The 57,292-nt window shown below is 73.4% G+C and carries 47 protein-coding genes and 2 pseudogenes (1 of these 49 cut by a window edge); 22 read left to right on the top strand and 27 right to left on the bottom strand.

The window, feature by feature from the left end:
* The first annotated feature begins 122 nt into the window (after window positions 1–122).
* Window positions 123–1,112, top strand: coding sequence for a PI-PLC domain-containing protein (locus D7231_RS23985; protein ID WP_228774798.1), 990 nt, complete (start codon window positions 123–125; stop codon window positions 1,110–1,112).
* Here the strand turns inward: D7231_RS23985 and D7231_RS23980 are convergent.
* From D7231_RS23980 to D7231_RS23970, 5 genes and pseudogenes are all read right to left on the bottom strand, one after another.
* Window positions 1,105–2,739, bottom strand: a complete 1,635-nt coding sequence (locus D7231_RS23980) for an alkaline phosphatase D family protein (protein ID WP_120757607.1) — start codon at window positions 2,737–2,739, stop codon at window positions 1,105–1,107. The two genes, D7231_RS23985 and D7231_RS23980, sit on opposite strands and share 8 nt — an antisense overlap.
* A gap of 251 nt (window positions 2,740–2,990) precedes the next feature.
* Window positions 2,991–3,431, bottom strand: a complete 441-nt coding sequence (locus D7231_RS37745; RefSeq protein WP_241999906.1) for an alkyl sulfatase C-terminal domain-containing protein — start codon at window positions 3,429–3,431, stop codon at window positions 2,991–2,993.
* A gap of 54 nt (window positions 3,432–3,485) precedes the next feature.
* Window positions 3,486–4,052, bottom strand: a pseudogene (locus tag D7231_RS37740) (alkyl sulfatase dimerization domain-containing protein); the annotation flags it as partial.
* 527 nt (window positions 4,053–4,579) lie between these two features.
* Window positions 4,580–4,711, bottom strand: a pseudogene (locus D7231_RS38370) (hypothetical protein); the annotation flags it as partial.
* Window positions 4,712–5,354: 643 nt separating this feature from the next.
* Entirely contained in the window at window positions 5,355–6,806 is a 1,452-nt protein-coding gene (locus D7231_RS23970; protein ID WP_120757606.1) for a short-chain fatty acyl-CoA regulator family protein, read from the bottom strand.
* Window positions 6,807–7,085: 279 nt separating this feature from the next.
* Between D7231_RS23970 and D7231_RS23965 the strand changes: the two genes are divergently transcribed.
* From D7231_RS23965 to D7231_RS23955, 3 genes are read left to right on the top strand one after another with little or no spacing between them, the layout of a single operon-like run.
* Entirely contained in the window at window positions 7,086–8,609 is a 1,524-nt protein-coding gene (locus tag D7231_RS23965) for an MmgE/PrpD family protein (protein ID WP_120757605.1), read from the top strand.
* Window positions 8,610–8,668: 59 nt separating this feature from the next.
* Window positions 8,669–9,574, top strand: a complete 906-nt coding sequence (gene prpB / locus D7231_RS23960; RefSeq protein WP_120757722.1) for a methylisocitrate lyase — start codon at window positions 8,669–8,671, stop codon at window positions 9,572–9,574.
* 39 nt (window positions 9,575–9,613) lie between these two features.
* Window positions 9,614–10,753, top strand: coding sequence for a bifunctional 2-methylcitrate synthase/citrate synthase (locus tag D7231_RS23955; RefSeq protein ID WP_120757721.1), 1,140 nt, complete (start codon window positions 9,614–9,616; stop codon window positions 10,751–10,753).
* A gap of 4 nt (window positions 10,754–10,757) precedes the next feature.
* Here D7231_RS23955 and D7231_RS23950 read toward each other — a convergent pair whose 3' ends face one another.
* Window positions 10,758–11,321, bottom strand: a complete 564-nt coding sequence (locus D7231_RS23950; RefSeq protein ID WP_147449794.1) for a hypothetical protein — start codon at window positions 11,319–11,321, stop codon at window positions 10,758–10,760.
* Window positions 11,322–11,503: 182 nt separating this feature from the next.
* Between D7231_RS23950 and D7231_RS23945 the strand changes: the two genes are divergently transcribed.
* Together D7231_RS23945 and D7231_RS23940 are read left to right on the top strand one after the other, a co-directional pair.
* Complete coding sequence (locus tag D7231_RS23945; protein WP_241999884.1) at window positions 11,504–12,415, top strand: alpha/beta fold hydrolase; 912 nt, start codon at window positions 11,504–11,506, stop codon at window positions 12,413–12,415.
* Window positions 12,416–12,422: 7 nt separating this feature from the next.
* A complete protein-coding gene (locus D7231_RS23940) occupies window positions 12,423–13,685 on the top strand; it encodes a hypothetical protein (RefSeq protein WP_120757602.1) in 1,263 nt (420 codons plus the stop codon).
* A gap of 75 nt (window positions 13,686–13,760) precedes the next feature.
* Here D7231_RS23940 and D7231_RS23935 read toward each other — a convergent pair whose 3' ends face one another.
* A complete protein-coding gene (locus D7231_RS23935) occupies window positions 13,761–13,994 on the bottom strand; it encodes a hypothetical protein (protein ID WP_120757601.1) in 234 nt (77 codons plus the stop codon).
* A gap of 183 nt (window positions 13,995–14,177) precedes the next feature.
* A complete protein-coding gene (locus tag D7231_RS23930; RefSeq protein ID WP_158673810.1) occupies window positions 14,178–15,230 on the bottom strand; it encodes a methyltransferase in 1,053 nt (350 codons plus the stop codon).
* Window positions 15,231–15,407: 177 nt separating this feature from the next.
* On the opposite strand from D7231_RS23930, the gene D7231_RS23925 reads away from it, so the two are divergent.
* From D7231_RS23925 to D7231_RS23915, 3 genes are all read left to right on the top strand, one after another.
* Complete coding sequence (locus D7231_RS23925; RefSeq protein WP_120757599.1) at window positions 15,408–15,971, top strand: EXLDI protein; 564 nt, start codon at window positions 15,408–15,410, stop codon at window positions 15,969–15,971.
* 93 nt (window positions 15,972–16,064) lie between these two features.
* On the top strand, window positions 16,065–17,063 hold the full coding sequence (locus D7231_RS23920) for an ATP-binding cassette domain-containing protein (RefSeq protein ID WP_120757598.1): 999 nt from the start codon (window positions 16,065–16,067) through the stop codon (window positions 17,061–17,063).
* Window positions 17,064–17,111: 48 nt separating this feature from the next.
* The gene (locus D7231_RS23915; RefSeq protein WP_120757597.1) at window positions 17,112–17,858 is read left to right on the top strand and encodes an ABC transporter permease; all 747 of its coding nucleotides are present in this window, start codon (window positions 17,112–17,114) and stop codon (window positions 17,856–17,858) included.
* Here D7231_RS23915 and D7231_RS23910 read toward each other — a convergent pair.
* Window positions 17,841–19,046, bottom strand: a complete 1,206-nt coding sequence (locus D7231_RS23910) for an iron-containing alcohol dehydrogenase (RefSeq protein ID WP_158673809.1) — start codon at window positions 19,044–19,046, stop codon at window positions 17,841–17,843. The two genes, D7231_RS23915 and D7231_RS23910, sit on opposite strands and share 18 nt — an antisense overlap.
* Window positions 19,033–19,668, bottom strand: a complete 636-nt coding sequence (locus D7231_RS23905) for a response regulator transcription factor (RefSeq protein WP_120757595.1) — start codon at window positions 19,666–19,668, stop codon at window positions 19,033–19,035. Before D7231_RS23905 ends, D7231_RS23910 begins: the two co-directional genes overlap by 14 nt.
* 270 nt (window positions 19,669–19,938) lie before the next feature.
* On the opposite strand from D7231_RS23905, the gene D7231_RS23900 reads away from it, so the two are divergent.
* The 8 genes from D7231_RS23900 to D7231_RS23865 all read left to right on the top strand — a co-directional run bounded on the left by D7231_RS23900 (window position 19,939) and on the right by D7231_RS23865 (window position 33,108).
* Window positions 19,939–20,109 (top strand): thiomuracin/GE37468 family thiazolyl RiPP peptide, encoded by a 171-nt coding sequence (locus D7231_RS23900; RefSeq protein WP_120757594.1) that lies wholly within the window; start codon window positions 19,939–19,941, stop codon window positions 20,107–20,109.
* 68 nt (window positions 20,110–20,177) lie between these two features.
* On the top strand, window positions 20,178–22,229 hold the full coding sequence (locus D7231_RS23895) for a hypothetical protein (protein WP_120757593.1): 2,052 nt from the start codon (window positions 20,178–20,180) through the stop codon (window positions 22,227–22,229).
* Window positions 22,229–24,079, top strand: a complete 1,851-nt coding sequence (locus D7231_RS23890; protein WP_120757592.1) for a TOMM precursor leader peptide-binding protein — start codon at window positions 22,229–22,231, stop codon at window positions 24,077–24,079. Before D7231_RS23895 ends, D7231_RS23890 begins: the two co-directional genes overlap by 1 nt.
* Entirely contained in the window at window positions 24,076–25,704 is a 1,629-nt protein-coding gene (locus D7231_RS23885; protein WP_120757591.1) for a nitroreductase family protein, read from the top strand. The genes D7231_RS23890 and D7231_RS23885 overlap by 4 nt, the downstream gene beginning before the upstream one ends.
* The gene (locus D7231_RS23880) at window positions 25,701–28,226 is read left to right on the top strand and encodes a lantibiotic dehydratase family protein (protein WP_120757590.1); all 2,526 of its coding nucleotides are present in this window, start codon (window positions 25,701–25,703) and stop codon (window positions 28,224–28,226) included. The genes D7231_RS23885 and D7231_RS23880 overlap by 4 nt, the downstream gene beginning before the upstream one ends.
* A gap of 1 nt (window position 28,227) precedes the next feature.
* Window positions 28,228–29,115, top strand: a complete 888-nt coding sequence (locus D7231_RS23875; protein ID WP_158673808.1) for a lantibiotic dehydratase C-terminal domain-containing protein — start codon at window positions 28,228–28,230, stop codon at window positions 29,113–29,115.
* Window positions 29,112–31,691 carry a lantibiotic dehydratase C-terminal domain-containing protein gene (locus D7231_RS23870; protein ID WP_120757588.1) on the top strand — a complete coding sequence of 860 codons (2,580 nt, stop codon included), beginning with the start codon at window positions 29,112–29,114 and terminating at the stop codon, window positions 31,689–31,691. Before D7231_RS23875 ends, D7231_RS23870 begins: the two co-directional genes overlap by 4 nt.
* 79 nt (window positions 31,692–31,770) lie before the next feature.
* Window positions 31,771–33,108 carry a cytochrome P450 gene (locus D7231_RS23865; RefSeq protein WP_120757587.1) on the top strand — a complete coding sequence of 446 codons (1,338 nt, stop codon included), beginning with the start codon at window positions 31,771–31,773 and terminating at the stop codon, window positions 33,106–33,108.
* Between the two features lie 59 nt (window positions 33,109–33,167).
* Here D7231_RS23865 and D7231_RS23860 read toward each other — a convergent pair whose 3' ends face one another.
* The 3 genes from D7231_RS23860 to D7231_RS23850 all read right to left on the bottom strand — a co-directional run bounded on the left by D7231_RS23860 (window position 33,168) and on the right by D7231_RS23850 (window position 36,908).
* Window positions 33,168–34,238: a ligand-gated ion channel gene (locus D7231_RS23860; protein ID WP_120757586.1), complete on the bottom strand. Its 1,071-nt coding sequence runs from the start codon at window positions 34,236–34,238 to the stop codon at window positions 33,168–33,170.
* Between the two features lie 109 nt (window positions 34,239–34,347).
* The gene (gene bla, locus D7231_RS23855; RefSeq protein ID WP_120757585.1) at window positions 34,348–35,277 is read right to left on the bottom strand and encodes a class A beta-lactamase; all 930 of its coding nucleotides are present in this window, start codon (window positions 35,275–35,277) and stop codon (window positions 34,348–34,350) included.
* 47 nt (window positions 35,278–35,324) lie between these two features.
* Entirely contained in the window at window positions 35,325–36,908 is a 1,584-nt protein-coding gene (locus D7231_RS23850) for a penicillin-binding transpeptidase domain-containing protein (RefSeq protein ID WP_241999883.1), read from the bottom strand.
* 202 nt (window positions 36,909–37,110) lie between these two features.
* Here D7231_RS23850 and D7231_RS23845 point away from each other — a divergent pair, with 202 nt between their 5' ends.
* Together D7231_RS23845 and D7231_RS23840 are read left to right on the top strand one after the other, a co-directional pair.
* Window positions 37,111–38,064 (top strand): LysR family transcriptional regulator, encoded by a 954-nt coding sequence (locus D7231_RS23845; RefSeq protein ID WP_120757583.1) that lies wholly within the window; start codon window positions 37,111–37,113, stop codon window positions 38,062–38,064.
* Window positions 38,061–38,951, top strand: a complete 891-nt coding sequence (locus D7231_RS23840; protein WP_120757582.1) for a serine hydrolase — start codon at window positions 38,061–38,063, stop codon at window positions 38,949–38,951. Before D7231_RS23845 ends, D7231_RS23840 begins: the two co-directional genes overlap by 4 nt.
* 115 nt (window positions 38,952–39,066) lie before the next feature.
* Here D7231_RS23840 and D7231_RS23835 read toward each other — a convergent pair whose 3' ends face one another.
* A complete protein-coding gene (locus D7231_RS23835; RefSeq protein ID WP_120757581.1) occupies window positions 39,067–39,810 on the bottom strand; it encodes a siderophore-interacting protein in 744 nt (247 codons plus the stop codon).
* Window positions 39,811–40,012: 202 nt separating this feature from the next.
* Between D7231_RS23835 and D7231_RS23830 the strand changes: the two genes are divergently transcribed.
* The 3 genes from D7231_RS23830 (at window position 40,013) to D7231_RS23820 (ending at window position 43,405) form a co-directional block, all read left to right on the top strand.
* Entirely contained in the window at window positions 40,013–41,557 is a 1,545-nt protein-coding gene (locus D7231_RS23830) for an FAD-binding oxidoreductase (protein WP_120757580.1), read from the top strand.
* Window positions 41,558–41,734: 177 nt separating this feature from the next.
* On the top strand, window positions 41,735–42,223 hold the full coding sequence (locus D7231_RS23825) for a winged helix-turn-helix domain-containing protein (RefSeq protein WP_199739440.1): 489 nt from the start codon (window positions 41,735–41,737) through the stop codon (window positions 42,221–42,223).
* Between the two features lie 165 nt (window positions 42,224–42,388).
* Entirely contained in the window at window positions 42,389–43,405 is a 1,017-nt protein-coding gene (locus D7231_RS23820) for a 3-dehydroquinate synthase (RefSeq protein ID WP_120757579.1), read from the top strand.
* Window positions 43,406–43,525: 120 nt separating this feature from the next.
* Here D7231_RS23820 and D7231_RS23815 read toward each other — a convergent pair whose 3' ends face one another.
* From D7231_RS23815 to D7231_RS23755, 13 genes are all read right to left on the bottom strand, one after another.
* Entirely contained in the window at window positions 43,526–44,371 is an 846-nt protein-coding gene (locus tag D7231_RS23815; RefSeq protein WP_241999881.1) for a methyltransferase domain-containing protein, read from the bottom strand.
* Window positions 44,372–44,441: 70 nt separating this feature from the next.
* Window positions 44,442–46,043 carry a serine hydrolase domain-containing protein gene (locus D7231_RS23810; RefSeq protein WP_120757578.1) on the bottom strand — a complete coding sequence of 534 codons (1,602 nt, stop codon included), beginning with the start codon at window positions 46,041–46,043 and terminating at the stop codon, window positions 44,442–44,444.
* A gap of 5 nt (window positions 46,044–46,048) precedes the next feature.
* On the bottom strand, window positions 46,049–47,197 hold the full coding sequence (locus tag D7231_RS23805; RefSeq protein ID WP_147449792.1) for an LLM class flavin-dependent oxidoreductase: 1,149 nt from the start codon (window positions 47,195–47,197) through the stop codon (window positions 46,049–46,051).
* On the bottom strand, window positions 47,194–47,913 hold the full coding sequence (locus D7231_RS23800; protein WP_120757576.1) for an HAD-IA family hydrolase: 720 nt from the start codon (window positions 47,911–47,913) through the stop codon (window positions 47,194–47,196). The genes D7231_RS23805 and D7231_RS23800 overlap by 4 nt, the downstream gene beginning before the upstream one ends.
* Entirely contained in the window at window positions 47,904–48,818 is a 915-nt protein-coding gene (locus D7231_RS23795) for a transglutaminase-like domain-containing protein (RefSeq protein ID WP_120757575.1), read from the bottom strand. The genes D7231_RS23800 and D7231_RS23795 overlap by 10 nt, the downstream gene beginning before the upstream one ends.
* Before the next feature lie 86 nt (window positions 48,819–48,904).
* Window positions 48,905–50,044 carry an LLM class flavin-dependent oxidoreductase gene (locus D7231_RS23790; protein WP_120757574.1) on the bottom strand — a complete coding sequence of 380 codons (1,140 nt, stop codon included), beginning with the start codon at window positions 50,042–50,044 and terminating at the stop codon, window positions 48,905–48,907.
* A complete protein-coding gene (locus D7231_RS23785) occupies window positions 50,041–51,204 on the bottom strand; it encodes a Gfo/Idh/MocA family protein (RefSeq protein ID WP_228774800.1) in 1,164 nt (387 codons plus the stop codon). The genes D7231_RS23790 and D7231_RS23785 overlap by 4 nt, the downstream gene beginning before the upstream one ends.
* Window positions 51,204–51,977, bottom strand: a complete 774-nt coding sequence (locus D7231_RS23780) for an SDR family oxidoreductase (RefSeq protein WP_120757573.1) — start codon at window positions 51,975–51,977, stop codon at window positions 51,204–51,206. Before D7231_RS23780 ends, D7231_RS23785 begins: the two co-directional genes overlap by 1 nt.
* Window positions 51,977–54,265 carry an AMP-binding protein gene (locus D7231_RS23775; protein ID WP_120757572.1) on the bottom strand — a complete coding sequence of 763 codons (2,289 nt, stop codon included), beginning with the start codon at window positions 54,263–54,265 and terminating at the stop codon, window positions 51,977–51,979. The genes D7231_RS23780 and D7231_RS23775 overlap by 1 nt, the downstream gene beginning before the upstream one ends.
* Before the next feature lies 1 nt (window position 54,266).
* A complete protein-coding gene (locus D7231_RS23770; RefSeq protein WP_120757571.1) occupies window positions 54,267–55,412 on the bottom strand; it encodes a radical SAM protein in 1,146 nt (381 codons plus the stop codon).
* A 26-nt stretch (window positions 55,413–55,438) separates the two neighbouring features.
* On the bottom strand, window positions 55,439–56,209 hold the full coding sequence (locus D7231_RS23765; RefSeq protein ID WP_120757570.1) for a PIG-L deacetylase family protein: 771 nt from the start codon (window positions 56,207–56,209) through the stop codon (window positions 55,439–55,441).
* Window positions 56,206–57,198, bottom strand: a complete 993-nt coding sequence (locus D7231_RS23760; RefSeq protein ID WP_158673807.1) for a glycosyltransferase family 2 protein — start codon at window positions 57,196–57,198, stop codon at window positions 56,206–56,208. Before D7231_RS23760 ends, D7231_RS23765 begins: the two co-directional genes overlap by 4 nt.
* Window positions 57,199–57,208: 10 nt before the next feature.
* Window positions 57,209–57,292 carry the final stretch of an aminotransferase class I/II-fold pyridoxal phosphate-dependent enzyme gene (locus D7231_RS23755; RefSeq protein WP_120757568.1) on the bottom strand. The gene runs 1,077 nt beyond the window's last position, so the window shows 84 of its 1,161 coding nt (coding positions 1,078–1,161); the start codon falls outside the window, past its right edge; the stop codon is at window positions 57,209–57,211.

Raw genomic sequence — 57,292 nt, 5'->3', positions numbered from 1 at the left:
CCGCGATCGCGTTCCGGCGTCCCGAAGTCTCCGGCTTTTCGTGGCGGACGGGATGCATGCTCCCTCAAGCTCGGATGGTTCAAGCGCGACATCCATCGGCACGGAGACGAAGGAGTGCTTTCTTGACCACCCACCTCAAACATCGCACCGGCCCGCGCGCGGTACCGGCCCTGATGGCGGCACTGTGCGGAATCGCCGGTGCCACCGCGCTCGGTACGACCCCGGCGGCGGCAGCCGATCAGCGTCACGCGATCTACGCCATCGCGCACCGGGTCGACACCGTGGACGGCGTGGACGCCGCGCTCAACCACGGCGCCAACGGCATCGAGATCGACGTCTGCGCCTGGTGGAACCCGAACGAATGGCGTGCCTATCACGACTGTTCCTCGGCCGGTGACAACCGGCGCGGCCCCAGCTTCGACAGCATGATCGACCGCATTGTCTCCAACGCCGAGGCAGGGCGCCGGCTGAGCCTGGTCTGGCTGGACATCAAGGACCCGAACTACTGCGGAGAAGCGGAGAACCGCGGGTGCAGCGTCGCCGGGCTGCGCGACAAGGCACAGAGGCTGACGGCTGCCGGGATACAGGTGCTCTACGGCTTCTACGAGTACCACGGCGGCAGCACCCCGGACGTCGGCGGCAGGGGCTGGAAGAGCCTGGAAGGGAAGCTCGGCGGCCTGGAGGGCATCACGACGACCGGGACCCGCGATCAGGTCCTCGGTGCCTTCAACCGGTCCGGTTCCGGATTCCCGGCCGGCCGCCGGGTGATGGACTATGGTGACGGCAACATCCCCAACGGGTTCGGCAACTGCACGGAAGCCGGCCGCAACACGTGCGCGGAGCTCAAGAAGGGCGCCGGGGACCGTGCCGCCGGACGGCTCGCGGCCACGCTGTCCTGGACGACCACCTACAACGACCCCTGGTACGTCGACAAGCTGCTGGGTGACGCCCGTGTGGACGGCATCATCGCGGGCTACGGCAACTTCACCGGAGAGCACGAATACGACAACGGCTGGCAGTGCGCCAACGCCATCAACCTCGTCCGCGACTGGGTGAACCGCCACAGCGCCACCCACCGCATGGCCACCAGCGGTGACCGCCTGTTCAAGTAGCTGACAGCGAGGGCCGTTCGAATCCGGGACGGCCCGCCCGGCAGATCAGGCTGGCAGCTGTGGAGACGGGAGCGCCCGGGCGGGTGACGTAGGGGAGCGTGCGGTAGTCGGCGCGGGCCTCCGACGGGGTGAGGGTGACGACGACGTAGCCGCGGCGCTTGGCGTAGTACGCCATGTGCGGGTTGACGGCGAGGAGGCTCTCCCAGTCCTCGGGCTTCTCGACCCCGTCGCCCCCGCTGGAGACGGACGTGCCGAGGATCTCGACGCCGCGCGTACGGGAGGAGGGGTTGTCGAAGTCCTCCTTGATGTCCATGGCGAGGTGGATGTGGGAGTCACCGGAGAGCACCATGAGATTGGTGATTCGCGCGCCGCTCGCGGCGTCGAGGAGCCGCTTGCGGGCCGCCGGGTATCCGTCCCAGGCGTCCATGGACAAGGGGGAGTTCTGGGCGCTCAGCCTGCGCCGGCAGAAGGCGACCTGCTGCGGAAGGACGTTCCAGGTGGCCGAGGAGCCGCGGAACCCGTTCGAAAGCCACCGTTCCTGTGTGCCGCCGAGGAGGGTGCGGGAGGGGTCTTCGGATTCGGGGCCGGGCTGCTTCCAGCCGTCGCCGTAGGCCTGGTCCGAGCGGTACTGCCGCGTGTCCAGGATGTCGAACTGGGCGAGCCTCCCGTAGCGGAGGCGGCGGAAGAGCCGCATGTCCGGCCCCGAGGGGCGGGGGAGGCGCAGGGGCATGTTCTCCCAGTACGCACGGTAGGCCGCGGCCCGGCGCAGCAGGAACGCATCGGTCGGGTCGTTGTCCTGCGACACGTCCGCCGCGTAGTTGTTCTCCACCTCGTGGTCGTCCCAGGTGACGCACCAGGGGTGGGCGGCGTGGGCGGCCTGGAGGTCGGGGTCGGACTTGCCCAGGGCGTAGCGCAGGCGGTAGTCCGCCAGCGTGACGGTCTCGTGCGCGAAGCCGTCCGGGAGCCGGCTGCCCTCCGGGAGCTGCCGGTCCCCGGCCTTGGCGTCGATGGCGTTCTCGTAGATGTAGTCGCCCAGGAAGAAGACCACGTCGAGGTCCTCGCGGGCCAGGTGCGACAGCGCGGTGTAGTAGCCGTCGTCGTACTGCTGGCACGAGGCCACGCCCAGGCGCAGCCGCCCGGGAGAGCTTCCGGCGGCCGGTGCGGTACGGGTCCGGCCGGCGGGGCTCATCCAGGACCCGGCCCGGAAGCGGTACCAGTACGTGCGCCCTGCTTTGAGCCCCCGGGCGTCGGCGTGGACGCTGTACCCGGAGTCGGCGTGGGCGGCGGCCCGGCCCCGGCGTACGACGCGCGAGAACCGTTCGTCCTCGGCGACTTCCCAGCTCACGGGGATCACGCCCGAGGGCGGCAGGCCGCTGCCCGGCTCCCACGGGCGCGGGGCCAGCCGCGTCCACAGCACCACGGCGTCCGGGAGGGGGTCGCCCGAGGCGACGCCGAGGGTGAAGGGATCGTCGCGGAGGACACCGTCGCCGAGCTCCTCGGCTCTTGCACGGCCGGGCGTGGAGGAGAAGGCCAGCACGGTCGCGGCGGCCGTCAGCGTGAGGAACCTGCGTCTGAGGTACGAGATCGGTGCGGCGCCGGGCCGGTCATGGCCCTGAAGTCCCGTCATGACGTGGACGTCCCCCTCCAGGATCGGCGGTCACTACTGAAGAGGGGATACCCAGGAGAAAGCGCCGTCTCCCTCACAAGAGGGGCGCGCAGGTGCATCGGGTGTAACTCGTTGGCAAGGCCCGGGCTGTCATCGCCAGGTCGCCGTGGCCCGCGGCATTACCCGCGCCGCGTTAGGGCCACGGCCACCGGAACCCTGGGTGACGATCTTCCCCAGGGCTGCGCACAGGGTCTCGTAGTGCGTCTCCGGATCTACTTCACGGTCTTGCGCGGGGTGACGATGGGGAAGCGGGGGTCGGGGAACACGAGGTAGCTGAAGACGGTGTCCGCGGCCGCCTCGTCGTCGACCTGGATCGTGCCCGCGGCGACCTGATCGTCGAAGTTCTGCGTGAAGCGGTGTCCGGCCAGGGCCAGGTTGTTGAGGGCCTCGCGAGTGAGGGTGATGGTGGCGGTGGGCTTGCCCGCCAGTGCGTCCGGGCCCTCGACGTAGATCAGGACGCCGTTGCGCAGCGTGGTGGTGCACTCCTGGCGGGGTTCGTCGAGGACCCAGCGCAGGACGATGGGCGTGGTCTGCTCCTGCGCCGCCCTGGGCCCGTCGATGCTCTTCGCCATGGCCTGGAAGAACAGGTCCAGGGTCATGCTGCGCACCAGGTCGGCGGCGCCGTGGTCGGAGGCCCTCTGCGGGCCGTTCACGACCTCCTGGGCACCCGTGAGGTAGAAGTTGCGCCAGGTGCCGTTCTCGGCGCCGTAGCCGAGCTGGGTGAACGTCTGGGCCTGGAGTTGCTCGGCCTGGTCCAGGGTCTCCTCGGCGACGGCGAAATCCGGGTCGCCGGAGGCGAAGATGACGTGGTTGAGCAGCTCGGCGGCCCACCGGTACTGCGGCGGGTCGGCCGACAGCGCTTCCTGCGCCTTGCCGATGACGGCTTCCGGGCCGCCGATGGCGGACACGTACTGCACGCCCGCCTCGACCGGAGGGAGCGTCCACAGGTGGGCGGGGTTGCCGTCGAACCAGCCGATGTACCGCTGGTAGACGGCCTTGAGGTTGTGGCTGAGGGAGCCGTAGTAGCCCTGGTCGTACCAGTGCTCGGCCAGCCCGCGCGGCAGCTGCTGGAGCTTCTCGGCGATCTCGATCCCGTGTAACCCGCGTCGATCAGCCGCAGCGCCTGGTCGTTGAGGAAGGAGTACATGTCCCGCTGGTTCGACAGGAACTCGATGATGGAGTCCTTGCCCCAGCGCGGCCAGTGGTGCGAGGCGAACTCGGCCTCGGTGTACTCGCCGAAGGTCTGGACGGCCTCGGTGAGGTACTTCGACCACGCGTGCGGGTCACGCACCTGGGCACCGCGCAGGCTGAGCAGGTTGTGCATGGTGTGGGTGGCGTTCTCCGCCATGCACAGGGTCTTCAGCTCGGGGAAGTAGAAGTTCATCTCCGCCGGCGCCTCGGTGCCGGGCGTCAGCTGGAAGACGACGGGCACGCCGTCGATGGTGCGGGCGTAGAGACCCGGCCGCCACGGGATGACGTACTGCGAGGACCAGTCCTTCTGCTGGGTGGGCTGGATGGCGGGGCCGCCGACGTAGTGGCGCGGCGGGATCAGCGTCACCTCACCGGTGGAGATCGTCAGCCCCAGGCCCGCACCGACCTGCCCCATCGGGCTCTTGTCCAGTTTCGCGGCGTACATGTACTCCGCCCGGCGCGCCATGGCCGGACCCGCGAGGACGTTCTCGCTGATCGCGTGCTCCAGGAACCCGATCGGGGCGTAGACCGCCAGCTCCGCCGGCACGTCGTCGTTCTTCTCCGCGAACAGGCCGCGGGAGCCGCCGAAGTGGTCGACGTGGCTGTGGGTGTAGATGACCGCGCTGATGGGCCGCTGGTCCTCGGTGGTGTCCCGGTAGAGCTTGAGGGCGTACTGCGCCGTCTCGTAGGAGGCGAGCGGGTCGATGACGATCAGGCCGGTATCGCCGGTCACGATGGTCATGTTCGACAGGTCGTAGCCGCGCACCTGGTAGATGGCGCGGTTGCCGGCGGCCATGACCTGGAACAGGCCGGCAACGGCCGTCAACTGTCCCTGGCGCCACAGGCTCGGGTTCACCGGGTCGGGGTTGGTCTCCGGCTCGCCGTCCCGCAGGAAGTCGTAGCCCGCGAAGCTCCAGGCCACTTCCCGGCCGTTCTTGGCCGGGATGAACGGCAGGTCGCTCGGCGGCGGGGCCAGCAGGCCGCGGTTGGCGTCGGTGAAGTCGTCGGACGGCGGTATGGAATTGATCTGCCGGTTGCGGTCCTGGATGAACGCCGAAGGCTCGATGGGCCCGGTGGTGCCGGCCATGCGCTGTCTCCTTGCTTCCTTGTGGGAGTGCGGGAATCCGCCAGGAGGAGGGGTGTTTATTGCGCGCGTGACTTTCTGCCGATGTGAGATCAACGCTAGGCAGGCGCCACCGGCCTCGACAAGGAAGCGATCTCGCCACCCGTACCGACCGGCCATGAGGGCGTGCGCCGTCGGTCACCCGCAGAGCGTGGACCTGGCCTCGCCGTACGTACGGGCCGAGCACGCGGGGCGGTTCGGGGGTACGGGGGTGCGGCCGCCGGAGCAGTGGGCTCGGACGGTCGGGCGGGCCGCGGTCGCGTCACCGGGGGCGGGACTCGACCGGGTACGGCACGTACGTGCGCCGGTCGGCGTCGATGGCCAGCCGTCCGCCGGCCGGTGGGCGGGCCCGTTGCGCGCAGTCGCGGCGCTCGCAGATCCGGCAGCCCAGGCCGATGGGCGTCGCGGCCCGGGGGTCGTCCAGGGCGATCCCCTCGGCGTAGACGAGCCGGTGCGCGTGCCGCAGCTCGCAGCCGAGCGCGACGGCGAACTCGGCCCGCGGGGCGTGGTGCCCGAAACCGCCCCGGGTGATCGTGCGGGCGATCCAGAAGTACCGTTTGCCGTCCGGCATCTCGGCCACCTGGGTGAGTATCCGCCCCGGCGCGGAGAAGGCCTCGTACACCGTCCACAGCGGGCAGGTGCCGCCCAGCCGGGAGAAGTGGAAGTCGGTCGCGGACTGCCGTTTGGAGATGTTGCCGGCGCGGTCGACCCGCAGGAAGGAGAACGGCACGCCCCGCCGCCCCGTGCGTTGCAGCGTGCTCAGGCGGTGGCAGGCCGTCTCGAAGCCGACGCCGAAGCGCGCGGACAGCAGCTCGATGTCGTAGCGCACTTCCTCGGCGGTGGAGTGGAAGGCGGTGTACGGCATGAGCAGGGCGCCCGCGAAATAGTTCGCCAGGCCGATACGGGCCAGCGCCGCCGACTCCGGTGAGGTCAGCTCCGTGGTGCCGGCGGCGAGCTGGTCCAGCAGCGGGCCGTGCTCCAGCAGAGCCAGCTGGGTGGCGAGCTGGAAGGCGCGCCGGCCGTCGTTGAGCCAGGGGGAGAGGAACAGCAGCCCGGTGTCCGGGTCGTAGCGCCGCGCGTCGGCGGAGCGGCCGGGAGCGGCCTGCACGACCCGGACCCCGTGCCGCTCGGCGAGCCGTGCGGTGAGCGGGTCGGCGGCCCGGCCCGGCCGCAGGTCCAGGGCTGCCGCGATGCGCTCGGCCTCGGTGTCCAGGGGCTCGAAGTGGTTGTGGTGGGCGTAGAAGAAGTCCCGTACCTCATCGTGCGGTTCGCCCAGGGGCAGCAGAGCCCCTGGGGTGCTCCCGGAGCCCGGTGCGGCGAGGACGGCGGCCTGTTCGGCGGCGTCGCGGTAGCGGCGGTGCAGGGCGACCAGGGCGCGGGCCACCTCCGGGTGGTCGCGGGCGGCCTCCGCGACCTCCTCGGGAGCGGGCAGCGCCACGCCGCACGCCTCGTCGGCAAGCGCGGCCCGCAGGTCCGCGGCGAGCCGGTCCTCCTCGGCCTCGGAGAAGAACTCGGCGTCGACGCCGAAGACCTCGGCGATCCGCAGCAGCACGGGAGCCGTCAGCGGGCGCCGGCTCTGTTCGAGCTGGTTGGCGTAGCTGGTCGAAAGGCCGAGGGCGCGGGCCATGTCGACCTGGTTCATGCCGTGCTCGCGCCGCAGCCGGCGCAGCTTGGCGTGGGCGTAGACCTTGCGGTCGGCCGGTCGCCGGCTCATCGCGCGCACCTCTCTCGTCCGACCTCGTCCGGTCCGCGCACCTGTTTGCCTGATGGTCGCGAACGCAACAGCGCTTGCGAACATAGCATCCGCATCATTCGCAAGATCCGCAGATTCGCAACGCAGGGATGTACGGATTCCGCACGTTGGAGCCCTGGTCCGGCGTGCGTCCGCCGGGCAGTCTCGATCACACAAGCCCTTACCGGCGCCTTTTCCGGAGCCCGTACCCGTACCCGTACCGGAGCCTTCGCCGGACCGCCGACGCCCACGAGGAGTCCCGTGATCGAGCACCACGTCCGTGTCCACCCCAGCGCCGACCGGCTTCCCCGCGAGGACCAGCTCGCCTGGAAGCTCGCCGCCGTGGCTACCGCCACCGAGGAACTGGACGCCGGCAGCGTCACCATGGCCGTCAACCGGGTCATAGACAACGCGTCGGTCGCCGTCGCCTCCCTGCTGCGTCGCCCGGTCGCGGTGGCCCGCGCCCAGGCCGGTGCCCACCGTACGACCGCGCCCGGAACGCCGGTGTCCGGAGCGTCAGTCTTCGGCACCGGAGCCCGGGTCTCCCCGGAGTGGGCCGCATGGGCCAACGGCACCGCCGTACGCGAACTCGACTTCCACGACACCTACCTCGCCGCCGACTACTCCCACCCCGGCGACAACATCCCGCCCCTGCTCGCCGTCGCCCAGCACACCGGACGCACCGGCGCCGACCTGCTGCGCGGCATCGTCGCCGCGTACGAGATCCACGTCGCCCTGGTCAAGGGCATCTGCCTGCACGAGCACCGCATCGACCACGTGGCCCACCTCAGCGCCGCCACCGCCTGCGGCCTCGGCGCCCTGCTGCGGCTGCCGACTCAGACGGTCTACCAGGCGGTGCAGCAGGCCGTGCACACCACCACGGCGACGCGGCAGTCCCGCAAGGGCGAGATATCCAGCTGGAAGGCGTACGCGCCCGCTTTCGCCGGCAAGGCGGCCGTCGAGGCCGTCGACAGGGCGATGCGCGGCGAGACCTCCCCGTCCCCGGTCTACGAGGGCGAGGACGGCTTCCTCGCCCGGATGCTCGACGGCCCGGACGCTGACTACACCGTTGTGCTGCCCGGGCCCGGCGAGCCGCGGCGCGCGATCCTCGACACGTACACCAAGGAGTACTCCGCCGAGTACCAGGCGCAGGCGGTCATCGACCTGGCGCGGCGGCTGCGCGAGAAGACCGGACCGCTGGACCGGGTGCGCTCGGTGGTCCTGCACACCTCCCACCACACCCATCACGTGATCGGCTCGGGCGCGAACGACCCGCAGAAGTACGACCCCGCCGCGAGCCGCGAGACCCTCGACCACTCGGTGCCGTACATCTTCGCCGTCGCGCTCCAGGACGGCACCTGGCACCACGAGCGCTCCTACGCGCCCGAGCGCGCCCGGCGGCCCGGGACCGTCGAGCTGTGGCGGAAGATCACCACCGTCGAGGACCCGGAGTGGACCCGCCGCTACCACGACCCGGACCCCGGCCGCCGGGCCTTCGGGGGACGCGCGGTCATCACCCTGGACGACGGTTCGGTGTTCGAGGACGAACTGGCCGTCGCCGACGCCCACCCGGCCGGCGCCCGGCCCTTCGACCGCCCCGCCTACGCGGCGAAGTTCCGCACGCTGGCGGAAGGCATCGTCACTTCCGCCGGCCAGGACCGTTTCCTGGGCGCGGCCGAACGGCTCGCCGAGCTGACCGCCCCCGAGCTGGACGGGCTGTTCCCGGCTGTCGATACGGAGGCCGTCGCCACGTACGACGCGAAGCTGCCGAAGGGCCTGTTCTGATGCAGCACTCCCACACGCCGGACACCCGTATGCAGCACCCCCGCACGCCGCACCCCCGCATGCTGCACACCCGCACCACTCCCGCCGAACGCCGCCGCACCCTGCGGGAACGGCTCGCCACCGGCCGGCTGCTGGTCATGCCCGGCGCCCTCAACCCGCTCTCCGCCCGCCTCATCCAGGACACCGGCTTCGAGGCCGCCTACCTCTCCGGCGCCGTCCTCGCCGCCGACCTGGGCCTGCCCGACATCGGCCTGACCACGTCCACCGAGGTCGCCGCCCGGGCCCAGCAGACCACCAGGGTCACCGACCTGCCCGTCCTCATCGACGCCGACACCGGCTTCGGGGAGCCGATGAACGCGGCCCGCACCGTCCAGCTGATGGAGGACGCGGGCCTGGCCGGGCTGCACCTGGAAGACCAGGTCAACCCCAAGCGCTGCGGCCACCTCGACGGCAAGACGGTCGTCCCGCGCGAGGAGATGACCCGTCGCGTCCGGGCCGCGGTCGACGCCCGCCGCGACCCCGGCTTCCTCCTCATGGCCCGCACCGACGCCCGGGCCGTCGAGGGACTGGACGCGGCGAGCGACCGTGCCAAGGCCTACGTGGACGCCGGAGCCGACGCGATCTTCCCCGAAGCGCTCGCCGACGAGCGGGAGTTCGAGGCCTTCCGCAAGGCGGTTGCCGTCCCCCTGCTGGCCAACATGACCGAGTTCGGCAAGGGCCGCCTCCTGGACGCGCGGACGCTGGAGAACCTCGGCTACGACATCGCCCTCTACCCCGTCACCCTGCTGCGCCTGGCCATGGGCGCCGTCGAGGACGGCCTGCGCACGCTCGCCGCCGAGGGCACCCAGGAGTCCCTGCTGCCCCGCATGCAGACCCGCTCCCGCCTCTACGAACTCCTCGGCTACGAGGACTACGCGGCCTTCGACTCGGCCGTCTTCGACTTCACGCTCCCGCCCGGCACCTGACACACCGAAGGCAGGCACGCCATGTCCACGTCCACCACCATGTCCACCACCACGCCCGCGATCCACCGAGGCCTCGCCGGTGTCGTCGTCGACACCACCGAGATCTCCACCGTCATCCAGGAGACCAACTTCCTCACCTACCGCGGCTACCCCGTCCAGGACCTGGCGGCCCACCGCTCCTTCGAAAAGGTCGCCTACCTGCTCTGGCACGGCGAACTCCCCGACCCCGTACAGCTCGGCGAATTCCAGGCCCGCGAGCGCGCCCTGCGCCCCCTGGGCCGCACCACCTCCGAGCTGCTGGCCCGGCTGCCCGAGACCTGTCACCCGATGGACGTGCTGCGCACCGCCGTCAGCTTCTTCGGCGCCGAGGACCCGGCCGAGGACGACGGCAGTCCCGCCGCCAACCGGGCCAAGTCCCTCACCCTGCTGGCCAAGCTGCCCACCGTGGTCGCCGCCGACCAGCGCCGCCGCCGGGGCCTGGCCCCGATCCCCCCGGACCCCGGGCTCGGCTACGCCGAGAACTTCTTCCACATGTGCTTCGGCGCCGTGCCCGACCCGGACGTGGTCCGCTGCTTCGAGATCTCCCTCGTGCTGTACGCCGAGCACAGCTTCAACGCCTCTACGTTCACGGCCCGGGTCGTCACCTCCACGCTCTCCGACCTCTACAGCGCGGTCACCGCGGCGATCGGCGCCCTCAAGGGCCCGCTGCACGGCGGCGCCAACGAAGCGGTGATGCACATGCTGGAGGAGATCGGCGACCCGCGGCGCGCCGAGGAGTGGCTGGACCGGGCCCTGGCCGGCCAGCGCAAGATCATGGGCTTCGGCCACCGCGTCTACAAGCACGGCGACTCCCGCGTACCGATCATGCAGGACGCCCTGGACCGCCTCGTCGCCCGCGCCGCCGACCCCGAGGCGACCCGCCTGGCCACCCTGCACGCGGCCCTGCGCCGGGCCGTGCTCACGCGCAAGAACATCCACCCGAACCTGGACTACCCGGCCGGGCTGGCCTACCACCTGATGGGGTTCGACACCCCTGCCTTCACACCGCTCTTCGTGATGAGCCGCGTCACCGGCTGGACGGCCCACATCACCGAACAACTCGCCCACAACACGCTGATCCGACCCCTTGCTTCGTACGCGGGACCGGGGCAGCGAGCGGTGCCGGCATCGGCTGGGTAGTGTCTTAGAAGATCGTCAGGGTCGTCGGCCCGGTCGCGCCGGTAAGGCCGCTTCCCAGGCACTGGAGGACGCTCGGCTGGGGGACCGGGATGAGCTGGAGCAGCTTCCGCCCCTGGAAGCGGCCGTGGGTGACGGTGCCGGTGACGGGGGTGACCACCTGGCCGGCCACGGCCGTGCTGCTGCCGGTGATGTCGGCAGTGCTGGAGTCGCCGGTGTTCCAGGCGTAGGTCCGGCGGGCCCGGAACGCCTCAAGGAGGTTGTTGCAGCCGGTGTCGAGTGTGAACTCCTCGTGGTATTTGCCGTTCTTCACCGCGCCCGCGTCGGCGCTCGCGCCGTCACCGCTCGCACAGGAGGCGAGATGTCCGTCGACCGTGACGCGGATGCGTCGTGGCAGGAGCGTGACCCCCGGCTCGTAGCTGATGGATTCGGAGCCCAGGCACTGCAACGGCCCGGATTCCCGGGGGTGGGCGGACGCCGGCACCGGTGCGGCCGCGCCGAACAGCACGGCGGCCACCAATGCGGCCGCGCGCAGCCGCTTCCCACCGACGGTCGTGTCGGCTCTCTTCACACTGAGCAACATGGGGCAGTCCCTTCCCCGGACGTACGCTCCGGAGGCAGGCGTGTGGGAGCGCACGACCGATGCCCGGACTCGGAGGGCCGCGCGCGACCCCGGGTGTGCGCCTATCCGTACGGCCACCCTCCGCGTAGTCTCGTGCCGCCCCGGGGCCTTACCCGGGGCCCGGTGCCGGAGTGAGCTGGAGGGCGATGGGCACGCTGGAGAGCGGCGCGCTGGCCGTGCCGGGGGCGCGGCTGTACTTCGAAGTACGCGGCACAGGACCGCTCCTGCTGCTCATCCCGGGCGGCGCCTCCGACGCCGAGGTCTTCCGGGACCTGGCCGATGAGCTCGCCGCCCGCCACCGCGTCGTCACCTACGATCCGCGCGGCATCTCCCGCAGTCCCCTCGACGGGCCGCCGCCCGAGCCGTGGCTCGCCACCCAGGCCGACGACGCCGCCCGGCTGCTCGACCACCTCGCACCGGCCGACGAGCCCGTACGGGTGTTCGGCAGCTGCGCGGGAGCCCTGATCGCCCTGGAGCTCATGGTCCGCGATCCGCAGAGGATCCGGCTTGTTGTCGCCCATGAGCCGCCCGCCATGGGGATGTTGCCGGACGCGGCGCGACATGCCGCGTTCTTCGACGACGTGCACGCGACGTTCCGCCAGGACGGCGTCGCGGCCGCCCTGGACAGGCTCCAGGCCGTCTTCAGCGGCAGACCCGCCCCGGCGCTCCCCGAAGCGACCGACAACGCCCACGACGCCGACGTGACCCACAACGCCGACAACACCTACCACGCCGACAACAACGCGTTCTTCCTCTCTCACGTGATGCTGCCCTCCACCCGCTGCGTGCCCGACGTCACCGCGCTGGCCGCCGTAGCGGACCGTGTCGTCCCGGCCGGCGGCCGAGGGTCGCGCACCCACGACGTGCACCGCCCGGTGGTCGTCCTCGCCCGGCGGCTCGGCCGGACGCTGGAGGAGTTCCCCGGCGGACACGTCGGCTACGCCCAGCACCCCGCCCCTTTCGCCGAGCAACTCGCGGCACTGTTGGCCGACGCCGACGCCGACGCCGACGCCGACGCCGACACACAGCCCTCACGCGGCTGACGCGGCCATGCGCATCCTGATGGGCGCCCAGAACTGCGGCTTCGGCCCGGCTTCCGTACTCGTCGCCGTCTCCCGGCTGCTCCCCGGGCACGAGCGGGTGTTCGTAGGGGACGGTGTCGCGGCGGAGTTCGCCCGCCGCAACGCCACCGCATTCGACGGCATCCACGAGTTCACCGAACCGCACCAGAACGGATCAGCGCTCCTCGACCGGCTGCTGAAGGACAGCGACCAGGTCATCTCCGCCATGGACGCCGACCTCGTCCTGCGCTCCGTCGTGGCGCGCCGTCCGGTGGTCCTGGTGGACTGCCTGTTCGGCTTCTGGCAGCACCGGCACTCCCTGGCGCGGATCCGCGAGCTGTGCGCGACCCTTCCCCGCACCTCCCTCCCGGCAGTGCGTCGCCACCTGGCCTGCCTCTCGCCGCACGAGCACGTCCTCGCCGCCCACTTCCTGGCCGACCACAGTGTGGTCCAGAACTTCCCAGGCATCGCGCGGCGCACGGCCGAACTCGCCGAGGCCGGAGCGGGCCGCGCGATCCACCCGACCGGTCCGCTCGTCGACGGAGAAGGCCTGAGGGAGGCGCGGGAGGACACGACGGCGACCGGCGGGCCGGACTACGACCTGCTGATCAACACCGGCGGCTTCAGGAACTTCCTCCTGGACTTCGACGCCAACAACCACTACCTCCGGCTCATCGACCGCTGGCTCCCGGACCTCCTCGCCGACTGGCCGCGCTTCTCCCGCGTCCTGGTCTGCGGCGGCCCGTACGCCGGACACCGAGGCGGCACCCACGAGGCATCCGGCCGACGGGTCGACCGCCGGCTCCTGCCCCAGCGCGAGCTCCTGCGGCACGTGGCGAGAACACCGCATTCCTTCCTCGCCCCCGGCCTGTCGGCACTCCACGAGGCCACCATCCTGGGCCGGCTGCCCCTGGCGCTCCCGGAACAGCACTACGCGCACACGTTCACCATCCGGAGCCTCGCGGGCACCCTCTTCGGCCGCCTGGCCGGCCGGTTCGCGGACGTCCTGCCAGGTCACCCGCTGCCCGAGGACGACTACGCCGGCACCGAGGCCCTCGTCGCCGTCGCCGGCCGGATCCTCCGGAACGACGACCTCTACGCGCGGTTCCGCCGCACGTACAACGAACGCATCGAGCAGTACGTCTCCCTCACACCGCACCAGCGGGCCGGGGGAGCGGCGGAACTGCGCCACCTCCTCGACGGCCCTCCCGCCCCGTCGGTCATCGCCTCGATCCTCACGGCGAACGGGTGACGGGACGGGGCCACGGAGCGGCCTCGGCCGGTACGCGGTGCCTCGCCGCGTACCGGCCGAGGCCGACCGGCCGGCTCAGCCGCGCAGGAAGCCGTCCCCATGAGCGGCGATGTGGGCTTCCAGCGCGGAGAGGGCCTTCTGAGTCGCCTCTGCCGACCCGCTGCCGCGCCGCTCGGCGTAATACGCCGCACCGAGTTTCTTCAGCAGATCATTGCCGGCGCGCTGCTGCTGGACCTCGTCCACCTTCTGCTTGCCCTGGTTCAGGGCGCTCTGAGCCTGCTCCTTGGCCCGGTCGAGAAAACCTGCCATGACTGCCTCCGATCGTGTCCCGCCATCATTTCCCACATTCCCCTCACACATGCTCATGTGCACCTATGGGGGTGGCCCCGGGACACCGTGGGCGAGGGGCCCCCGCTCACGCGCCCGCGCTGATGCAGAAGGCCGGCCCGAGGGGTCGAGCAGGACGGTCCAGTGCTCGCCACCGGGATACGGCTAGCGGTGCGCGACGATCAGGTTCCAGGGGAACAAACACGGGGCGAAGCCGGTGGTGATCTGGTCGATGGTGAAGCCGGTGGCGGTGAGGAGGGCTTCGAATTCGGCCAGAGGGCGCAGGCGGCCTCCCCAGAGGGTCCGGGAGCCGAAGCTGGCGATGGCTTCGTAGCCGGCCGTTCGGCTCGCGGTCGCACCGTCCTGGGCGAACCAGTCCACGATCAGGAGTCGGCTGCCGGGGGACATGACGCGGTGCAGGTTGCCCAGGAGACGGGTGACCTCTTCGTCGGACCAGTCGACGAGGATGCTCTTGACCATGTAGAGGTCGGCTCCGGAGGGTACGGACTCCAGGAAGCTGCCCCCGGTGAACTCGATCCTCTCCAGGACGTCCGCGGAAACCTCCGCGGGCAGCGAGGACCTGGCCATGTCGACCACGTGCGGCATGTCGAAGAGGACGCCTTCGGCCTTCGGCGCCGCGGCCAGGACGCGGCTCAGGAGGGTGCCCCTGCCGCCGCCGACGTCCACGATGCGCCCGTAGGCGGTGAAGTCGTGAACGTCCACCAGCGCGTTCACGCATTCCGCGGTCGTCTCCGACATCACCTTCTCGAACGCCTCGGCCTCTTCGGGGTGTTCGCCGTAGTAGTCGTAGACGTGCTGCCCCGCGACCTCGCCGCCCGACCGGCCGGTGAGCACAACCTCGGACATCTGCTCGTACGCGCGGTTCACGCCGGGGCCCGCCGCGTACAGCACGTGCGAGGCCATCGCGGAGCCGGAGCGCAGCAGGAGGCCGCGGTCGGTCACGGCGTACTCGCCGCCCTTGCCGCGCGTCACCAGGCCGTTCGCGGCGCACGTGTCGAGGAAGGCGGCCAAGGCGTCCTGGTGTGCGTCCAGAGGCTCGGCCAGTCCGGCGGGGGTGCGGGGCCCGGAAGCCAGGTGGTCGGCTATGCGCAGCTTCACGAAGGCGCGCATCACCTGCGCTGTGAAGGCGGCGCTGTAAAGGGTGTTGAGGATGTCCATCCCCGCGGCGGGAGACGTGCTGGACGTGCTCTGCGTCATGAGGTCCCCGATTCGGTCGCGGCCCGCGTCCATGGGAAGCCGGGCATTTCGGCGCACGTTACGGGCCACGGAACAGAGGTGACAAGAGTGGTGACGAGAGTGCCGAGGCCGGCCCGGTTGGCAGGAGGGCGAGCACGGGCTAGCGTATACGTATACGCATGCACATAAGGAGCGGTCGTGCCCAACAAGACGATCTACGTAGGCGATGACGACGTCGCGCTGTTCCAGCGCGCCCAGAGCCTGACCGGCGGGAACCTCTCGGCTGCGATCACCAAGGCCCTGCGGCGCCTCGTCGAGATCGAGGAGGCGCACCTGGAGGGCTTCGAGGAGGTCGAGGTCCGCGTCGGCGGCGACGGGATCTACCACCGCAAGCGGTTCGTGGCCCGGCGCGTCGCGCAGGGCCGGCGGCGGGCGTCGGACGACCGCCGCGGCGAGTGGCTCACCGTCTACCACACCAAGAAGGGCAGGTACGCCGTGCACAGCAAGCGTCACGAGTCCGGGAACCCGACGGCCTTCGAGAGCCCGGCGCCGGACGGGCAGGACCCTCGCTACACCGTCGAGTACTGGGAGAACCCGCCGGAGCTCGACTCCTGGAACAGCTGGGACCTGGCGGAGAAGGCCGAGATGACCCTCGACGTCTACGAGACCCTCGACGAACTCAAGGGCGCGCTTCCGGAGGAGCTCTCCCGCGTGGCCGAGGCCAACGCGCGACAGCAGCCCGTCGAAGAGCTCGACATCTGACGCGTACCGGAGCTCCGGAGCGCCTGGCACACACCCGACTCGGCATCCGACGCGGCCTCGGGCTCACGCCCGAGCCGTGCGGGAGGGACAGCGATGGTCATCGAAGCGGAAAAAATGAGCCGGAAGTTCCGTCAGCGGGGCACGACGGTGGAGGCGGTGCGCGGCATCGACCTGCACGTGCGGAAGGGGGAGATCTTCGGCTTCCTGGGGCCGAACGGGGCCGGCAAGACCACCACGGTGCGCATGCTCGCCACCCTCCTCGCCCCCGATTCCGGCCAGGTCAGCGTCGCCGGATGCGCACTGCCCAAGGAGACGCGGCGTGCTCGCCACCTGATCGGGTACGTAGGCCAGGCCGGCGGAACGGACGACGGCATGCCGGTCCTCGACAATCTCGTGCTCCAGGCGAGGCTGAACGGGCTCGGACGCACAGCGGCGCACGAGCAGTCGCGGCGCACCCTGGCCGCACTGGGACTGGTGGACCTGGCCGACCGCCTTCCCCGCAGCCTCTCGGGAGGGCAACGGCGCCGCGTGGCGCTGGCGCTCGGCCTGGTCCACCAGCCGCAGGTGCTGTTCCTGGACGAGCCGACGCTCGGCCTGGATCCGGCCGCCCGCGCCGTGCTCTGGGAGCAGATCCGCGCGCTGCGCGAGGCGGGCACGACCGTCTTCCTCACGACGCATTACCTGGAGGAGGCCGATGCCCTCTGCGACCGGGTGGCGATCATCCATCAGGGCCGCATCGTCGCGTCCGGTGGCCCGGCCGAGCTCAAGCGGGGCATCAGCGGGGACGCGGTGACCCTGTCGGTCGGCGAGCGGGACGGCGAGCGCGTCATGGCCGCCCTGGAACACCTTCCGTTCGTCCGCGAGGTGCGGGAGGCGCCGGCCGGCGTGCGCGTCTACGTCGAGAACGGTGCCGACGCGATCCCCTCTCTGGTGCGCGGACTGGACGAGCTCGGGGTGACCGTGCAGTCCATCGGCCTGGAATCGGCCAGCCTCGACGACGTCTTCCTCAAGCACACGGGCTCGTCGCTGCGCATGCCGGGCGCTGCCGGCGCGGAATCCGGGGCGGAGACCTCCTCCTCGTACGTCGCCTGACCGGATCCGCATCACACGCCACGCGATCAACTCCCCGGAAGGACCCTCGTGTTACGCGACACCGGACTCGTCTTCGCCTATCAGACCCGGCGGCTGATCCGCTCGCCCGTCGTCATCGCGGTGGGCATCATGCAACCGCTGCTGTGGCTCCTGCTCTTCGGGCCGCTGGTCGACGGCCTGGCCGCTCCCGGCCTCGGCTCCGCCAAGGCCTTCGACCTCTTCGCCCCCGGACTGCTGGTCATGCTGGCCCTGTACGGCTCCCTGTACACGGGGTTCGAGCTGATCTCCGAGCTGCGGGCCGGCGTGGTCGAGCGCATGGTGGTGTCACCGATGCGGCCCGCCGCGCTCATTCTCGGCAAGGCCCTGCGCGACGTGCTCGCCCTTGGCGTCCAGGCCGTCATCCTGATGCTGATCGCCGTCGCCATGGGACTCGACGCCGACCTCGGCGGCCTGCTGATCGCGTTCGGCCTGTTCGCCGTCGTCGTGGTGATGACGGCGAGCTTCTCCTACGCGGTCGCCCTCATGCTGCGCGACGAGAACATGATGTCGCAGTCGATGGGCTTCCTCAGCCTGCCGCTGCTGCTGTTGTCGGGAGTGGTGCTGCCGCTGAGCCTGGCCCCGGGCTGGTTGCGGGGCGTGGCGCGGGTCAACCCCTTCTACCACGTCGTCGAGGCCTCCCGGTCGGTGATGGCGGGCGACTTCTCCGACACGTCCCTCTGGGTCGCCCTGGGATTCTCCCTGGCGCTGACCGCGCTGATGCTGCGCTGGGCGGTGGGATCACTGCGCCGGATCTGAGGCGGCCGCGTACAGCTCGGCCGCGTCGCGGGCACTGATGCCGGTCAGCGCACGCGGCCAGGAGGAGACGACGTCGGCGCCGAGCCCGGCCGGGTCCGCGCCGGGCGGCGGGGCCGGGGTGATGCCCCAACGCCGCAGCAGGCCGGCGGCCGCCTCGCGGACGGCCGCCGGGTCCTGGCCGGCATCCGGAAGCAGAGCGTTCACCACCCGCCGGGCCCGTGGGCCGTCCGCCCAAGGAGACCGCTCGTGCACACGGACAGCGCGTTCCAGGTAGGCGGGGAACAACCAGGCGAGCGCCGCGTTCTTGGCCGTGGCAGTGACTGTGGCGGCGGTGTCCGCGAAGTACCACAGGAGGAAGGCGAACGGCGACATGCCGACCCGTGGCCACACGTGGTGCGACGCGGCGCTCAACATAGCGAGGTACGCGCGGGGCTCCGCCGTCCCGCCCGCGCCCGGCGGCCCGGAAGGGCCCGCGGCCAGCAGGGTGTCCGCGGTGTGCCGCACCGTGGCGGCGCACTCCAGCATCCAGGCGGCCGCCGCCGTACCGATCCGATGAGGCCCCATCAGCGGTCCGGTCAGCCGCAACAGGAGCTCCAGCGCACCGGCCGCCAGCAGGGACGGGGGCAGCGTGGCCGTGAGGCATGGATCGAGCACTGCGGCAGTCGGCCTCAGGGCTGGTGAACAGACCAGTCGTGAGCGCCGGGCGCCGAGGGGGAGACGGGCCACCGTGCTGGTTTCGGAGCCCGTGCCCAGTGTCGTGGGGAAGGCGATCAGCGCGGGCGCCGGGCCGGTCGCCCGGGAGAGCAGCGCGAGGCCGGAGCGCGGTTCCCGGGCGTACCGGGGCTCGCTGCCGGACGCGAGGACGACGGCCAGCTTGGCCGTGTCCATGGCGGATCCTCCGCCGATCACCGCGACGGTACGGGGCCGCCGTTCGCCGATCTCCCGCACCGCGCGGGCCAGGCCGCCGGCATCCGCCCCCGCCGGGATCGGCAGGGACCGTGCGCCGCCCGCGTACTGCTCCACCAGTTCCGCGGCCGGGCCGGCGGCGGGGTCGTAGAGGAACAGGGCCCGCTCGTCGGCCAGCCGGGCGAGTTCCGCGCGCGCCTGTTCCGCGCCGACGTGCAGCCGCTGCGGGCCGGCGGACTGCCAGGGCAAGGAGGCGGCCGCGACGGCGTCAGCCGCGGACATATCGCTGCTGTTCGGGGAGGCTGATGTCGGCGAAGAGCTCGGAACGCTGTTTGACGGCCAGCTTTCTGAGTACGGCGGCGACATGGTTCTTGACGGTGTTGGCGCTGATGGAGAGCGTGCGGGCTATTTGGCTGTTCGTACATCGCTCGGAGAGCAGCCAGAGCACTTGCTGTTCGCGGGGCGTCAGGGATGTGGCTCCGGACCATCGCGTCGACGTCTTTTCAAGCGGGCCGATGAGCCATTCCCGCGAGCCGCACAAGGTCGATTGCACGGCGGCGGCCAGGCGGGCCGGCGACTCATTGGCGTGGACGAAGCTGTCGATGCCCGAGAGATGTGAGAGGAGGACATTGCGGGGTGAGACGCCTTTGCAGAAGGCCAGTACGGGCGGGGCGGGAGTATGGCACTTGATGTCCCGGCAGAGGGCGAGTCCCGCGTTCAGTGTCGGCTGGGTGGGGTCGATGATCACAAGGTCGATCTCGTCCTCCCGGATCAGGGCGTGCACTTCCTCCGGATCGCCGATGTCGGTGAAGTGCTCGGAAAGGAAGAGATCCGAGGCTTCCAGCAGCGCCGTGATGACGCCGAGCCTGATGACCGGAGACAGACCATGGACAACTATGTTCATTTTTCCCCCTGTTGGCCCGCTTGCGAGCTGTGCTCCTCCACCGTGCCGTGCTGCATCCCGGAGCTCTCGTCCGACCACGCTACCCACACAAGGGTGGTCCTTCCACAGGCCCGGCACGGCTCGAATTCACTGCTCCTCTGGTCCACTTCGGGCTATCTCCGACCAGCCTGACCGAGGGGCAGTTGATCCCTCCCGTGGGATGCCCGTGGCCGGGCGGGTCGGCGAGAGTCGAGCCGTCCTGAATCCGACAATGCGGAAGGGAGGCACGGAATGGAGAAGAACGGGATCGAGGGTCTGGACCTGAGCGACCTCGACGTCGAGAGCCTGGAGTTCTCGGCGGACTCCGAGGGAGGCCTGGAGTCGCTGCGCATGGGTCACGGTCTGACCGAGGTGGGGGCGTCCTGCTGTTGCTCGACGTCCTCGTGCAGCTGCTCGACCTGATCGCATCGCGCGGCCGGTCCGCTTCGGCGGGCCGGCCGTTTTCGACACCCGAAGCCTGGAAGGGAAGCATGCAGAGTCCGGTGATTTCGGAGCACGCCCACCCGCTCCCGGAGGACGGCTCGCGGCCCAAGCTGCGCAGTGACGCCCTGTGGGTGCCCCACGACGACGGCGCGTTCCTGCTGTGCAACGCCTCGTCGCTGACGATCCGGGGCAAGTCCTCCTACGAGCTGGTCAGCAGGATCGCGCCCCATCTGGACGGGACGACGGAGGTGGGCCGCTTGCTGTCCGGCCTGCCCCCCGCCGTGGCCGCGCAGGTCCGCGCACTGCTGAGGCGGCTGGCCGAGGCCGGTTTCGTACGCGACGCCGCCGTCGACCGGCCGCACGGCCTGACCGGCCGGGAACTGACGGACTACGCCGGAGAGCTTTCCTTCATCGAGTACTTCCGTGGCTCGCCCGCGGCCCGCTACGAGGCCTTCCGGGACACCCGGGTGCTGTGCGTGGGATCGGGCATGGTCTTCGACGGATTGCTGCGCGCATTGGTGCAGCTGGGCAACCGTCGTACGACTGCCGCCGTGACGGGCGGTGCTCCGGCGGTCGCCGGCGTCGAGTCGGCCCTGAAGCCGGTGCTGGCGGCGGCGCGGGAGCGGGACGCCGGCATGGGCGTACGAACGGTTCCGCTGTCAGTGCCGCTGCCCGGCCCCGGCGAAGAGGACTTCCCGGCCGATGGGCTGATGCACCTGATCGGGGCGAACGACTTCGTCCTGCACTTCGCCGACGACTTCGGCCCGGGCCTGGCGCGGGCGATCGACGAGTCCTGCGCCCGGGCCGGCGTCACGGTGCTGCACGGCGCGGTCCAGGGTGACCAGGTATGGCTGGGCCCTCTGTGCGGACCGGACGACGCGGTGCGCGGCCCCGGCCTGTGGGCGAGGACGGGAGTGGACGGCACCGGGCCGCGCAGCGTGTTCCTCACCGAGTCGACGGCCCGGATCGTCGCCGCCCAGCCGGCCTTCGCCGCGTTCAAGGTGATCACCGGGGTGCCGGCCGAGGACTTCCGTGAGCGCGTGGTCCGGGTGGACCTGGCGACCCTCATCACCGAAGAGGTGAGCCTGCACGCGCTGGACCTGCTCCCCGCCGGCGCCGAGGCCGCGGCGCCGCCGGCCGCGGGCTGGGCCTCGGCCGCACCGCCACCGGAATCCGAGAGCACCGTGCTGTCGCAGGCTTTCAGCCGGCTGGTGGACAGCAGGGACGGGCTGATCCGGGATGTGGACGAGGGGGACCTGACGCAGATTCCGCTGCACCGGTGCCGGGCGGAAGTGGCCCCGCTCGCCGGGCCCGGCCGGGCCGTCGCCGCCGAGGGGGACGGCCTCGACCTGCTGTCCGCCCGGGTCACAGCGGTCCTCGCGGCCGCGGAGTCCGCCGGCCTCCGGGCCGTCCTCGATCCCGCGGGTGGGGAGCCCGCCGTTCCCCCGGCCGCCGAAGCCTTCGACCTGGTCACCGCAGCGCCGGTGCGGCTCTCGTCGCACGATGTCAGGGCCTGGCGGGACGACGGCGCGCCGGTGGACACCGCCTCGGCGGCGGACTGGGACGACGCAGTGGCGTGCGCGCTCGGCCGGGTCGCCGCGCGTCTCCTGCGCACCGGACCGCGGGACGAGGGTACGGAGTGCGTACCGGTCGGCCCGGACGTGCCGCGGCTGTTGAGCATCCTGGCCGCTGCCGGACACCGGCCCGTGCTCCGTACGCTCTACGACGCCGAGGGCTTCGCGATCGTGCGGGCCGACTGCGGTGCCGGCCTCACCGGGGTCGGAAGCGCGACGTCCGCACCCGCCGCGGGCACCGACGCACTGTACGACGCGGTCCGGGCCCTGCACGAGAGGGTCTTCGACGAACCACTGCGTTCCCGCGCCCTCCGGCAGGAGGCCGGCGGTGCGCCGCTGCACGCCCGTACGGAGGGGGCGACGGCTGCCGCCCGCGCCGCCCGCTGGCTGGAGGCCTCACTGCCGACGGCGACCCGGCTCGTGGCCGTACCTCTGGAAGTGCACCCGGTGCTGCGACGGGTCGGCCGCGTCCACTGTGCCGCGGTCGCCGTCGTCCCGGCCGCCGACCGGGCGGTGACGTCGTGATGACCGAACCGCTGCTCATGCCGGTGGTGCACCTCCTCCCGGGGCCGCCGGGAGAGGAGGAGATCCGGCAGGCCGAAGCGGAGGTGGCCGCGGGCCGCACGGTGGTGTGCTCCTGGTGGGAGCCGGGCCGGATCGTCGTGGGCCCCGCCATGGGCACCGGCGTGCCGGGGTGCCTGCGCTGTTTCGTCACCCGGTGCGCGGCGTGCCGTCCGGAAGCGTTCCCCAGGATCCGGGAGCGGGCGGGCGAAGGCTCCGTCACCTTCGCCGACCGCCACGCCCTGCTGACGTCGATGACCGATGATCTCGTGCGGCAGTGCATGACCCGTGACGCGAAGGAGCAGCGCCCGCACCGTGCCTTCCTGACGCTCAGGCTCAAGGACTTCAGTGTGACACCGGGCCGCTTCCTGCCGGTCCCGTTGTGCCCGGTGTGCTCGGACGCACCGGACGACGCGCCCCCGGCGGAAGCAGAGTTCGACGTACCGATTCCCAAGCGCGCTCCCGGCCACTACCGTTCCGCCGACCTGGTGCAGGACGCGGAGCGGTTGCGCAAGCTGTACGTCGACGAGGACGCCGGACTCGTCCGCCGGCTGCGCCGCAGCGCGCACGGGCTGTTCCCGACGGCGACCGCCCCGACGGGGATCCAGGCGGCCGCGTCCCAGGAGATCGGCTTCGGGCGCCAGACCAGTTATCTGGCGGCCGAGGTGACCGCGCTCGCCGAGGGGCTCGAACGCGCGGGCGGCGTCCAGCCCGGCGGGCGGCGGACGGTGACGCACAGCAGCTGGGCGAGCCTGCGGGCGGACGCCGTGGACCCCCGGCGATTCGGTCTGCACGACCCGGAGCAATACCTGATCGAGGGCTTCCCGTTCCAGGAGTTCACCGAGGACCTCGAACTGTCCTGGGTCTGGGGCCGGTCCCTCGTCCGGGAACGTTCCGTCCTGATACCCGAATGCCTCGCCTACTACGAACCGCTGTACCGGCCGACGGGCCGGCCGGTCCTCGCCTACGAGATCTCCAACGGGTGCGCCCTCGGCGCGAGTCCGGCGGAGGCCGCCCTGCACGGGATCTTCGAGATCGCCGAGCGGGACGCCTTCCTGCTGACCTGGTACAGCCGCCTCAGCCCCGTCGAGGTGACGCTCGACCCGCGCCGGGACACGGAGCTCGCGCTGATGGCCGAGCGCATCGAGTGGCTCAGCGGCTATCGCGTCCGGCTGTACGACATCACCAACGACCTCGGCATCCCCGCCGTCTGGGTTCTCGCCGTGGACGAGGCCGGGCGGGCCGGGCAGCCGCGGGCGCTGTGCGCGGGCGGAGCCCATCTCGACCTGCGCCGGGCATTCCGCTCGGCCCTGCTCGAACTGGCACCGTTCACCGCGGAGTTCCCCCCGGCCTACCGGTCCCAGCGGCACCGCGTCACCGCCATGCTGGAGGACCCCGGCCAGGTCCGGCACATGGAGGACCACCGGCTCCTGTACTGCGCGCCGGAGGCCTTCGAGCGCCTGGAGTTCCTGCTGCGGCCCCGGGAGCGGATGTCCCTGGCCGAGGCCGGGCAACGGCACCTGCCCCCCGACCGCCACCTCGACCTGCGGCAGGACCTCAGCGACGCCGTGCAGCGCATCGCACATGCCGGGCTCGACGTCCTGGTGGTCGACCAGACCACGCCCGACCACCGGCTCGGGGGCTTCCGCTGCGCCAAGGTGCTGGTGCCCGGCGCCGTCCCGATGACCTTCGGGCACTGGGCGCGCCGCCTGAACGGACTCGAACGGTTGCTGCACACCCCCGTGGCCCTCGGTCAGGCCGCCGCGCCACTGACCCGGGCCGACCTCAACCCGCACCCGCATCCGTTCCCGTGAGCACCCGCCCCCTCACCGGCGCGCCTCCGGGCGGCGCCGCCGAACAGTACGCGGAGCTGACCTTCGACCGCATGCCCTCGGTGGTCCCCCGCGGATTGCCGGCCGAACCACCGCCGTGGGTCCGGGCCACCGGCGGGTACGCGTACGAGTGGATCCGGCCGCTGCCGGGTTCGGCAGCCGACCCCTTGGTGGACTGGTCGGCGGCTTCCCCCGCAGCGCCGCCCGCGCCCTCCGGGCCGGGCGGGAGCCGGCGGGAGTCCGGTGCGCCGCTGGACCTGCGGGCCCTGTCCGGACTCCTGGCGCTCGGCGCCGGCGTCACGTGCGTCGAATTCGGGCCGCAGTCGTCGTGGCCGCGGCACCGCATCGCACCCTCCGCGCGCTGTGTCTTCCCCTGCTCCGTCCGAGTCGTCGGCCGGGGGCCGGGCGGAGCGGAGCCGGACGTTGCCCACTACCACCCCGAGCACCATCAGCTGCGCGGCCGGGTCCCGTTCCGCCACCGCCGGTGGACGTCGGTCGACTGCGTGGTGACCGCCGCTCCGGGGACGACGGGTGCACACTACGGCGACTACGCCTACCGGCTGGTCTGCCAGGAGGCGGGGCTGCTGCTGGGCAGTCTGCTCCTGGCCGCACGCACCCTGGGGCTACGGGCGGATGCCGTCCCCTGGTGTCCGGACGAGATGGACCGGCTGCTGTCCCTGGACGGCCGGTGCGAGTGCTCCATGGCCATGGTCCGGCTGTCCGGCTCGGTGACCGGCGTGACTTTCCCCGGCCCGGACGTCCAGGGGCCACGGGTGCGGCGGCCCTGCGAGCCGGTCGAGGACCTGGGTGCCCTGTCGGCGGCGGCCCACCGCGAGTTCGCCCGTACGCGACCCCGTGCAGTGTCGTCCGGTGCTGCCTCCGGAACGCCGGACGCATCGGTGGGCGGACCACCGGCGGGGCCGCCGGACACGGCGGGTGCTCGTAGCCCGGACACGGCGGACGGACCACCGGCAGGACATCCCCCTGCGGCAGCGGGCCCCGTACCGGTGCGGCTGCCCTGGCGGCGGGTGGGCACGGCCCGCGACTCCGGCGATCCGGGGTTCATCCCCTCGCCGCTGCCGATCGCCGCCGACGCCCTGGAACGGCTGTGCTCGGCGGCCCTCACCACCGCGTTCCCCGTCTTGTGGCACGGCCTGCCACCTGTGGCGTTGCTCGTCGCGCGGAGGAACGTACCGGGGGCGGACCACGGCCTGTTCCGCTACGACGGGACCGCGCCGGCGCCCGCCCGGCGTCTGCTCCCGGGCACGGCCGTCACCCCGTTCCTCCGCGGCTGCCAGATGGTCGCCTCCACCAACGGGCACCAGGCCCCCGCCACGGTGTTCATCACCGTCGACCTCGACCGGTGGCTGCGCCACGACGCCGCGCGCGCCTACGCCGACCTGCACCTGCGGAGCGGGGAAGCCGCCCAGCGCCTGCTGATGGCGGCGAGCGCGGAGGGACTGATCGCCCGGATCCACAACGGCTTCCTCACCGGCCCGCTGCGCGAAGCGTGCGGCCCCGGCCGATGGATCGCCCCCTTCGCCGTGCTCGTGAGCCGTCGGCGGCCCTCGGCGCGGTACCGCTTCGTCCTGGACGGAGGACTGTGAACGAGTCGATGACGGTGAACGAGCCGGGGACGGTGAACGAGCCGAGGTCCACGGCCTTCGTGGTCAGAGTGCCCGCGTTCCCCGCCGACACCGTGGACGCGCTGCGGTCGCCTCCGGCGGCCGACGCGCTGGAACAGTGCCGCGCCGCGCGGGAAGCGGCCCGCGTCCAGGCCGAACGCTGCTCCGAAGTGCTGCACGCCGTGGTCGGCACCCTGCCGCCCGGCCGCGACCGGGGCGCCCTCTTGGAACTGCGCCGCTCCATCCACACCGGGCGTGCCCTCCGGGCCCGCCGGCTCGCGGAGAAGCTGGTGTCCCTGCTGTCGCCCGAGGCCGAGGAGGCCGTGCGCCACTGGGGGCGACTCGTAGAGAGTGCCGAACGAGCCCGGGAGCGGGCCGAGGACGTGTGGGAGGACGAACTCGGGCGCACCGGCGCCGCCGCCGTCCGCACCGCCGGTCTCGTTCCGGTCACCGCAGAGCTGATCCGGTCGGGCTCCCCGCTCGCCGGGGCCCTGAAGCAGGCCGTGACCGGCCTCGACCGGGGTACCCCGCCCGGGACTGACACCGCGCTCAGCGCCTACGCATTCGTTGCGCGCGCCTCGCTGAAGAGCACACCGCGCGGGACACTGAGCGCCTGGGCCCACGGCAACTTCCACAGCGGCTCCGACGGGTGGGCCGGGGACCCCCGGCCGCGCGCCCACCACGCGGAGCTCAACGCCTTCATCTGCCTGACGCTGCTGCGTCAGCTCGCACCCGGCGAGCGCCTGGTCGTCAACCCCAGCACCGTCGACGCGGACGGGGCGCTGTACGCGGTCACCCCCGACTGCGACGCGGTCCGCCGTGTCCGGCTCGATCCCGCACTCCGGCACCTGCTGACCGCCTGGCCGGACGAGGGCCGCAGCAGGCACGATGCCGCGCGGGCTCTGGCCGGCATCACGGGACTCGGCAGGGAGAAGGCGCCGAACGTGCTGACCCGGCTCGTCGACGCCGGGCTGCTGGTCGGCGCCGACGAGACATCCCTCCAGCATCCCGACCCGCTGCGCGCCGCCGCGCGGCGCACCGATGTGCCCGGGCCCGCGGCCACCATCCTGACCGGAGTGGCGGACGCCGCCGACGCCACGACCCGGCCGGAGAGCGTGGCGAGCACCCTGCCGGAGCTGACCGGCACCCTGCGCTCCTTGAGCGAGCCGCTCTCCTGGCCCCCCGGTGTCCTGGCCCACGGCGCGCCGGTCTACGCGGACACCGTGCTGCGGTCCGGGCGGCTCACACTGAACGAGGAGCAGTGGCAGGGACCGCGCTCCTCGCTGCGGGCCGTGGCCGGGTGGATCGGTCACGCCGATCCGTGGGCCGCCGCACGCGCCCGCGCGGAGGCCCACCTCGCCGGCGCGTTCGGCGCGCACCGTCCCGTCCCCCTGACCGTCGCCCTGCACGAACTCGTCCGCGCCGCCGGCGCCGGCGTCCCCGGCATCGACGAACTGTGGAGCGGAGAGTTCCGGCTGCCGCCGGCGGAAGATCCGGGGCTGCGTGCGCTGCGCCGGATCCTGTCGTCGACGCCCTCCGACGACGGCGTCATCCGGGTCGATCCCGTGCCGCCGGCCCCTGCCCGCCCGGACAGCCTCACCACCCGCCTGGCCTTCTACGGCCATCCGGTGCGCCTGGCCGGACGGCCGGTATTCGTCGTCAACTCGGTCGAGGACGGCTGCGGACGGGCCGACGCACACGTACGTCGCATGCTCGGCCGGCTGGGCGCGGACGGCGAGGAACTCCGCTCCTGGCCGGACGGCCGCCCGGCCCCGCTGCCCGGCTTCCACGACGTGGAGCTCGCTTCGGTCGCGGACAGCAACGTCAACCTCCGGGCCCGGGGAGCGGTTCCGGAGCTGGTGCTCTCTCAGGGAGGGGCGTCCCCGGGACCGTTCACCGCCGGGGAGCGGCTCGACGCGCGGGACTGCCACGTCGTCGCGGGGGACGGCAGGCTCATGCTGCGGCACGGGGACCGGCGCCTGCGCCTCGTGCCCCGGGGCCGCATGGCCGACTTCCACTACCCGCCGGTGCTGCGACTGCTGCTGCGCATGTTCGGGCCACCGCCCGAGCACCGAGTCCAGCCCGTCATCGCGCCCGAAGGACGGCTGACGGAGGAGGGGTGCCGGATCGTGCCACGCGTCGAGCTCGGCGACGTCGTACTGATGCGGCGCACCGTCATCACCGAGTCGGAAGAGGTCCCCCGGCGCGCCACGGGCGAGAGCCTGCTGGGCTACGCGGAACGCATCGACACATGGCGACGCCGGTGCGCCATACCCGCCTGGTCGTTCGTCCGCGCCGTCAACGGCCCCGGGGCGAACAAACACCGCAAGCCCATGCCGATCGATCTCGCCTCACCGCTCGGAGTCCTGCAGATCGAGCGGATGACCCGGCGCGACGCCACGCGACTGCTCTTCCAGGAAGTGCTCCCGGACGCGTCCCAGGCGCCGGTCGACGGGAACGGCGGCCGGTGGCCGGCCGAGGTCGTCTGGGAGGTGGATGTCTGACATGCCCACTGACACGTCCGCCGGAGCCGAAGCGGCACCGACATGGCTGTCCGTCCATGTCCACGCCCACAGCGACCTCGACCGGCACCTGGGGCACCTGGCCGGGCTGCTGCACCGCACGGCCGCCGGAACCGGCGCCCGCGCGTGGTTCTTCCTCCGCTACTGGGAGAGCGGCCCGCACGTCCGCCTGCGCGCGCTGTGCCCGTCGGCCGGGCAGTGGGAACGGGCCCGGTCGGAGCTGAGCGCGGCCGCCGAGCGGTGGGCCCGGGAGAACCCCGAACACCGCCCGCTCACCGACGCCGAGTACGCCGAGACGTCGGCATGGATCCTGCGCCGCGAGACGACGGGCGCCCCCGCCGCGCCCCTGCTGCCCTCCCGCACCGTACGGGTCGAGCCGTTCTCCGGCGCCTGGATGCCGGACGCGCCCGCGTGCACGGAGCAGCCGGAGACCCTGGCCTTCCTCACCGCCTCAAGCACCGTTGCCCTGCGGCTGCACCGGGACCACGACTGGCAGGCCAGGGCGCGGCACGCCGTCGACGTCCTGCGCGCGCTCCTGGCCGCGCCGGCGCAGCCCGTGCCGCCGCCGGCAGGCCCTGGAACGCCACCGCTCACCGACGCCTTCGCACAGTGGGCGGAACGGCTGGCCGGCACGGAGACCCCGGAGGTGCGGCGCCGCAGCAGCCTCGCCCTCGCGGCCGCCTGGCCACCGCCCTCCCGGGCCGGCGTCGCCATGGCGACGCGGTGCCTCGCCGTGCTGTCGCCCGGCTCGTCGGCGCGGCCCCTCCTGCACGCCTGGCACACCCACTGCAATCGCCTGGGGCTGAACCTGCTCGAAGAGGCAGCAGCGGCCTGGACAGCCCTGGCCCTCACCGCGGAGGTCCGTGGATGACCGAGACGTCCGGCCCCGCCGTATGGCTGGACCACCGCCTGTTCCACCGGGCCGACCCCGACGGGCTGCTCACCGCGCTGGTGGGGCCGCTGCTCCGGGACAGCGCACGGCACTGCCGGTACCAGCACTTCTTCCGCGAGTGGCAGGGCGGCCCCAACATCCGGGTATCCCTGCTGGTCGGCAAAGGGCACGCCGGCCACGTCGCGGCCCGGCTGCGCGACCGGTGCGCGGAGTATCTCGCCGGGGCGCCGGCGGACTCGCAGGACGACGGACGGGGGACTTCCCCCGAAACCCGGCGGGCTCTCCCCGCGGACCTGGCCCTGCGTGAAGGCGCCGCCGACGACCTGCCGCCGCAGCCGGACAATTCCCTGCTGGCCGTGGAGCACCCCGACCGCTCCGCCGTCCTGGGCGGCCCGGGCGCCGTCGCTCTCTTCGACCGCTTCCACCAGCTGTCCACCCGGACCGCCCTGGCCACCCTCACCGGAGTCCGGTCCGGGGCGGGCGAGCGGCCCGGTGGTCATCGTGCACGCGCCGCCGTCACCCTCATGCTCCACTTCGCCCTGCGGTTCCCCGGCCCCCTGTGGCTGGGCGGAATGTCCTACCGTTCCCACGTCGAGGGAGCGGTCATGGAATCTCCGCGCCCGGACGAACTGCGCCGCCGGCTCGCCCGGTTCGGCGACCGGTGGACACCGGCCCTGCAGCCGCTCGCCGAGCAACTGCTGAGCACCGGAGCGGGAGCGGCGGAGCACGGCGAGGAACTCCCCGGCATGGCGGACTTCCTCGACGGCGTGGAGGAGCTCGTACCCGACGCCCGGGCACTGCTCGCCGCGGACGGACTGCGCCTGCCGCTCGCCGGCCGGAACGGCGAGACGGCCTGGGACGACGCCGTGCTGCGCCGCAGCCCGTTCCACAGGAACCTTCAGCGAGACCCCCGCTGGGCCGTGGCCGCCGCCCAGGATCCCGTCCTGCGGCTGCACCGCGTGCTGATCAACTGGGGGTATCTGCACATGACGCGGCTCGGCGTCGTACCGGCCCAGCGCCTCGCCCTCTGCCACGTCGTCGCGGAACTGGTCACGCGGTACGGGGAGACCAGGGCCTATCTCGGCCCCGGCGCCCGGGATCTGGCCGCCGGCGCCCCGGGGAGCATCGCGCTGCGCTACGCGCGGGAGAACCGCACCGGTGCGCGCATCCCCCAGGACGTCGACTGGTCGCGGCTCCCGGCGGAGCGGCCGGACGGGGAGGGCCGCCGGCTGGTTCCCCTGCCGAGCGCTCCGGCGGCGGATCCGGCGGGAGCCGGCGACGAGGGCGTGGTACGGCTCGCGTCGTTCCTGCGGCGCACCGCCGGAGCCTCGCGGCTGCGCTGGGAGGCCGGAGCCCGCTGCGGCGGCGAGCGCTTTCTCGGCCCTGTGCACCGGACCGTCTCCTCGGCCGGCCAGCGCTACCCGGCCGAGCTCCACGTGCTTCCTGGTGAGCCGCTGTCACGGATGCCCGCGGGCAGGTACGAGCCCGTGCACCACGCGCTGGCCGTACCGCGTGACGGCTCGCCGGCCCCCATGGGGACCGGACGCGGCGGGCTCGTGGTCGCCGTGACCCCCTGGCGGACCCGCTTCAAGTACGGGGAGTTCGCCTACCGCCTGCACGCTCTGGACGCCGGGGTCATGATCGGCCAGGCACTGGCCGTCGCCGAGGCGGACGGCGGGCGACTGCGGGTCCGCTACTGGTTCCCGGACGCCGAACTCGACCGCCGCATCGGTGCCGACGGCTCCCGCACCCGAAGCTACGCCGTGCTCGCGACCGCCCCGGAGACCGCTCCGGAATCCGTTTCGGAGGCGGCCCCGGAGGCAGGGATCAACGAGGTTCCCCGGAACACCGCTGACCGTCTGGAGACCGCCGCGCGCGGGGAGGCGGCCCCGCCCCGGGCGCCGGTCCCGCCGCTGCTGCCGCGACTGGCCGCGGGAGTGACGTCCTGGGCCGAACTGGCCGTGGAACAGCGCCGCCCCGACGCGTGGACGGACAGGCGCACTTCCATGGGATTCATGGGTCACGGCCCCTTGGAGCGTGCCGAATTGGCCCGCCTGCTGCAACGGGCCTGCGGTCCGTACGAGTCGGACCTGCCCGGCGGCAGGCCCTTCCCCCAGACGGCGTTCGTCGCGGCGATCGGCGCGGTCGGGGGCCTGGAACCGGGGGTCTACCTCGTCGCGGACGAAGGACGCCGGATCGGCCTGCTCAGCTCGGGGGACGCACGGGCCGCCCTCCAGCGCACCCTCGACAACGGGGTGTTCGACATCGTGCGCACCCCCGTCGTCCTCACCCTCCTCACGGATTACGAGGCGGCCCTGCCGTACTACGGTGACCGCTGGTACCGCATCCAGGGCATGGAGGCCGGTCTGGCGGTACAGCGCTGCTACCTGTCGGCCGCGGCCGGCTCACTGGCCTGTCAGGCGCACTGCGGCTACGACCCGGACCGGCTGCTCGACGTCCTGGGCCTCGCCGACCAACACCTCGAACCGGTCATCCAGCTGCTGATCGGACGCTCCCGCCCGGCCGGGCTCCACCACGAGATCCCGTTGTTCTGACACGGCACCGGACGCAGCACAGGCACGAGACGCATCAGAGGCACGAGACGTATCAGGGCACGACCGAAAGGCAGTCGCCATGACGACCAGTGAAGACGCCGGCACACCCGGAACCGGCAGCACGCCGCTACAGGCCTCCCAGGACTTTCCTCAGTGCCCCGCGGACCCCGGCGTACCGTTCGACGACGCCTTCCACACCGCCCCGCACGCCGTCCTCGCCTGGTTCCGCGAACAGCGGCCGGTTGCCGAGGTGAGCCTGCCCAACGGCCTGCGGGCCTGGCTGCTCACGCGCGACGACGACGTGCGGGCGGCGCTCGGCGACCACCGCCTCGTCCACGACACCCGGCGCTTCCCCGAAGCGTGGCGGAGCCTCGACTGGAACTCGCCGGCCGGCGACATGATCTCCGCATACGGCCGGAACCTTTCCAGCGCGGACTCACCGGAACACGAGCGGTATCACACGGCCGTCGCCCGGGCCTTCACGGCCCGGCGCACCGAGGAGCTGCGGCCGCGGGTCCAGCGGACCGTGGACGCGCTGCTGGACCGGCTGCCCGCGGACGAGCCGGTGGACCTGCTCGGGCAGTTCGCCGTACCGCTGTCGGTGACGATGATGTGCGAGATCGCCGGTGTACCGGAGCCCGACCGCCCGGACTTCCTCGACTTCGTGCGCCGCACGGTGTCGATCGACGACGACAACGACGGTGCCGGGCTGCGCGCGTCGGCGATGCGGACCTTCGAACTCCTCACCGCCTACGTGAGGGAACGGAAGGGCGGTTCCGGTGGCTCCGGCGATTCCCACGGCGACCTGATGGGGGAGGTGACGGCGCAGGCGGAGCGGGAGGGCATTCCCGAGGAAGACGTGGTGACCGTCCTGTTCCACCTGTTCGTCGCGGGCTTCGACACTACCGGGGCGTTCATCGGGAACATGGTGCGCGGGCTGATCGACCGGCCCCGCCTCATGGCCTCACTGCGCGAGCATCCGGAGCGCCTGTCCGGCGCCGTCGAGGAGTTCCTGAGGTTCGACGGCTCGGCGCGGATGGGGGTGTGGCGGTTCGCGGCGGAGGACATCGAGCTGGGCGGCCGGCGGATACCGGCCGGCAGCCTGGTGATCGTCTCCTTGGCGGCGGCCAACCGGGACCCGGCCCGGTTCGCCGACGCCGACACCCTCGACCCGGACCGGGAAGACGTGGCCGGGCACCTTGCGTTCGGACGGGGCCGCCACCGGTGCACGGGGGCGGCGCTCGCCCGCGTGGAGGCCGAGACGGCCGTCGGCACGCTCGTCCGCCGCTATCCGCAACTCCGTCTCGCCACCGAGGAGCCTTTGCGGCGGCGGGTCGTGGTCACGCTCCATGGTCTTCGCCGGCTCCCTGTCGTTCTGGGCCCTGCCGCGACGGGGCCGGGTCGGACCACCTCATGAGCGAGGACCGGGGGTGAGGCGGTACGGAGCGCAGCAGGGACGACGGCGGCGTCCCGCTGTCATCGGCAAGCCGCCAGGAGGACCAGTGCCCCGCACGCTGCGACGTAGGCGGCGAGGCCGCACCAGGCTCCTCGGTGGCTGATCCGTTCCGCGAGGGTGGTGCTGCCGCCGTGGGAGGTCCAGCGCCAGGCCAGGACCGTGCCCGCCACGGCGACGAGGAGGAACGCGAGCGTGGTGAGGTGGAGCCGGTCGATGAGCGTCAGTCCGTCGGCGCTGGTGACCACGTCGCTGGCCTGTTGCATGTTGAGGACGACCACGAACAGCCCGCCGCCCAGGACGCCGAGCCTGTTGTGGATGCCCTCCAGCCGTGCCGTGGTCTCCAGCTCCTCGTGGCGGGTGGAGACGAGGAAGGTGGAGACGGCGATGAGGACGGCGAGGTAGAGGGGGATGGTCAGTTTCCAGAAGATGGTGGGATCGGAGCGTTCGAGGTCCATGCGGATGTGCACCTGGTCGTAGGTGCTGCCGTTCTTGAGACTGTGGTCGCCGTACGTGGTGGTGTAGTGCTTGGTGGCGCTGACCAGCCGGAAGCCGGTCAGCCGCCAGCCCTGAGGGCGGATCTCCGGGTTGGTCTGCGCATCGGCGTTGTTCACGGTGAACCGGAAGTGGTCCGTGTCGTCCGGCGCGGTCAGGATCACCTCGATGCGGTGGTGGTCGAAAGGGAAGTCCCGTACGTCCCACGCCTGCCGGAAGCTGGACTGCACCCGTACCTGGTCCAGTACGTGCCCGTCCTGCTCGATGATGTTCGGCTCGGAGGTGCCTGGGTCGTCGGCATTGGCGAAGGAGATCTTGGGCAGCGGGTCGGCGCGCCGGTCCGGGCAGATGGTCCAGATCCACAACCGGGCGGAGAACCTGCCCTTGGCGGGATCGATGTCGTACAGGTCGCTGACGTAGGCGCTCAGCTCGCACCTGACGGGGGCTGCGCGGCCGGCCGGGGCGGCGGCGGTTGCCGCTGCGGCCGGGCCGGCGGCCGGCAGCCAGAGGGCGCATGCGGTGCTCAGCACGAGCAGGATGACGGCCGCGATGGGGGATGACAGGGGGAAGGCGGCTTCGTGCCGCGGTTCCATGGCCATATGGGCCTAGGCTTCCCGTCTCCGGCCGGGCGGGAACGGTCGCGCGGACGCACGGGTCGTTGCGGGGGACGCGACGTTTGCTCCGGCGGACGGAAGCCGCGGCGACGGGTCAGGCGAGGGCCTTGACGGCGGCTTCGGCGGCGCGGGCGATGAGCGTGTCGTCCCGCTTCGCGTCCTGGGCGCCGCGGCTGGAGAAGACGGCGATGACGATCGGGGCGGCGGCCTTGGGAGGCCAGAGGACGGCGACGTCGTTGCGTGCGCCGTAGCCTCCCGATCCCGTCTTGTCGGCCACCTGCCAGCCGCCGGGGACGCCTGCGCGGATGAGCGTGTCGCCCGTGGTGTTCCGCTTGAGCCAGTCGGTCAGGATCGATCGCTTGTCCGGGGCGAGCGCGTCACCGAGGACGAACGCGCGCAGGCCGGCGGCCATGGCGCGGGGGGTGCTGGTGTCGCGGGGGTCACCGGGGGTGCCTTCGCTGAGGTCGGTTTCGTAGCGGTCGGCCCGCGTGACGCGGTCGCCGGTCGCGGCGAGAGCGTCCTGCAGGCCCTTGGGGCCGCCGAGTTCGTCGAAGAGGAGGTTGGCGGCGCCGTTGTCGCTGTAGCGGACGGCGGCGTCGCACAGTTCCCGCAGGGTCATGCCGCTGTCGACGTGCCGGGTGGTGACCGGCGAGTGGCCGACCGGAACGTCGTGGCTGTAACGCACCAGCCGGTCGAGCTGCTTGAGGGAGTTCCTCTTCAGCACGGCGGCGGCGAGGAAGGCCTTGCAGACGGACGCGTACGCGAAGCGCTCGTCGGGCCGGTTGGCGACGGAACGCCCGCTGCCGGTGTCGACGGCGTACACGCCCAGCCTGGCGTCGTACCTCTTCTCCAGCTCGCCGAACGCGCGCTCGGCCTCCAGGGCGCTGCCGTGCGATGCCGCGGGCGGCGGCGCGGAGGCGGGAGCGGTGGTCCGGGGAGCCGTGGTCCGGCAGCCGGTGAGGGGGAGGGCCGCGAGTCCGGTCAGGGTGGTGATGACGGAGCGTCTTGTGGGGGAGTGGTTCACGGGGTGATGGCCTTTCGGGTCGGATACGGCAGCCGGTGAGGGGTTGCTCAAGAACCGTCGGCGGCGGGTACGGCGGCCAGTACGTCGTGGACGATGGGGACGGCGGAGGCGCTGCCGCTGAGGCCGCCTTCCACGACCGCGGCGACGGCGATGCCGCCCCGGTGGGCGGCGACCCAGCCGTTGTTGGGGGCCTGCTCGGAGACTTCGGCGGTGCCGGTCTTCGCGCCGACATCACCGGGCAGGTCCGCCAGGCCCCGGGCGGTGCCGTCGGTGACCGTGGCGCGCATCATGGCGCGCAGCCGGTCGACGACGTTCTTGGGGAGGGGCGTGGTGGTGGTCGTGCCGCGGGTGTCGCGGGTGCCGGGGAGGAGGGTGGGCTGGCGGAACGTGCCGGAGGACGCCGTCGCGGCGACGGACGCCATGGTCAGCGGGTTGCCCAGCACCTTGCCCTGCCCGATCATCGCGGCGGCCTTCTCTGTCTGGTCGCCCGGCGGGGGAGCGGCACCGTCGAAGGAGGGGATGCCGATGTTCCAGTTCTGGCCTATGCCGAAGTACTTCTTGGCGACGTCGCCCGCTTCCCGGTCGCCGAGCTTGTCGCGCAGGCTGATGAAGGCCGTGTTGCACGACTCGGTGAAGTCCTCGGTGAACGTGGCGCCCCGGTGCTCGGCCAGCTCCATGTTGTGGAACTGCTTGCCGACCGTCAGGTACTTGGGGCAGTCGACGACGGTGCCGGGCTCGACGGCGTTCTTGAGCAGCAGCGCGCTTGTCGTGACGATCTTCCAGGTGGAGCCGGGCGCGTAGGTGCCGGAGACGGCACGGTTGAACCCGGAGGACGGGGAGTTCGCCACGGCGAGGATCTCGCCGGTGTCGGCGCGCAGGGCGACCAGGGCGGCGCTCTTCCCGCGGCCCTTGGAAGCGAGGGCCTTCTCGGCGGCCGCCTGCCACGCCGGGTCGATCGTGGTGCGGACGGGCCCGTCGCCGGTCCGGGCGGGTGCGGCGCCGAAGGTGGCTTCCGTGCCCTTGCTCTCTCCCGACACGCGATCGACGAGCCGGATCGTTCCCCGGGGGCCGCCCCCGGCGGCCTTGCCGAGCTGGGCGACGACGGGCGCCAGGGAGGGGTACGTGCCGCCGGACAACGGGGCGCCGCGGCGGTCGGTGACCGGGACCGTGCCGGCGTCGTCGCGTTCCAGACGGAACTTGTCGGTGCTGTTCAGCTTCGGATGGACGAGGGCGAGGGTCCAGTCCACCTTCCACGTCCCGTCCTGCTGTTTGCGCAGCGGGAGCTTCGAGGCGTAGGTCCAGGTCCCCAGGCCGGCGACGGGCATCTTCGCGGTGAAGGGCACGGTGACCGTGCCGTCCCCGGCGGCGGTCGCCGTCGCGGCGGTCAGGGCCGGCTTGCGGATCTCCAGGCCGGCGGTGAAGTTCCGCAGCGTGGTTTCGGCCTGCCCGGGGCTCGTGGTGCGGCTCCCCGCCTCCGCCATCCTGCCGGCCGCCCAGTCGGCCAGGAACGCTCGTGCCTGGGTCGCGGCCGCGGGGTCGGAGGACGCGGTGCCGGAAGCGAAGGGGCCCCACCCGGCCGCGTACGCCCCGCCGGTGGCCGCGGCGAGCGTTCCCGCCGCCGCGAAGGCCACGCGAGCCGTACGGCGTCGCCGCCGGCTGCGAGGGGCGGCGGCGGTGCGTGCGGAAGTGCCTGCGGAAGTGCCTGCGGCGGTTGGTGCAGTGGTGTGCGAAGGCTCAGAAGGTTGCATGGCCCGAGAAGAGCAGCACCCGCACCCGTCCGTCCAAGATCGATATCAATATCCGATTGATTAATCTGCGATATAGTTCCTGCTTGTGGACCTGATACGCCACCTACAGTGCTTCGTGGCTGTTGCAGAAGAGTCACATTTCGGCCGGGCCGCCCAGCGCCTCGGCATGGCCCAGCCTCCCCTCTCGCAGCGCATCCAGCGCCTGGAGCGGGAGCTGGGAGTGCGCCTGTTCGAGCGCACCAGCCGGCAGGTCACGATCACCAAGGGCGGCACCCTGCTCCTCGACGAGGCCCGCGAGATACTGGCCCGCTCCGAGGCCCTCATGGCAACGGCCCGCCGCATCCGGGAAGGCCGCAGCGGACTGCTGCGCGCCGCCCTGCCGCCCGACCTCGCCGCCGGCACCGTCGCCGCGATCCTCGCCGGCTTCCAGCGGCAGCACGGCGGAGTGGAACTGGAACTGCACGAACTGCCCACCGCCGACCAGCTCGCCGGGCTCGCCTCGCACGACCTGGACGTGGGGCTCCTCCGCCATCCCTGCGACGTCGCCGGGCTGGAGCTCGGCCCCGTCCTGCGCCACGAACTCGGCGTGCTGCTGCCCCGGCACGCCCCGGCCGCCCGGTCCGGGACGGTTCCGCTCACCGCCCTCACCGGATACGACCTGATCCTCTTCCCCCGCGCCCAGGCCCCGGCCGTACACGACGACCTGCTGACCACCTGTGCCCGGCACGGCTACACCCCCGCCGCGGTCCGCCACGGCCAGGGCCCCAGCTTCACCCGCGGCCTGATCCTCTCCTCCCGCGCCGTCGCCTTCGGCCCGCGCGACGCCCACCCCGGCCAGGACCCGGACATCACCTGGCGCCCCCTCGCCGGCGCCCCGCTGACCCTGCGCCACTCCGCCGCCTGGCCGAAGGGGCGCGGCGACGCCGCCGCCCTGGCCTTCGCCGACACCGTCACCGACGCCCTCGCCGCCACCGCCACTGCCGGCGACCTGCCCCCCAGCCCCCTGCACCTGCGCCCCGCGGCGGAGTACTGGATATGACCGAGACCCCGGCCCGTACGCGCGGCCGCATCCGCGCCGCCTTCACCGAAGCCGGCGTCACCGGCTGGCTGCACGCCGCCGACATCGACTCCGGAGCCCAGCTCGACGTCGGCGCCGACCAGCCGGTCGTCACCGCCAGCGTCCACAAGCTCTGCGTGCTCGTCGCCCTCCACCAGCAGGCGGAAGAAGGCCTGCTGGACCTCTCCGAGCAGACGGTGTGCCCGCCGCCCGGCCGCACCCCCGGCCCTACGGGGCTGGCCGCCATGCTCGACGAGGTCCGCCTCTCCCTGCGCGACGCCGCCTACCTGATGATGGCCGTCAGCGACAACACCGCCGCCGACCTCCTCCTCCGGCGCGTCGGCCTGGACGCCGTCAACCACACCACCCGGCGCCTGGGGCTCACTCGCACCCACGCCGTCCACACCTTCGGCGACTTCCTCGCCCTCCTGAAGGAGGACACCGGCCCCGGGGGCCCTCAGGCACTGACCGACCCCCGCGTCGTCGCCGGGCTCCGCGTGCTCGACCCCGCCGCCACGAACCGCAGCACCCCGCGCGACATGACCCGCCTGCTCGGCGCGATCTGGCGGGACGAAGCCTGTGCCCCCGAGTACGCCGCGTCGATGCGCCGCCTGCTGGGGCTACAGGTCTGGCCCCACCGGCTCGCCTCCGGCTTCCCCTTCGACGACGTCCACGTCGCCGGCAAGACCGGGAGCCTGCCCACCGTCCGCAACGAGGTCGGCGTCGTCGAATACCCCGACGGCGGGCGCTACGCCGTAGCGGTCTTCACCCGAGCCTCCAGCCCCGCCGCGGTCCTCCCCCCGGCCGACGCCGTCATCGGCACGACCGCCCGCATAGCAGTCGACGCCCTCCGCGCCCGCACAACCTGACACGGCGCCCCCGACGGCCGGGACCGCCCCCGCCACGGCCTTCGCCGGGGACGCAGGCAAACGCGTGCACGGCGACGCGTGGACCATCGCGCGCCTGGGTCATGCGCCGTGACGTTCAGTGGATGCCGCTCTTGCCCGGTGTCCAGTGGGTCTGTGTTTTGATCGCGTACCGCGGCCAGCCCCGCTCGGTGACGAAGTGGCGTAGCACCGCCCGGCAGGTCGCTGCCTCTCCCGCGACGTAGGCGACGCCCGGTCCCGGTGGCAGTTCCAGTCGGCGGACGGCTGTCACCAGTACCGGTGAGGCGGCGGCCGAGGCGCGGCCGCGGTGCACCCATGGCAGTGTCCGCGCGCCGTCCGGCGCCGGGAACTCGGCCTCCGCGCCCGTTGTCTCCAGTACCCCGTGGGTCACGGCCCCGGGCGGGAGTGCGTCCAGCATGGTGAGCAGCGGCACCGCTCCCGTCTCCTCGCCGACGAAGACGTGGTGGCGGGCCCGCGGGTCGAGGACGATCCGGTTGCGCGGGACGCCGGTCCGTACGCGCTCGCCCGGCGTCACGGTGCCCGCCCACGCGCAGCCCGGGCCGCCCGGGTGGTGCAGCGCGATTCGCAGGGTGAGCGAGGCGTCGGCCGGGGTGTGCCGCCACACCGAGTACGTCCGCAGCACAGGGCCCTGCACGCCGCCGGGAACCTCCACGGGGAGGTGGGCGCCCGGCTTGCTGGCGGACCGGGCGAAGGCGGGGCCGCGCAGCGTGATGTCCGTCATGCCGGGCACGGCGGACCGCACCGCGGTGACCTTCGCCTCCAGCAGCCGGTCGTCCCCGAAGCGCCTGCCGCGATACCCGCTCCGCTCCGCCTGGTACATGTGCTCCGCCCTCCGCCTCCGGCCGCCGCTTCGGCTTCCGCTTCCGGTGTCCCTCCCATTGTGCGGAACGCCAAGTGCCGCTTTCTTTCACCCCGCTGACAGGAGCGGAGGCACGGGTGATCCGGCCGGGCATCCTGTGCCGTGGTTCCCGTGATCGCTTCCCGCGCGCCCGGGCGCGCGGGCCGGCAGATGGAGAGGCAGCATGCTCGACAGGCGGACTGTGCTACGGGCCGGGGCGGTGGCGGCGGCCGCTGCCGCGGGTGCCGGTGCGACCGGCCCGGTGGCCGCAAGTCCGGCGGGTCCGGCCGCGCGGCGCACCGGCGGAGGCGTCGACTGGAGCGAGCTCGGGCGCCGCCTGTCGGGCAACCTCGTCCTGCCCTCGGACAGCGGCTACGAGCGGGCCAGGAAGCTCTACAGCGGCCAGTTCGACGGGATCCGGCCGCAGGCGGTGGCCTACTGCCGCGGCGAGGCGGACGTACGGACGACGCTCGCGTTCGCCCAGGACCACGGCCTGCCCCTCGTGCCCCGCAGCGGCGGGCACAGCTTCGGCGGATACTCCACGGGCGAGGGCATCGTCCTGGACCTCTCGCGGCTGAACACCGTGGCGCTGACGCCCCGGAACACCGTCGTCATGGGGGCCGGCACCCAGCAGGTGGACGCCCTGACGGCGCTGTCGCCGCGCGGTGTCGTCGTGGCGGGCGGCAACTGCCCGGGCGTGTGCCCCGGCGGGTTCGTGCCGGGCGGCGGGCTGGGCTGGCAGACCCGTAAGTTCGGCATGGCCTGCGACCGCCTGGTCTCGGCCCGGATCGTCCTGGCCGACGGGCGGACCGTCACCGCGTCCGCCGCCGAGAACCCGGACCTGTTCTGGGCGACGCGCGGCGGCGGAGGCGGCAACTTCGGCGTGATCACCAGCCTGGAGCTGCGGCCCACGGACGTGCCCACCCTCGTCACCTACAACCTCACCTGGCCGTGGGAGGCCGCGCAGCGCGTCGTCGAGGCGTGGCAGCACTGGATCATCGGCGGCCCCCGGGACCTGGGCGCCGCCCTGGCCGTGCAGTGGCCGGACGCCGGGAAGGGCGCCCCGGTGGTCGTCGTCACCGGCGCCTGGCTCGGCGCGGCGGACGCCCTCGACCCCGTACTGGACTCCCTGGTCGCGTCGGTGGGCCGGGCGCCCGCCACGCGGTCGGCCCGGCGGATGTCCGCGCACGACGCGATGATGGCGCAGTACGGCTGTGCCGAGCTGTCGCCGGAGCAGTGCCACACGGTCGGCTACTCGCCCGAGGCCGCCCTGCCCCGGCAGAACTTCTCCATCGACCGCAACCGGCTCTTCTCCGCGGCGATCCCGGCGCGGGGCGTCGAACAGATCCTGGAAGCCTTCGCCGCCGGCCCCCGGGCGGGGCAGTTCCGCTTCCTGAGCTTCTTCGCCCTGGGCGGCGCCGCCAACCGCCCCGACCGCTCCACCACGGCCTACGTGCACCGCGACACGGAGTTCTACCTCGGCTTCTCGATCGCCCTCAACAAGCCGGACTACAGCCACGAGGACGAGGCCGCCGGCAGGGCCTGGGCCGCGCGCGGGCTGCACACCCTCGACCCGTACTCCAACGGCGAGAGCTACCAGAACTTCATCGACCCCGAGCTGGCCGACTGGAAGACGGCCTACTACGCCGAGAACTACGGCCGGCTGACCGCGGTCAAGCGCGCCTACGACCCGCACCGCTTCTTCTCCTTCGCCCAGGCTGTCGGCTGACCGGCGCGCGCAGGCCGCCCGCAGCGCGTGCCCGTCACCCGCAGCGCCCGTCGGCCGACCGGAGCGCGCCCCCGCCTCCGTGCGCCGTGGACTTCCGTGTGATTGAGTGAAGTCCGTTTCAACGGTGAGCAGTTGAGGTGAAGGGGGCGCGCGTTGCCGTTACTGCCGGGAGAGAAGGTGGAACTGATCCGCTGGCCGGCGGAGTCCGACCGCCGGGAGCGCTGCCGCGACCGGGGAGTCATGCGGATCCTGGTGCTGGAGGCGGGTGCCGAGGCGCCCGCCAGCCCAGACCTCCGGGAGGACTGGGTGCGCGCCCCCATCAGCCCCGGGGACCTCCGGGCCCGCGCCGAGGCGCTGCGCATGCGGGCGGCCGAGGAAGCCCGGCCCGTGGTCGAGCCCAACGGCGTGCTCCGCTTCCGCCGCCGCTCCGCCCTGCTCTCGCCGACCGCCGCGCACCTGGTGGCCCGGCTGGCCGAGTCCTTCACCGAGGTCGTCGCCCGCGACGCCCTGCTCGCCCCGCGGCCCGGCCGCCCCGCGCTCAGCCGCAACGCGCTCGACCTGCACATCATGCGCATCCGCCGCCGGCTGGCGGCCCTGGACCTGCGCGTGCGCACCGTCCGCGGCCGCGGCTACGTCCTGGAGGCCGCACACCGGGCGGAGCACTGAGTCGGCCCCGTACCGACCCCGCACCGACCGCGCGCCGGCGCGCACCCGTAAGCGCCGGCGTCCCCACGAGCGAGGAGGCCCGCCGTGCCGCAGTCGCAGCCCCAGCCCGAACCCCGACCCCAGCAAAGCCCCGCCGAACGCCCCGGCCCCGTCAGTCGTGTCGACGTGCAGCTGGGGGAGCGTTCCTATTCCGTCCACGTCGGCCCCGGGGCCCGGAACCTCCTGCCGGAGGTCGTGGCGGTACTCGGCGCGCGGCGCGCCGCAATCGTCACTGCACGGCCGCCCGAGACGGTGCCCGACCCCGGCGTGCCCTCGACGGTCATCCCGGTGCGCGACGGGGAGCGGCACAAGACCCTGGCCACCGTGGAGGACCTGTGCCGGAGGTTCACCGCCTTCGGCATCACCCGCCACGACGTGGTCGTCTCCTGCGGCGGCGGGACGACCACCGACACGGCCGGGCTCGCGGCCGCGCTCCACCACCGCGGCGTGCCCGTCATCCACCTGCCCACCACGCTCCTGGCCCAGGTGGACGCGAGCGTCGGCGGCAAGACCGCCGTCAACCTGCCCGAGGGCAAGAACCTCGTCGGCGCCTACTGGCAGCCCGCCGCCGTGCTGTGCGACACCACCTACCTGGAGACGCTGCCCGCCGAGGAGTGGACCAACGGCTACGGCGAGATCGCGCGCTGCCACTTCATCGGCGCGGGCGACCTGCGCGGGCTCGCCGTCCACGAGCAGGTCACCGCGAGCCTGCGGCTGAAGGCGTCGGTCGTCTCGGCCGACGAACGCGACACCGGCCGCCGGCACATACTCAACTACGGCCACACCCTGGGCCACGCCCTGGAGACCGCCACCGGATTCGCCGTCCGCCACGGCGTCGGCGTGGCCATCGGCACGGTCTTCGCGGGCCGGCTGGCCCTGGCCCTCGGCCGCATCACGGCCGGCCGAGCGGAGGAGCACGCCCAGGTCGTACGGGACTACGGTCTGCCCGGCGCCCTGCCGGCGGACGCCGACCCGGCCGTGCTGATCACCCTGATGCGGCGCGACAAGAAAGCCGCGGGTGACGGCCTGGCCTTCGTCCTCGACGGGCCGCACGGCGCCGAACTCGTCCCCGGCGTCCCCGAGGACGTGGTCCGGCGCGTCCTCGACGGAATGCCGCGGCAGGGCGGGCCCGCGAAGCCGTAACAGGAAGGCCGTAAGGGCGAGGCCGTCCGCCCCCGCGCCGGGAGCCGGCGACGCAGGGGCGGACGGGCGGACAGGCCGCGGACGGGCGGCGGGGCCGAGGCCCCGCTCACCCTTTCCGCGTTACGGGCGCTGTGCCACCAGCAGCAGATAGCCGAACTCCCTGATGCCGACCAGGTCGCCCGGGTCGAACTGGTCCACCATCTCCTCTCCGAACTCGTCCGAGAGCTGCTTCTTCGCCGCGTTGATGCGCTCGGACAGCAGGACGAAGGTCTTCTCCAGCGTCTGGTCGCTGATGTCCAGGAACTCCTCCAGCCACAGCCCGGCCCCGCGCAGCAGGGGCGGGTACGACTCGGCGGTCACCATCGTCATCATGAAGTCGTGCAGGTAGCGCCGTACGGCGGTCTGCCCGGCGGCGGGGATGGGGGCGCGCTCGAAGAAGTCGGTGAGCACCACCCGCCCGCCCGGCCGCAGCACCCGGCCCACGTGCGCGAGTACCTGGGCGCGGTCGGGCATGTGGATGATCGACTCCAGGGCGATGACCGCGTCGAAACTGCCGTCCTCGAAGGGCAGTTCCATCGCGTCCGCCTGCCGGAACCGCGCCCGGTCGGCGACGCCCGAGGACTCCGCCAGCGCGTTGGCCCGGGCGATCTGCTCCGTGCTGACGGAGATGCCGGTGACGTCCGCGCCCGTACGGCGGGCGATGCGCACGCCGGGCGTGCCCACGCCGCAGCCCAGGTCGAGGACGCGCGACCCGGCGCCGATGTGCAGCCGGTCGGCCATCATGTCGGTGAGCCGGTCGGTCGCCTCCTCCAGCGACACCCGGCTGTCGGGGGAGTCCCAGTACCCGAAGTGCAGGTTCTCGCCCAGGGAAGCGGAACCCAGGGCGGTGAACCGGTCGTAGAGCGCGCCCACCTCGGCGGACACGGGCGACGGCATGGGCAGTTCGGTCAGGTCGGAGTGCGGCATGGAAACCCTCTCTGGAAGTCGGAAGCCGGAAGTCGGAAGTAGGAAGCCGGAAGTCGGAACCCGGCAGAGGTCAGCACAGGCGAAGGTCCTCGTACACGGCGTCGGCGATGCGGATGATGCGCTCGCGGTGCCGTTCGTGCTCCACCTTCCCGTTGAGGTGGACGGCCACGGTGAGCCCGGCGTCGGGGTCTGCGAACGCCACCGCGGTCCACAGCCCGTCGTGCCCGTAGGAGCGGGGGGAGGTGTGGGTGCCGAAGCTGGTGAACTCCTCGCCCAGGTGGCGGCATTCGAGGCGGAACCCCATGCCCCAGTCGGCGTTGCCGTACCGGTCGTACAGGCCGGTGCGGTGCCGGGCGGTCAGCGCGGCGGCGGTCGTCGGCGACATGACGCGCCCGCCGGGGGCGTTCCCGCCGCGCAGCAGCATGGTGAGGAAGCGGCCGAGGTCGCTCAGCGGCCCCCGGGTGTTCACGCCGGGGATACAGCGCGTGGTCGCGGCCTCGGTGGACCACCAGTGGGTGGGCTGGGGAGCCGACCCGGGGTTGCTCACGTGGATCAGCGGCAGCCGGTCCCCGAAGGCCGCGAAGTCCTCCGGCGTCAGGTGTACGCGCGTGTCCGCCATGCCGCACGGCCCGAGGATCTCCTCCTCGACGTACGGGCGGTACTCCCTGCCGTCGACCGCGGGAAGGATGCGGGCCAGGACGAACCAGGCCCACCACTGGCTGTAGTTGACGCCCGGAGCCCGCCGGGAATGCGGCGGGACCGCCACGCCGAGCGCCCGGCGCAGGCGCTCGCCGTCCGGTCCGGCGACCACGCCGTGCAGCGGGTCGCCGCCGGTCGGCAGCGGGCCCGTGTGCGTCAGCAGGTCCATCGAGGTGATGGACTCCTTGCCTTCCCCGCCGAACTCGGGCAGGTAGTGGGAGACGGGCAGGTACGGGTCGTACGCGCCGGCTTCCCAGAGCCGGCCGAGCGCCGCTGACAGCAGGGGCTTGGCGCAGCAGTACCACAGCGGCAGCGAACGGTGGGTCATCGGGACGCCGGGCCGGGCCTCGCCCAGCCCCGCGTCCGCGAGCGTGACCCCGTCGAGGGAGACGTGCAGCTGGGCCCCCGGCGTCGAGGTGCCCACTTCGCGCTCGATCTCGCGCACCGTCCCGGGCAGGGCCTCGCGGGCCCGCTCGACGGCCTCGGCCGCCTCCTTCGCGCCGGCCGCCCCAGTCGCCTCAGCCTCCTCCTCCACACCGGCCGTCTCCCCAGTCTCCCGGGACCCGGTCAGCCCCGCCGCGGCCCGCAGCGCCGCCACGTGCCCCGACCCGTCCCGCCGGAGCGCCGCGTCGATGAAGAACAGCAGGCTGAAGTTGCCCTCGGCGCGCACGTCACCGCGCTCGAAGACGCCGGCGCGCTCCTGCGGCGAGCCCAGCAGCAGCGCCCGGGCCGCCGCGTGCGGCAGCGTGATCCGCAGCCCCGGCGGCTCGCCCGCGGCGGCCGCGACGCCCAGGCGCCCGGCGGCCAGGTCCACCGCCACGTCCAGCGCCGGCGGTGCCCCGGGCGGCGGATCGGTGAGCTCCAGCCGGAGCGTCACGGTGTCCCGTACGCCGGCGGGCGGGCGTTCCAGCGAGCGGCCGGCGGCGAGCCAGGCCGTGGACAGGAACGGGTCGGCGGGCTTCGTACCGGGCACCGGGCTCACTCCTCTGCCCCGCCGGTCCCGGCGCCGGGACCGGCGGTCGTGTCGATGCGGGGGGCGATGTCGGTGAGGAGCCGCTCCAGGCTCGTGGTCCGCGGATAGTCGCGGAACCACAGCACGAACTCCGAAACGCCCGCCGCCAGCAGGCTCCGCGCGCGGTCCGCGATCTGATCGGGCGTCCCGTACAGGCTCCGCCGCGCCAGCAGGTCGGGGTGGTGGCTCCAGAAGTGCACTTCGTGCGGGGAACACAGCCACCTGTCGCGCTCCAGCACGGAGTCGAAGACCCGGCACTCGGCCGCCCAGGCGTGGCGCACCCCGCCCGGGTCCGCCCCGAGGGCCGTCCTGCGCCACCCGAACTCCTCGATGGCGCGAGCGATGTCATGCGTCTCGCCCGTCCACTGGACGGCGGTGCACTCCCGTACGGCGGCGTCCGCGGGCCGCCGCGCCCCGGCCCCCTCCTCCCCGGCGTCCAGGCGCAGGGCCAGGGGCAGTGGCTGCTGGTGCGGCGCCGGTACGCAGTGCGCCGCCGCCAGCCGTACGTGCTCTCCGGCGAAGGTCACCGGCCGGCCGCCCCACAGTGCGCGCAGCGCCTCGGCCGTCTCGCCGACGGCGCGGTGGCCCCCCTCGTCGCCGAAGAAGCCGCCCTCAGGGGAGCCGCCTTCGGGGAAACCGCCCTCAGGGGCACCACCCTCACCGGAAGGAGGCTCCCCGGCCGCAGGCGCGGCCCCCGTTGAGTGATGCTCCGGTCCGTACGCCGCGGCGGTGAGCCCCAGCGACAGGCGCCCGCCGCAGATGTGGTCCGCGCTCGCCGCCCGCTTGGCGAGCAGGGCCGCGTTGCGGAAGGGCGCCGCCGGGGAGAGCAGGCCCAGCTCCAGCCCCGGCACCGCGGCCGCCAGCCCGGCCAGCGCCGTCCAGCCCTCCCACACGGGTTCGGGCGCGCGCCGGGGCGTGGTGTCCGTGCGGTCCAGCAGCCACAGCGCGCCCAGCCCGTGCCGCCGGACGGTGCGGGCGGTCTCCAGCAGCAGCTGCCAGCCCTCGGCCCCGCCGGCACCGGCCAGTTCACCGGCCGCCCCCTGCGGGGCGACCACGCTCCAGCGCGGGGCGGCAGGCGCCTGGCGCAAGGCCTCGCGCCCGGGCCCCGCCGTCATCCGCGGCCCCCGCCGCACACCAGCGCGAGCAGGTGCCACGGCCGGTCGAGCAGGAAGTCGGGCTGCTCGGCGCGCAGCCGCTCCGCCGAGCCCTCGCCCCAGGTGACGCCCACCGTGGCCGTGCCGGCGGCGCGCCCGCTGCGGATGTCGATCACCGCGTCGCCGACCATGACCGCGCTTTCGGGCGGCGCGCCCAGCCGGTGCAGCGCCTCGTGGACGATGTCCGGGTGCGGTTTGGGCCGGGGCACCTCGTCGCTGCCCACGACCTCGTCGAGCAGGGGCAGCAGCCCGACCCGCTCCAGGACGGCGCGGGCCCGGGCGCCGGACTTGCCGGTGGCGATGGCGGTGCGCACGCCCCGCTCGCGCAGCGTCGCCAGCAGCTCCGGTACGTGCGGGTAGACCGTGACCCGGTCCATCAGCTCGTGGCTCGCGCGGACGAACGGCCCCTCCATCTCGCCGGGCAGTCCCATCAGCCGCATGATGTCCGGGAAGTAGCGCCCCTGGTGGGTGACGTACTCCTCGAAGGGGGGCTCGCCGTCGCCCACCACTTCGCGGTAGGCGATGGCGAACGCCTCCCGCATGACCTCGAAGCTGTCGATGAGGACGCCGTCGAGGTCGAAGACCACGGTGGCGAAGCGGCCGGGAGCGGGGGCGGCGGCCGGCGGCGGGGCGGCCGGGGAGGACGCGGGGGAGCGGGGCGGGGGAGTCAGGGGCATGGCAGGAGCTCCGTGGGTAGGGAGGCCGGGGCCCAGACCCCGGCGTGGCTGACGACTTTCGTGAAGCGGTCCGTGAGCCGGTGGAAGACGGCCCCGGGGGACGCGGTGGGCGGGTGGGCCGCCGAGTCCAGCCCGCCCCAGGCGGCCATGGCCCGCAGCAGCAGCGGATCGGCCGGCACCCAGTGGCCGTCCACCAGGAACTCTGCCCAGCAGTGCGGGGTGGAGTACGGTCTGGCCACGAGCAGCCCGAAGGCGAAGCGGACGCCGAGGCCGCGCCGTTCGCCCTCCGCCACCAGCCACGCGGACGCGCCGCCGCAGTCCGCCATGCGCGTGCGCCACAGGAACTCCGGGTCCCAGCGGACGGCCTCCGGCAGCAGGAAGAAGCCGACCGGCTCCAGGGCGCGCAGCAGCTCCAGGACGGGCGGGGGGAACGCGGGCCACTGCTGCCGCGGCCGTACGGTGAGCCGGTGCAGGCGCGCGTCCGAGGGCGGGCCCGCCACCACGCGGCGCCGCCCGCCGGCCAGCAGCACTCCGTACGGGCAGGGGCCGGCGTGGCCGGGTACGGGGCACGACGCCTTCACGTCGATCAGCAGGGGCTGAGGGTTTGGGACCGAGGCCGTGCGCAGGGCCGCCGCCCAGGAGCGGATGGCCCGCCGCTGAACCGACGCCAGCCCGAGGTGCAGGGCCGTGTTGCCCAGGTCGTAGCCGTCGAAGAGCCGGCCGGGGCCGTGGCCGGCGTGGGGCAGCCCGGCCGCCGTGAGCTCGTCCAGCAGCTCCGGCCCGATGCGGTGCAGGCGGCGCGCGCCCTGCTCGTCCACGGCGAAGCGGCGGTGTTCGTCGGGGACGAGCAGCAGCCGGTCCACGAGGGGGCGCAGCTCCCGCGCCGAGGGCGGCCGGGTCGGCACGTGAACGCTGATCTCCTCATCCTTTCTCCGGGGCGGGACACGCCTTCTCCGAGGCGGTGCGGGGCGCGACCGCAGGCCGAGCCGCGTCAGTCGAGATAGCCGAGGGCCTGGAGGCGGGCGGCCACCTGCTCCTCGTCGCCGGGCGTGTACGCCGGGCGCGGCGCGTACGGGGAGTGGTCGCGCAGCGCCGGGATCACCTCGCGGGCGAACAGTTCGAGGGACTCGGCCCGGTGCCGCTCCTCCAGCCCCCCGAAGGTGAACTCGCCCAGCACGGTGTTGAAGTGGCCCTCCGCGGCCGCGGCCCGGATCCTCTCCGTCACCGTCTGCGGCGAGCCGACGAAGACGAGGTTGTGGTCGAGGAGGAAGCCGAAGTCGCCGGACCCGGCGAGGATGTCGGGCGTGCTCAGCCTGCTGGCCGGGGCGTGCTGCTCGCCGGAGCGCCGCACGGAGCCGTACTGGAGGGTTTTGGTGAAGGTCTCGGTCATGTGCGCGGCCGCCCGCGTCTCGGCCTCGGCGTCGGTGGGCGCCACGTGGACGAGGGTCCAGTAGCCGATGTCGGGGTCGGTGGCGTGGCCGTGCTCGCGCCACCAGTCGAGGTAGTGGCGGTAGACGACGCCCATGGAGGCGCGCGGCACGATCATCGTCGAGCCCGTGTGGGCACCCACCTCGCTGAGGTAGCGCAGGGTGTTGCGGTTGGTGGTGGGCACCCACAGCGGCGGGTGGGGGCGCTGGAGCGCGGGGAAGGAGAGGGTGACGTCCCGGACCCGGTGCACGGGCCCCTCGAAGTCGACGGCGCCCTCACTGCCGAGCGCGGTGCGCAGCAGCTCGACGGCCTCCCGGGTGAGCGTGTGGCGGTTGTCGAAGTCGGCGCCGAAGGGCAGGAAGGGCTGGGGGCTGACGCCCGAGGCCAGCCCCACCTCCAGCCGGCCGCCCAGGACGTGGTCGAGGGTCGCGACCTCCTCGACCAGGTGCATCGGGTGGCGCAGCGGCGGGACCCAGCCCATCGGCCCGATCCGGATGCGCTCGGTGTGCAGGGCCGCGCCCGTGCAGAACACCGCGGGCGAGGGCATCCAGCTCTCCTGCGGCGTGCAGTGGTGCTCGACGGAGAACGCGTAGTCGAGGCCGAGCCGGTCGGCGTCGCGGATCTCGCGCCAGAGTTCGGCGTAGCGCTGCCCGGGCGTGATGCCGGGCCGGCCCCACACGTGGGTGAAGTAGGCGAACTTCATGAAACCTCCCGCAGGGTCCGGCCGGCGGCCGAGTAGATGTGGTCGATGCAGGAAGCGAGGATGGTCACTTCGGCCATCGAGCCCTCGCCGAGGCCCGAGGCCGGCCGCCCGCCGCCGGGGCCGCCGAGCCGGCGGGCGAGCTCGTCGACCTGCCGCTCGTACTCGATGCCCACGGGCTCGTCCGGCAGTGCCACGCTCTCCTCGCGGCCCAGGCGCAGCACGGTGAGGGAGGACCGCGGCAGGCGGTGCGGGCTGAAGCCGAACGTGCCGCGCAGCGTGGCCACGCCCTCGGTGCCCTCCACCGTGATGGTGGTGACGTCGAGGGCCTGGTGGGAGGCCCAGCGGGTCTCCAGCGAGATGCCTACCCCCGTGTCGGTGACCAGGAAGCCGCGGGCCGTGTCCTCGACGGGCTCCGCGGGCCGGGCCTCCGGGCCGTCCTGGAGGCCCGGCCGCCAGTCGGCCGTGGCGTCGCCGCGCTCCATCCAGTCGGCCGACATGGTGCCGGCCGCCCGCACCACGCGCGGCCAGCCCAGCAGGTGCAGGCCCACGTCCAGCAGGTGCCAGCCCAGGTCGAGCAGGGCCCCGCCGCCCGACAGCCGCCGGTCGACGAACCAGCCGGTGCGCTGCGGGATGCCGGTGGCCCGGATCCAGCTCAGGTCCAGGTTGCGGATGGTGCCCAGGGAGGGCAGGAGCTCCGCCAGCCGGCACACGTCGGTGCGGTGCCGGGCGGCGCTCCACGAATACAGCGTCAGGTCGCCGATGCTGCCCCGGGCCAGGTGGTCGAGGGCGAGCGCCTGGGCCTCGAAGAGGGTGCGGAACACCGGCTTCTCGACGAAGACCGGCACGTCGCGTTCGACGAGCGCCCTGGCCACGGGAAGGTGCAGGTGGTTGGGCAGGGCGATGACGGCCGCGTCCACGCTGTCGGGGCTCAGCTCCTCCGGCCGCCGCAGGATGCGGGTGTGCCCGCCCTCCCGCACGGCCTTCCTGGCCGCCACGGGGTCGTCGTCCACGACGGCGGCGACCCGGAACGCCGGGTGCGCCTCCAGCAGGGGAAGCCACACCTGCCGCGCGACCCACCCCGCGCCCACCACCGCCAGCCGGAGCGGTTCGCGGTCCGCGGGCCGCGCGGACCCGCCGGGTGCCTTGTCGGTGAAAGTCATCAGAAGCGCGCACCGCCGTCGACGACGAGGGTGGTGCCGTTGACGTACGAGGCCGAGGGCGACAGCAGGAACGACACGGCCGCCGCGACCTCCTCGGGCTCGCCGAGCCGGCCGGCTCCGATGAACTTGAGCACCAGGTCGCGCTCGGCCTCCGAGAAATCCATCACCTCGGCCCGGATCGCCCCGGGCGCCACGACGTTGACGGTGATGCCGTGCCCGCCGACCTCGCCCGCCACGGACGCCGCCCACGGCTGGAGGGCGCCTTTGGTCGCGGCGTAGGCGCCGTGGCCCGGCAGGCCGCTGGTGCCCGCTCTGGAGCCGAAGAGCACGATCCGCCCGTAGCGGGCGCGCATCATCGGCTTCAGGCACGCCTTGGCGAGGTTGATTGCGCCGGCCAGGTTCACTTGCAGCAGCCGTTGCAGGCTGCGCTCGTCGGTGGCCAGGGCGAGCCGGCGGGTGCGCAGGCCCGCGGCGGCCACGCAGCCGTCCACCCGGCCGAAGCGTTTGACGGCGGCGGCCACCAGGGCGTCGGCCCCCTCGGGCCGGCTCAGGTCCGACGCGACGGGTACGAGCGTGCCGCCCTCGCCCTCGGCCTGCTCCTGTAGTTTGCGCGCGGCCTCGGCGCCGGTGTGGTAGCCGGCGACGACGGTGGCCCCGAGCGCGGACAGCTCCAGCGCGCAGGCGCCGCCGATCTGCCCCGACGCGCCCGAGACCACGACCACCCGGCCGCTCAGTCCGAGCCGCTCCACGGCCCGTTCGGTGACGCTGCTCATCAGCTGGCCTCCTTGGCGATGATCAGATGACACAGGGACTCCTCCAGCGGCAGGTGCCTGCTGACGCGGGCCCCTTCCCGGGACAGGCCGGCGATCAGGTCGCCGGCCGTGGGCCACGCGGTGCCGCCGTGCGTGAGCCAGTCCAGGGCCAGTTCGCTGCCCGCCCCGGACGGGGGCAGGAAGACGTCGTCGACCAGCAGCCGGCCGCCGGGGCGCAGGCCGCCCAGCAGCTCGGCGAGCTCGCTGCCCGGGCCGGGGCCGTGGACGGCGTTGGCGACGACGCAGAGGTCGGCCGCGCCGCGGGGCGGTTCGGGGCCGGTGGTCACCCGGCCCTCCGCGACGGCCGCGGCGACGGCGGGCGCCGGCGGCCCGGAGAGCCGGCCGACGGTCAGCAAGTGGCCGCCGGCCGTGGGGTCGGCGGCCAGCAGGCGCTCCAGGTAGCGGCCCGGCCCGGCGGTCACCTCGACCATCCGGGCCCCCGCCGCCGGCTTCAGCAGCCGCAGGCCGAGCGCGGCCCGGGCCCGGGCGCTCGGGCCGTTCATGGCGCCCTGGTAGACGGTGACGAGCCGGTCCAGGCCGGCGGGTGGGGTCTGTTCGAAGGGCCGCCGCGCCACTCCGGTGCGGACGGCGGCGGCGATCTCCTCACGGCTGACGGGCCCGCGCGAGAGGTGCTCCTCCAGGCGGACGAACGCGGCCAGTTCGGCGGCCCGCACGCGCGGTTCCGTGTCCCCGGGCGCCGCGGTGGTCAGCACGCCCAGCCCGGTGGCCGCCCGCAGTACCCACTCCAGCGCGTCGGCGTCGCACCCCAGCTCCCGGGCCAGGTCCGCCGCCCCGGCGCCCTCCGCCAGCCGGTCCAGCGCGCCCAGGCCGTGCAGGGCGAAGAGGACCTCGGAGGTCTTGTAGGCACGTGCCGCCTCCGCCGCCCGCCGGGTGAGCCGGTAGCGGGGGGCGGCCCGGACCTTGCCCGCGGCGCTGGTGGGCAGGGCCGTACGGATCACGAACTCGTCGGGGACCTTGTACGCCGCCAGTTCGCGGCGGGCGTGCTCGCGCAGCGGCTCCGGCGTGAGCCCCGGCCGCACGGCCGACACCTCCGCGACGATGCCGTCCTCGCCCGGGTGGCGTCCGCGCCGCGCGGTGACCCGTACGTCGCGCACGTCCGGATGCCCCCGCAGCACCTCTTCGATCTCCAGGGGCGACACCCAGCGGCCGCCCCGGCGGATCGCCCGGTCCTTGCGGCCGATGACGCGCAGGCCGTCCGGCACGGCCACGGCGAGGTCGCCCATGGCGTGCCAGGCGCCGTCCACGCGGACTTGCAGCAGCCCGGGCGTGCCGCCGGGGACCGCCTCGCCGTCCTCGTCCGCCAGCCGGTACACGATCCCGGGCAGGGCAGCGCCGACACAGAAGGGCTCGATACGGGCCTGCCCGGCGAACACCGCACCCGTCTCGGTGGATCCGTAGTTCCGGGCGAGAGCGGTGCCGAACGCCTCCTCGAAGGCGCGGTCCAGCCGCTCGTCCACCGGCCCGGCGCCCACCATGGCCATCCGCAGCGCGGGGGCCGGGCTCCCGTCGTCCGGCCCGGGCCGGGAGCCGCCCGCGCGCAGCTTCCTGGCCGCGAGCAGCCGGGCGATGCTGGGCACGAGCGCCACCACCGTGGCTCCGCCGGCCAGTTCCGCCGCGATCCGGCCCAGGGCCGTTGGAGGGACGGGCCGCAGTGAGGCACCGGTCAGCAGCCCCCCGAAGAGCCAGCCCAGCGCGTACGCGTGGGAGAGGGGGACCGGCAGCAGCAGGGTGTCCCGCCCGGTGAGCCCCACGCCGTCGCGGTAGCGGCGGCCCTCCGCGAGGAGGCTCGCCTCGTCGCGCGCGACGATCCTGCTCTCGCCGGTCGAGCCCGAGGTGGGCAGCAGGACGGCGGGGCCGGGCCCGCAGGCTTCCCCGGGCGGGCCGGACAGCACCGGGGGCCGGTCGCCGTCGCCGTCGGGGACGGTCAGCGACCTGCCTCCGCCGGCCGCCCGCAGCAGCCGCCGGGCCTCGGCCTCGGGCGTGCCCGGCTCCAGGAGCAGCGGCCTGGCCCCGGCGGCCAGCAGGGCCAGGAAGGCGACCACCCACGCCGGGCTGTTCTCGGCGCACAGGGCCACCGCCTCGCCCTCGGCCGCCCCGGCCCCGATCTCGTCCGCGGCCTTGCGCACCCGGTCGAGCAGCGTGCCCGCGTCCGTGCCCGGCAGCAGGACCCGCCCCGGCGGCAGCCCGCGCACCGCGTCCAGGAGGGTCTCCGGCTCGCCGTCGCCCATGTCACTTCCCCCCGGTGCGGAGGTAGTCGGCCTTGGCGTCGGCGATCATCTTGCGGATGCGGGGCGGGGAGTAGGTGGGCGCGGTGCACAGCTCGTCGAGGGTGATCTCGTCCTCGAAGTACATCGAGAGCGTGTCCCAGGGAGTGAAGCAGCCGTGGCAGGCCGACAGCCGCGGCCGGGGGGCGAGCAGGGCCCGGTAGAGCCCGCTGGTGCCGGCCTTCTCCAGCGTCTCCTCCCAGCTCTCCTCCAGGGCGTTGCCCATGTCGGAGAACCAGATGTTGGGGCACGGCGTGACGACCCCGTCGCTGAAGGTGGAGACGACCAGCCGCGGCAGGTGGCACCGGAAGGTGCGGCGCCCCTCGCGGTAGAAGCTCAGCAGCCGGTCGAAGTAGGGGCGCGGCGGGAGGACGGAGGCGAACTCGTCGTAGCGGTCGGCCAGCTCCTGGACGAGGCCGTGCTGCTCGGGGCGGACCGCGAAGCGCTCCGAGTCCGGGCCGCGCACGGGGAAGGGGAAGTACACCGGGGGCCGGGAGAAGCCCGTCAGCCACTCGGCGAACGCGCAGGCCTCGGTGACGCTGCGGTCGTTGAGCACCGAGTAGATCTCCACGGGCAGCCCCGAGCCGAGGATGCGGGAGATGGCGTCGACGACCTTGCGGTGCAGGCTCTCGGTGGGCACCCGGTGGCTGTTGCCGTGGTGGAGGTGGCTGTCCAGGGAGACCTGGAGGACGACGTTGCCCCAGGAGCGGAAGCGGTCCAGGTGCTCCTGGCGCACCAGCACGCCGTTGGTCTGGATCACCAGCACCTCATGCTTGCGGGCCTCCTGCTCCAGGAAGTCCATGATGCCCCGGACCAGGAAGATCTCACCGCCCGTCACCTTGAGCAGGGGCAGCCCGAAGTGGTCCCGCAGCCGGCCGGCGACGGCGTCCAGGCGCTGCCCCAGCGGGCTGCCGGGCTCGTAGCTGTCGCGCCGCGGCGGCTCGAAGATCAGCTGGAGGGAGTGGCCCTCCTTGAGATTGCTCTGCCCCGTGAGGCAGTAGGTGCAACTGAGGTTGCAGGAGTCCTCGTTGACCACGAGGTCGTTGCCGATCAGCGGCAGTTGCTGCCGGGTTCCTGCGGCAGCCGCCGACGGAGGAGTACGAGGGGACATGAGTGCCCTTTCTTCGGTCGTGGGGGCTACGCGCGGCGCGGGTCACGGCCTCCCTCCGGCGGCCCTCCGGCCACGGGCAGCCAGTGGCGGTCGGCGAGCCGCTGCCCGTCGCCGTCGCCGTGCCCGCGGGCCCGGGCGAGCAGCGCCTCGCGCAGTGCGGGGACCGAGCCGAAGTGGGCCCGGGCCTGGCTGGTGTATCGGCCGGCGGCGGACAGCCAGCGCTCCACCGCCCCGGCCGGCAGCGGCTCGGTGCGCGGCCGCAGGCCCGCGTGGTCGCGCCCGCGCAGCCGGTAGGGGAAGTCCTCGTACCAGACGGTGCGCCCCGGCGCCAGGGCCTCCACCGCGCCCCGGACCAGCCGGTGGTCGACGTGCCCGCCCGCCGCCAGCGGCGCGTGCACCGTCACCCGCCCGGCGCACAGCGGGTCCAGCGCGGCCCGGACCTCCTCCAGCAGCCGCGCATCCGCGGGGTGCCGGGGGCCGAGGAGTCGGCGCGGGGCGGGGTAGAGGAAGCCGTCGGGTCCGGAACGCAGCGCGGCGTCGGCGAAGCCGAGCGGTACGAGGACGGCGCCGAGCTCGGTGCATGCGGCCGCGTCCTCGGCCCGCCGCACCCGGGGATCGGCGGCCTCCCGCCACGTGCCGGACGCTTCGGCCGGTCCGGAGGCGGGGCCTGCGAAGACGGTGACGACGGTCGTCCGGAGGCCCTCGGCGGCCCAGCGCGCCAGGCGGCCGCCCACGGACCAGACGGCGTCGTCCGCGTGCGGGGCGAGCACCACGTGACCGCCGGGCTCGGTTGTCATCGTGTGCCACCCCGTACCGGTGCATCAGCCACGGCGGTGACAGCGCGTACGTACTCCCCGGGCGTGCCCTCGGGTCCGAGCAGGGCCTCCAGGGCGCGCACCGAGGCATGCGGGTGAAGGGCCCGGAAGCGGTCCAGGTTCCGGTGGTGCTGCTCCCAGCGCCCGGGCCGGGCGTGGCTGAGGTGGACACCCAGGGCGTCCGGGACCAGGATCCTGCGGACGCCTGCCGCGTACAGGCGGAAGCCGAACTCCAGGTCCTCGCAGCCCCAGGTGAGCCCGAAGGCCTCGTCGAAGCCCCCTGCCCGCCGCCAGCGGTCGCGGTCGACGGCGGTGTTGGCGCCGACGAAGCCGAGCCAGGGCGCGACGTCCGGCAGGGTGCCGCCGGCCATGGCCTCGACCGTCCGCTCCAGGGCGTTGGCGACGAGCCGCCGGTGCGCGGCGGGCCCGGGCGGCCCCGGCGCCGGCGCGTGCCCCGGGCCGAGGGCTGACCGGGCCCGCCGGACGTCGTCAGGGCTTCCGCCCTCCAGACTCCTCAGCAGCCGTGCGGCGGTGGGCAGTTCGCGGGTCCGGCCGTGCGCGAAGGCGTCCGGGTCCGCCGCGCCGGCGTGGGCCGCGAGGAACTCCGGCCCCACCAGCACGTCGTCGTCCAGGAACACCAGGCGGGCCCCGCGGGCCGCGGCCGCCCCGGCGTTGCGGGCGGCGGCCCGCCCCCGCATCGGCCCCGGAATCACCCGCACCGGCAGGTCGCGGGCCAGCTCCCCGGCCACGGCGGCAGGGCCGGCCCCCGTGCCCGCCGGTCCCGGATCGTCCTGCGGAGGTCCTGGATCACCGTCCGCCGGCCCCGGATTGTCGTCGACCACGAGCACCTCGAAGGGCGGCGCCCCCGGCCCCTGCCCGGCCAGGCAGGCGAGCGTCGCGCGCAGGCGCGCCGCGGGCCCGCGGCTGGGCACGACGACGCTCAGCCGCGGATCCGTAGCGCCACTGGGCACCGGCATCGCGTCAGAGCGCGCGGACGAGGCCGGCGAAGACCTCGGCCAGCCGGTCCAGCACCGGCACGTCGGCGAGCAGCACCCGGTGGTGCAG

Source organism: Streptomyces klenkii (assembly GCF_003626645.1).
GTDB lineage: Bacteria > Actinomycetota > Actinomycetes > Streptomycetales > Streptomycetaceae > Streptomyces > Streptomyces klenkii.
This window is presented reverse-complemented; position numbering and strand designations above follow the sequence as displayed.

Excerpts from the sequence above, each read along its gene's own strand:
- D7231_RS23980 (WP_120757607.1), bottom strand. The coding sequence starts at position 2,739 with ATGACGGGACTTCAGGGCCATGACCGGCCCGGCGCCGCACCGATCTCG.
- D7231_RS23970 (WP_120757606.1), bottom strand. The coding sequence starts at position 6,806 with ATGAGCCGGCGACCGGCCGACCGCAAGGTCTACGCCCACGCCAAGCTG.
- prpB (WP_120757722.1), top strand. The coding sequence starts at position 8,669 with ATGCTGCACACCCGCACCACTCCCGCCGAACGCCGCCGCACCCTGCGG.
- D7231_RS23955 (WP_120757721.1), top strand. The coding sequence starts at position 9,614 with ATGTCCACCACCACGCCCGCGATCCACCGAGGCCTCGCCGGTGTCGTC.
- D7231_RS23940 (WP_120757602.1), top strand. The coding sequence starts at position 12,423 with ATGCGCATCCTGATGGGCGCCCAGAACTGCGGCTTCGGCCCGGCTTCC.
- D7231_RS23935 (WP_120757601.1), bottom strand. The coding sequence starts at position 13,994 with ATGGCAGGTTTTCTCGACCGGGCCAAGGAGCAGGCTCAGAGCGCCCTG.
- D7231_RS23930 (WP_158673810.1), bottom strand. The coding sequence starts at position 15,230 with ATGACGCAGAGCACGTCCAGCACGTCTCCCGCCGCGGGGATGGACATC.
- D7231_RS23920 (WP_120757598.1), top strand. The coding sequence starts at position 16,065 with ATGGTCATCGAAGCGGAAAAAATGAGCCGGAAGTTCCGTCAGCGGGGC.
- D7231_RS23910 (WP_158673809.1), bottom strand. The coding sequence starts at position 19,046 with ATGTCCGCGGCTGACGCCGTCGCGGCCGCCTCCTTGCCCTGGCAGTCC.
- D7231_RS23905 (WP_120757595.1), bottom strand. The coding sequence starts at position 19,668 with ATGAACATAGTTGTCCATGGTCTGTCTCCGGTCATCAGGCTCGGCGTC.
- D7231_RS23900 (WP_120757594.1), top strand. The coding sequence starts at position 19,939 with ATGGAGAAGAACGGGATCGAGGGTCTGGACCTGAGCGACCTCGACGTC.
- D7231_RS23895 (WP_120757593.1), top strand. The coding sequence starts at position 20,178 with ATGCAGAGTCCGGTGATTTCGGAGCACGCCCACCCGCTCCCGGAGGAC.
- D7231_RS23890 (WP_120757592.1), top strand. The coding sequence starts at position 22,229 with ATGACCGAACCGCTGCTCATGCCGGTGGTGCACCTCCTCCCGGGGCCG.
- D7231_RS23875 (WP_158673808.1), top strand. The coding sequence starts at position 28,228 with ATGCCCACTGACACGTCCGCCGGAGCCGAAGCGGCACCGACATGGCTG.
- D7231_RS23870 (WP_120757588.1), top strand. The coding sequence starts at position 29,112 with ATGACCGAGACGTCCGGCCCCGCCGTATGGCTGGACCACCGCCTGTTC.
- D7231_RS23865 (WP_120757587.1), top strand. The coding sequence starts at position 31,771 with ATGACGACCAGTGAAGACGCCGGCACACCCGGAACCGGCAGCACGCCG.
- D7231_RS23860 (WP_120757586.1), bottom strand. The coding sequence starts at position 34,238 with ATGGCCATGGAACCGCGGCACGAAGCCGCCTTCCCCCTGTCATCCCCC.
- D7231_RS23840 (WP_120757582.1), top strand. The coding sequence starts at position 38,061 with ATGACCGAGACCCCGGCCCGTACGCGCGGCCGCATCCGCGCCGCCTTC.
- D7231_RS23835 (WP_120757581.1), bottom strand. The coding sequence starts at position 39,810 with ATGTACCAGGCGGAGCGGAGCGGGTATCGCGGCAGGCGCTTCGGGGAC.
- D7231_RS23830 (WP_120757580.1), top strand. The coding sequence starts at position 40,013 with ATGCTCGACAGGCGGACTGTGCTACGGGCCGGGGCGGTGGCGGCGGCC.
- D7231_RS23815 (WP_241999881.1), bottom strand. The coding sequence starts at position 44,371 with ATGCCGCACTCCGACCTGACCGAACTGCCCATGCCGTCGCCCGTGTCC.
- D7231_RS23805 (WP_147449792.1), bottom strand. The coding sequence starts at position 47,197 with ATGACGGCGGGGCCCGGGCGCGAGGCCTTGCGCCAGGCGCCTGCCGCC.
- D7231_RS23800 (WP_120757576.1), bottom strand. The coding sequence starts at position 47,913 with ATGCCCCTGACTCCCCCGCCCCGCTCCCCCGCGTCCTCCCCGGCCGCC.
- D7231_RS23790 (WP_120757574.1), bottom strand. The coding sequence starts at position 50,044 with ATGAAGTTCGCCTACTTCACCCACGTGTGGGGCCGGCCCGGCATCACG.
- D7231_RS23785 (WP_228774800.1), bottom strand. The coding sequence starts at position 51,204 with ATGACTTTCACCGACAAGGCACCCGGCGGGTCCGCGCGGCCCGCGGAC.
- D7231_RS23780 (WP_120757573.1), bottom strand. The coding sequence starts at position 51,977 with ATGAGCAGCGTCACCGAACGGGCCGTGGAGCGGCTCGGACTGAGCGGC.
- D7231_RS23775 (WP_120757572.1), bottom strand. The coding sequence starts at position 54,265 with ATGGGCGACGGCGAGCCGGAGACCCTCCTGGACGCGGTGCGCGGGCTG.
- D7231_RS23770 (WP_120757571.1), bottom strand. The coding sequence starts at position 55,412 with ATGTCCCCTCGTACTCCTCCGTCGGCGGCTGCCGCAGGAACCCGGCAG.
- D7231_RS23765 (WP_120757570.1), bottom strand. The coding sequence starts at position 56,209 with ATGACAACCGAGCCCGGCGGTCACGTGGTGCTCGCCCCGCACGCGGAC.